Here is a 54,044-nt window from a genome sequence, read left to right on the forward strand (position 1 = left end):
GCCGAGACTTATCTCGGAAACTTGCAGACAGGCCTTGGCTGCCTGCGGCGGGCCATCGCACTCAATCCGAACGATGCAGAGTGCCATACCTGGCTGGGAATCGGGCTGACTTACGCAGGAGATCTCGAAGGTGCACAGGCGGCTTTCGCGCGGGCCAACGTTCTCAGTCCAGATTATCATCCGATCTTTCTGTTCAGGGGCGATGCCGAATACGCCGCGGGGAACTATGACGCCGCGACTGCCTCGTTTGATCGATTTCTGATGGTCCTGCCTGAATACCACTGGGCACGGATCCTGCGGGCTGCATCATACGTCGGGATAGGCGATCTCAAGTCTGCGCGGAAAGACGTGTCGCTCGTCTCGCACGAGTCGCCCACGCTGACCGGCAAGCATGTCGATCAATTGCAGCAGGCGCGCGGTCCGGAGTTCAGGAATAAACTGTTGTCACGCCTCAGCGCCGCAGGACTGCCGTGGCAGTGACTCATCGAGGACGACATTTGGCGCATAAGGTCCGGTTCCGGGTCAACTTGCCTCATGGCGGGCTCCAACCCGAAATCACCGCGACCGATGAAGGCTCGGCTCGTACGCTCGATGCCTTGTCGGGTCGCGAGCGCGCGGTCGCGGAAAAATTCGCGGCCGGCATGACCTATCGCGAAATCGGCAATGCACTTTTCATTGCCCCGACCACTGTTCGCACCCACCTTGCGGCCATCTACGAAAAACTTGGCGTGCGCACCAAGATCGGACTCGCGGCGTATTTTGGTGGCGGCGCTTCCAGGGCAGCGCCGGCTCCTTCCTTGTCCGGCGCCCCGCCGGTGCTCGCCATATTTCCGATCGAATGCCTCAATTCCGACGAGCGCTGGCGCCGCTTTGCGGACGGCCTGTCGTCAGACATCACCATCGACCTGGCACGTTATGCGGGCCTGCCTGTCATCGCCTTCCACACGATGAAATCGCTGGGCAGCAAGCCGGCCGATTTCGCGGCAGACGGCAAGGCGCTCGGCGTCACCTATTTCGTATCGGGCCAGTTGCGTGCGGACGACCAGAGGATTCGGTTGACGATCGAGCTTGCAGATGCCGGTAGCGGCGTCAGCCTGTGGAGGGAGCGCTACGATCGCCCGGCCGAGGACATTTTCGCGCTGCAGGACAGCCTGACCGAAAGCATCATCAACGTGTTTGCCGGCAGTTACGGAACGCTGGCCACGGTTGGCCGCAATGCGGTTCGCCGCAAGCCGCCGGCCAGCTTGCGGGCCTATGATTTTTACCTGCTTGGCGTCGAACAGCACACCACGTTCAGCCGCGCCGGCAATGTCGAGGCGATCCGCCTGTTTTCACGCGACGCTGGAGCTTGACCCCACTTTCGCCAACTGCTGGGCCGAGCTCGCCTATGCCTATTCGGTCGAGGCCTGCAACGGCTTTGGCGACGACGTGCTGACGTCGATCGAGAACTGGCGGATGGCGGCCGAAAACGCCTTGCGCCTCGACCCGACGGACAGCTGCGCCCACGCATGCCTTGGCAATGTCAGGGCATGCCTTGGCGATCTCGAAGGAGCGGAGCGCGCGCACCGGCGCGCTTTCGAATACGGCTCCAACCACGCCGGCATACTGACGCTGCTGGCCGGCAGCAAGGCGCTTGTCGTCGGAAATCCGGCCGAGGCAATCCCGCTCATCGAGCGTGCCATGCGCCTCAATCCATTGGCCCCGCCCTGGTATTTCGGCATGCAAGGCCGCATCCTGTTCGTCGCCGGCAGACACGAGCAAGCCATTGCGGCGCTCCGCAGGAGTTCGCCGGAGTCGCCGGACGTGCTGATGTTCCTGGCACTCTCGTATATGGCCACGGGCGCGGCCGGCGAAGCGGCGCGCGCTACGGCCCGCTTGAGAGCCGAATTTCCGGGGTTTTCGGTCGAACGCTTCATCACAGGCTATCCTGTGACGAACCGGGACGCATTGCTTGCCATACGGCACGGCGCCGAACTGGCGAAGCTGCCGTAGACGCCGCCTACCGGTCAATCATCCCCATGATGCGTTCGTTGTAGCGCTCACCCGAGACCTTGCCCGGCGCCAGCGCGTCGTCGAGCGCCTGCATTGCGACGGCATCGAGCTTGAGGGAAGCAGCGGCGACATTCTCCTCGAGGTATTTTCTGCGTTTGGTGCCGGGGATCGGCACGATGTCCAGCCCGAAATCGCGGCCCTTGTGCAGCAGCCAGGCCAGCGCGATCTGGCCGGGCTTGACGTCCTTGGCCGCCGCGATGTCGCGGACAATCCCTGCCGCCTGCACATTGGCGTCGTAGTTGGCGCCCTGGTAGCGCGGATCGCCGCGGCGGAAGTCGCCTTCCGGATACTCTTCGGCGCGCTTGACGTCGCCGGTGAGGAAGCCGCGGCCAAGCGGCGCGAATGGCACCAGGCCGATGCCGAGTTCGCTGAGCAACGGGATGATCTCCGGTTCCAGATTGCGTTCCCACAGCGAATATTCGCTCTGCACCGCCGACACCGGATGCACGGCATGCGCCCGGCCGATGTTGGCGGCACCCGCCTCCGACAGGCCGAAGAAGCGCACCTTGCCTTCAGTGATTAGTTTGCTAACAGCACCCGCTACATCCTCGATCGGCACCGCCGGGTCGACGCGGTGCTGGTAGAGCAGGTCGATATGATCGGTGGCGAGCCGGCCGAGCGAGCCGTCCACCGCCTCACGGATATGCTCGGGCCGGCTGTTGCGGTCGGTGCCGATCTGCCTGCCATTTTCGATACGGAAGCCGAATTTGGTGGCGATCGTCACCTCGTCGCGCCGGCCCTTCAGGGCGCGACCGAGCAGTTCCTCATTGGTGTGCGGGCCATAGACTTCCGCCGTATCGAGGAAGGTGCAGCCGAGCTCGATGGCGCGGTGCAGTGTGGCGATCGATTCCGCCTCGTCGGCCGGGCCGTAGGACTGGCTCATGCCCATGCAGCCGAGGCCGATCACCGATACCTGCAGCCCCTGGCTGCCGAGCTTGCGTGTGCTCAAGGTCATGGATGAGATCTCCGGATAATGTCAGGGTTCGTGGGCGTCAGGACTATTGCGTCAGGACCATATAGAGCGCTCGCCTGGTTTCCACAGTCGCTCGGTCGAGGCTGATCGCACGATCGCGTGAGCTTTCCGCTAAGCGCCTTGCCCACTCCCTGGCCACTGCCCAAATTGACAGAACACCCGGTCTCGGCCATCCTTATGCTGACCGTCTTTTCCTGCGGCGGCGTGTGTATGAGCGAGTCCATGGCCAGTTCCGTCACCAGCCAGAATTCCAAGCGCGCTGCAGTGCGCAAGGCGCTCGACCGCCACAAGGTTTATATCACCGCACAAAGCTTCTCCGCCGGCGCCTACAAAGCGCGTGTCCTCGTCGATGGCGAGGCCTACTGGGTCGACGAATTCCGGCTGAGCCAGCTCCAGCAGGGTCTGTCGCCGGCCGAGCTCGAATTGACGCCGGCCACCGACGATTGAGCTGTGTGAGGCACGACATCGGCCTGCCGCAGGCTGACAGAATGATTCAAGCGATGCGGGTCAAGTCCTTGTTTTTGCGCAGCCGACGCATCCCGCCTGGCATGCGGACATGACCCCCAAACTCAAGGCCTATCGCGCCAAGCGCGAATTCAGCAAGACGCCGGAACCCGTCGGCGGGCTGGTTGCCGGAGAAGGCAACCGCTTCGTCGTGCACAAGCATCACGCCACTGCCGACCACTACGACCTTCGCCTGCAAGTCGGCGACGTGCTGAAGAGCTGGGCTGTGCCTCGCGGCCCGTCGCTCAATCCCGCCGACAAGCGGCTGGCGGTCGAGACCGAGGACCATCCGCTCGAATATATCGACTTCGAAGGCGTCATTCCGGAGGGCGAATATGGTGGCGGGCCGATGATCGTCTGGGACACCGGCGTCTGGGCACCGATGGACGATGTCGAAAAGAGCCTGCGCACCGGTTCCTTCAAGTTCCGTCTCGCCGGCGAGAAGCTGAATGGCGGCTGGATGCTGACCAGGCTAAAGGCCAAGCCCGGCGACGGCGAGAAGAAAAACTGGCTGCTGTTCAAGGAGCGCGATCTCGCCGCCGATCCAGCGCTCGACATCCTTGCCGAGCGGCCGGAAAGCGTCAAAACGGGACGGCGCATCGAAGAACTGGTCGAAGCGCCGAAGCCAGCCCCCAAACCTGCGAAACCCGTCGTGCTGAAACCCGGTGCGCTGCCGGGTGCGATCAAGGCGCCGCCGCCCACCCGCATCGAGCCGCAACTGGCGACGACCGTGGCAAAGCCGCCGGGCGGCGATGCCCCCGCGAGCCGCACCGGCGAAATCTGGCTGCACGAAATCAAGTTCGACGGCTATCGCACCATGGCGCATCTGGCCGAGGGCGAGGTGCGGCTGATCACACGCGCTGGCCTCGACTGGACCAGGCGCTATGGCGACCTGCCGCATGCCTTCGCCAGGCTGCCATGCCGTGAGGCTGTCATCGACGGCGAGATCGTCGTGCTCGACGCCAAGGGCATCAGCCGCTTCGCTCTGTTGCAGGACGCGCTGGCCGAGGGCGCCGGCAACAAGCTCCACTTCTACGCCTTCGATCTCTTGCATCTCGACGGCTGGGACCTGAGAAAAGCGCCGCTCGGCCGGCGCAAGGCGCTGCTGTCGCAATTGCTGTCCGGCTTGGGTGCCAACTCCGCCATCCAGTTCTCAGATCACGTCGAAGGCGATGGCCAGGCGCTCTACGACCAGGCTTCCGAGATAGGACTGGAAGGCGTCGTCTCCAAGCGCGCCACGGCAATCTACCAGAGCGGCCGCACCAAGACCTGGACCAAGATCAAGGCGCTGAAGAACGGCGACTTCGTCATCGCCGGCTACACAGTCTCCGATGCAGCCGAGGGACTGGCCGCACTCGGCCTCGGCGAATTCGAGGATGGCGAACTGCACTATCGCGGCAAGGTCGGCACCGGCTTCGACGCCGCCACCGCCGCCGACCTGCTGGCTCGGCTGGAGCCCTTGCGCGCCGGCGCGTCTGCACCCGAAGGGGTTCCGCGCGAGATCATGCGCGAGATGAACTGGGTGCGGCCGCTGCTTGCGGCCCATATCCACTATGCCAACCGGACCACCGATAATGCGCTGCGCCATGCGGTGTTCCGCGGACTGCGCGACGTCGGCCTATCGACGTCGGTGTCGGCCAAGCGCAAGCGGCTGATCGCCGAAGCCGACCTCGCCACAATCTGGGTGACCAATCCGACGCGACGGTTGTTCGGCAAGACCGGACCGACCAAGCTCGACATCGCCGTCTACTATGCGCTGGTCGGCGACTTCATGCTGCCGCACATCCTCGGCCGCCCGGTGTCGCTGGTGCGCTGCCCGACCGGCAGGCCGCAGGACTGCTTCTTCCAGCGCCATGCTTTTACCGGCATGCCGTCATCGGTGGCGACCTTCGAGGCGACCAATTCCGAGGGCGAGACCAAATCCTATCTGTCGGTCGAGGACGCCAAGGGCTATCTGGCGCTGGCGCAGTTCGGCGTCGTCGAGTTCCACACCTGGGGCACCCATCGCACGCGGCTCGACAAGCCCGACCTGATCGTCTTCGACCTCGACCCGGGCGAGGGGATTAGCTGGCGTGAGGTTGTCGAGGCGGCGGTGCATATCCGCGCCGGGCTGGAGGCTTTGGGGCTGGTGCCGTTCGCGAAAACCTCGGGCGGCAAGGGTATCCACATATCAGTGCCGGTGACGCAAAAACAGAACTGGAAGAAACTGCACCAGGCGACCAGCGCCATTTCCTCGGCGTTGGCCGCCACGGCGCCCGACACCTTCACCACCACCATGGGCAAGGACAACCGCAAGCGGCGCATCTTCATCGATTATCACCGCAATGCGCGCGGCCACACCTCGGCGGCACCTTACTCGCTGCGCGCCCGCACAAACCTGCCGGCCTCGACCCCGGTGAGCTGGTCCGATCTGGAATCCATCGACGCTCCGGAAGATTTGAATTATTCTTCGCTGCCGGGCCTTCTGGCCACCTCCGGCGACCCTTGGGCCGACATGGAAGATTTCGCTAGGGATTTGCCGGTATTGTAAGGGCGATGTAGGTTTTGCGCAGCGCCGATCGTCCTTTGGACGAAGCGCTGCGAACAGTTTGACAGTGCACGGCCGCGTAGGAGAGTTTCATGGCGCCCAGGGCAAGTTGGAAAGGTTACCTCAAGCTCAGCCTCGTCAGCTGTCCGGTCCGGCTTTATCCGGCGACGAGCGCCAGTGAGCGGATCAGCTTCAATCAGCTGCACAAGGACACCCACAACCGCATCAACATGAAGCCGGTCGACCCCGAGCTGGGGCTGGTCGAGCGCTCGGATCTGGTCAAGGGCTACGAATACGAGGACAAGCAGTACATCATCATCGACGATGCCGACCTCGAGGCGGTGCGCATCGAATCCAACCACACGATGAACATCGAGGCCTTCGTCGACGAGCGTTCGGTCGACGTCATCTACCAGGACGCGCCCTATTATCTAGCGCCGGATGGCGCGATGGCGGAGGAAACCTTCGCCGTGCTGCGCGAAGCCATGCGCAAGTCCGGCAAGCTGGCGATCGCCCGGCTGGTGCTGTCCAGCCGTGAACGGGTAGTGACGATCGGCGCGCGTGAGAACGGCATGTTCGTCTGCACCTTGAGGAACCCGAACGAAGTGCGCGGCACGGCTGAATATTTCGGCAACATCCCGGCCGGCAAGCCCGACCCCGAAATGCTGCAGCTTGCCGAAGCGCTGATCAAGCAGAAGGAAACCACCTTCGACCCGAAGAACTATGAGGATCGCTACGAGATCGCGCTGATGGCGATGATCCGCGAAAAGCTGAAGGGCCACAAGCCTATCACCGCCGCCGCCCCCGAGCGCGGCAATGTGATCAATCTGATGGATGCGCTGAAGGCCAGCCTGTCGCAGTCGGCCAAGCCGCCGGCCAAGAGCAAGAGCAAGGCCGATGAAGCGGCCAAGCCTGCAGCGAAAACCGCCAGGGCCGGCGCCGGCGCGGCCAAGGAAAATCCGCTCAAGGCCAATTTGCTGAAGGCCGTCGGCAAGAGCAAAGGGTGACAGCTCTCGCCGGCACCGTCTTCGGCACCATCGGGGCGCTGGCGGCGTTCCCGCTCAGGCTGGCCGCGCGCGAGGTCGAACGCCAGCACGGCCAATTGCGGCGCGGCGTTAACAGGCGCACCAGCCATGTCGTGTTCGGTCGCACACTTCTGGCCAAGACCGGGGATGCCGAGATCGAGCGCCGCGTCGCGGCCGAGCGCGCGACTGGCCGAAAGCTGATCAGCGAAAACGGCTTTTTGCGCCTGCTCGGGCTGATGAAGGCGCCGGAGGCCTCGGCGCTGCCCAGGCAGTCGCTCATTGACCAGTCGCGGCTTGCCGCCGCCGATCTCGACCTGTTTTCGCTTTTCGATGCCTTCGAGCATGATTGCGAGCCCTATTCGTTTCGCGACCTGATCCTGGCCCGCAAATATGCCGGGCTGATTGCCGGCGGCGCCTCATGGGGGGCGATCGCGCGCTCGGTGCACCGCTGCGGCCCGATCGCCTCGCTGACCGCCAAGTCGCTCAATGTCGGCTCGCAGCATGGGCGTGCGGATGTGATCTATCTCGAGGGCGGCCAGAGCGAGCTTGACGGCCAATTGCTGTTCGACCTGGGGTCGCCGGATGACGACACGCTGGAAGAATTGTTCGCCGACGCCGAAGCCGCGGAAGAGGCTGAACACCACGAGCAGGCGGCCGCACTCTACCAGCGCTGTCTCGCCATCGACCCGAGCGACGCGATCGCCGCCTTCAACCGCGCCAACTGCCTGCGCGCCGCTGGACGCGCGGCCGAGGCGGTGCACGACTATGCCCGCGCCATCAAGCGTGACCCCGGCTTTGTCGAGGCCTGGTTCAATCTGGCCGGGCTGATGAGCGATGAGGGCCGCGACGCCTCGGCACGGCGGCACCTGCAAAAGGCGATCGCGCTCGATGCCAATTATGCCGACGCGGTGTTCAACCTGGCACGGCTGGAGTTCGACGCCGGCAACCTCGCCGAGGCGCGCCGGAACTGGTCGCGCTATCTCGAGCTCGACGCCAGCTCCGAATGGGCGCGGATGGCGGCCAAGGGTATCCAGTTCATCAATTTGCAGCTGGCGCGGATGTCGGCGTCCTGACCCAGATGCTAGATTCAAAGACCATTCGAAAAACAGTTTCAGGAGAACTTCATTCGCGCCTTGGGGCGAAATGGTTCAAGCCGGACGGCGGCAGGCTTGGGGTCGCATCCACTGACAAGTTGACCGACTTCAGCATCGAGTTCGATTGCTATGCGGATCGGCGGTACGGCGGATATAATTGCGCGCTGGCGGCTGTGTTCAAATGGAAGAAATTCCATAGGTCATTCAGGGATTTTACAAATTGGTACAATGTGAGGTATCAAAGTACCGCACGGCCGCCGCCATTTCTCAGAGTTGCTTTCGACAGGATTGACGGAAATTTTCTACTGGGAAGTCGAGACGAATTCTGGATAGCGAATGAACAGGACCTCGACGCGTTCATAGCCCAGTGCGTCGATGATTTGGATGGCAAGGTCGGCGAGTGGATCAAGCGGTGGTTCACTTGGTCTTCGGCGCTGGATGTCATGAACGGTAACGAGCAGTTGTGCGGATCGTGGCGAGATCATGCTTACTTTTGCCTGCTGGAACAGGTTCATGGGCGTGAGGTTGCTTGCAAATGGGTTGGTGACATTGATGCCACTGGCTGGCCCGAATTCCTGGCCGCTCAGGTCGAGTATCTTCAGTTACAGGTTTGCGGTGGGGGCTCCGTATAAAAGGATCGCAATGGTCGCGCTTGAACACCCCCCTCTGGCCTGCCCTCTTTGCCACCACTTGGCATCTCCCCCTCAAGGGGGGAGATTGGCTGTCACTCACGGTTTCGCCAACCACCACCGTTGGCAAGTGGGCGGGGAGACGAAGCTGCTAATCTCCCCCCTTGAAGGGGAGATGGCCGGCAGGCCAGAGGGGGGCGCGAAGGAACTCGGCCTTCATCTGCGAGGCACCCTGTGACGACCGCATTCCTCTTCGACGGCCCCGAAACCGCCGCCATCACCATCCTGCTCGCCCATGGCGCCGGGGCGCCGATGGACTCGGCCTCGATGACCGCCACCGCTAAAGCGCTGGCCGAGGCCGGGTTCCGCGTCGCGCGCTTCGAATTCCATTACATGGCGGCCCGCCGCTACGGCCACCGCAAGCCGCCGCCGCGGGCCGAGACGGTGAACCCCGAATACATCAAGGCGATCGCCGACCTCAGGGCGAAGGGCGTGAAGGGATCGCTCATCATCGGCGGCAAGTCGATGGGCGGCCGCGTCGCCTCGATGATCGCCGACGAGATGTTTTCGAAGGGCGAGATTTCAGGGCTGCTTTGCCTCGGCTATCCCTTCCATCCGCCCGAGAAACCGGCGCAGCTTCGGACAAAACATCTCGCCGATCTCAGGACGCCGACATTGATCTTCCAAGGCACACGCGACGAGTTCGGCACCAGGAACGAGGTCGCGACCTACGATCTTTCCGACACCATCGAAATGCGGTGGCTGGAAGACGGCGACCACGATTTGAAGCCGCGCAAGAGCATCTCCGGTTTTTCGGCCGCCGATCATCTGAAGACACTCGCTGATGCGGTGAAGGCGTGGACCGAGCGCATTGTGCGCTGAAGCAGGCTGATGAAGATCGCCACCTTCAACGTCAACAACATCAACGGCCGGCTGCAAAACCTGCTGGCCTGGCTGACTGTCGCCAAGCCCGACATCGTCTGCCTGCAGGAACTGAAGGCAAGGCAGACGCAGTTTCCGCGCACGGCACTCGCCGCCGCGGGCTACGGCGCGGTGTGGGTGGGACAGCCGACCTGGAACGGCGTCGCCATACTCGCGCGGGGTTCAGAACCCGTTCTGATCCGCGAGGCGCTGCCCGGCGACGAGAGCGATAATCAGGCCCGCTATATCGAGGCGGCGGTCAACGGCATCGTCGTCGCCTGCCTCTATGCGCCGAACGGCAACCCGCAGCCCGGCCCGAAATTCACCTATAAGCTGGCTTGGCACGAGCGACTGAACGTGCATGCGGCGGAACTGTTCGACACCGGCCTGCCGGTGGTGCTGGCCGGCGACTACAACATCGTGCCCGAGCCGCGCGACATCTATCCGACCCGCTCCTATGACGACAATGCGCTGGTGCAGCCGGAAAGCCGCGCCGCTTTCGCAGCACTGCTCGACCAGGGCTGGACCGATGCGCTGCGCAAGAAGCACCCGAAAGAAACGCTTTACACATTCTGGGATTATCGCCGCAACCGCTGGCCGCGCGACGCCGGCCTGCGGCTCGATCATATATTGCTCTCGAAGAAACTGGCGCGCCGATTGGCCGGGGCAGGCATCGACCGCGACGTGCGCGGCGAGCCCGGCGCCAGCGACCACGCGCCGGTGTGGGTGGAATTGCGGTGAGGGGCGAGAGAGCCAATCTCGCCCACGAAGGGGGAGATTGGCCATCAACAGAAGGACATCGACAAGCCCGGCGCTGACCGGCATCATTATGGGCGAAACTGATAGCGGCCCGAGGGGGGAGCCCGATGAACAGGTTTGTCGACAGGCTGCTCGCCGCGCTGCTGCTGGCGATCGGCATGCTCTGCCTCGCACGCGTGTATTTCGCGCTGGGCGGCGAGGGCGCCGGCGACGCTTTCGCGTCCGCGCGCCTGGCGTTTTTCGGCTCAGCGGGCGTTTTCTCAGCCCTTGCAGCCCTGCTGTTCTGGGCCGGCCTGTTGCCGGGCCGGTCGAAGCCCGGACCAGCCATACCCTTGTTCGGCAGAGGCGCCGAAACGCAACCCGCCGGACGACCACGGCTGCGACAGCTCTTCGCCGTCGTTCCGTTCCTCGCCGTGCTCGCTCTGGTGGCCGACCAGCTCGGCCCCTGGTCGCGACAGCCACAGGACGCCGGCAAAAGCCTGACCGCCGAGCAACCCGCGCCGAGCGCGCCGAAGGGCGAAGACGTCGCCAGCGCGGAACCGGCACAGCCGCCAGCTCCTGCCTCGCCATCCGAAGAGGCGCTGGCCCCGCCTGTCTCACCGCCGGAGGCTGCTCCAGCTCCGGCTCCACCGCAGCAGACCGTCGCGCCGCTGCCCCAGGCTCCGCCGCCGCTACCGACGCAGCCCGATGGCCACCGCGAGCCCGTCGTCTGGCTGGCGGTGGCGCCCGACGGGCACTCGATTATGAGCGCCAGCACCGACCGCACGGTCAAGCTCTGGGATATCGACGGCAAGCGCCTGATCCGCACCCTCGGCGTCCACAAGGACATGGCGCGGACCGCGCTTTTCCTGCCCGATGGGGCGCGGGCGCTGACGGCGGGCGACGATGGCGAAATCGTGCTGCGCCAGCTCTCCGACGGCGCTGCGCTGCATGTCTTCTCGTCAGGCCAGAACGGCGGCGTCAACAAGCTGGCGATCAGCCCCGACGGCAAACGTGCTGTCAGCGGGCACGACACCGGCAGGGTCATTGTCTGGGATATCGAGAAAGGCTCGGTGCTGCATGTGACGCCGGGGCACGACTGGTCGATCAGCGGGGTCGCCGTCTCGCCCGACGGCACACGCGCGATCAGCGGCAGCATCGACGGCACGCTGAAGCTATGGGACATCGGCACCGGCAAGCAGCTGCGCAGCTGGCACGGGCATGAGCGCGGCCCCTATGGCGTCCTGTTCATGGGCGACGGGCGCCATCTGTTCACCGGCAGCGGCGATTATACGATCAAGCTCTGGGATCTCGGCACCGGCCGCGAAGTCCGCCGCCTCGAGGGCCATTCGGGCACGGTCTATGCGCTGGCGCTGTCGGCCGACGGCAAGCAGCTGCTGTCCGGCTCGCTCGACGGTACGGCACGGCTGTGGGACATGGAAACCGGCAGTGAGACCGCCCTGTTCGACAGCCGGTCCGGGCCGGTCTACGCGGTGGCGTTCGCCGCCGACGGCACGGTGCTGACCGGCGGCTACGACCGCACAATTTGGGATTGGCCGGCGGGCGGCGGCGACGGCGTAGTGCTCTTCGCCGGCGCGCCGGAGTGATCAATTTCCTGACCGGAGCTCGAGCACCCCCCTCTGAAGGGTCGCGACCGATACAAAATCGACGTAAGGCCTCATCATCGCGCAGGTGCAGAACACCATGACCGATCTCCACATCGTCGAGGCGTCGATCGAACAGCTGCGGCGGGCGCTGGAGGCCGGCACGGTCACCAGCGTCGAGCTGGTCGGCGCTTGCCTGCGCAGGATTGCGCATTACGACCGGCATGGCATCGCCCTCAATGCCGTTCCCGTGCTCAATCCCAAAATGTTCGAGGAGGCCGCCGCGTCCGACCGGCGCCGCAGGGATGGTGCGACGCTCGGGCCGCTGGACGGCATCCCCTACACCGCCAAGGACAGCTACAAGGTGGCGGGCTTGTCGGTGGCCGCCGGCTCGCCGGCCTTCGAGCATCTCACCGCCAACGAGGACGCCTTCACCATCGAGCGGCTAAAGCGCGGCGGCGCGGTGCTGATCGGGCTGACCAACATGCCGCCGATGGCCAATGGCGGCATGCAGCGCGGCGTCTACGGAAGGGCGGAAAGCCCCTACAATGCAGATTACCTGACGGCGGCCTTCGCGTCGGGCTCGTCGAATGGTTCGGGGACCGCGACGGCCGCCAGCTTCGCCGCCTTCGGGCTCGGCGAGGAGACATGGTCGTCGGGCCGGGCGCCGGCGTCGAACAACGCGCTGGTCGCCTACACGCCGTCGCGCGGCGTCATTTCCGTGCGTGGCAACTGGCCGCTGGTGCCGACCATGGACGTGGTGGTGCCACATACGCGCAGCGTTGCCGATATGCTCGAACTGCTCGACGTGATCGTCGCCGACGACCCGAACACGAGAGGCGATTTCTGGCGCGCGCAGCCCTGGGTGGCGCTGCCGAAGAGCTCGGCCGTGCGGCCGCCACGCTATACCGGCCTCACGCCGGAGGGAGCGCTGCAAGGCATGCGGCTCGGCGTGCCCCGCATGTATATCGGCCACGACACGGAGGCTGACGTGCCGATCCAGACCCGCGCGTGGGTGCTCGACCTATGGGAGCAGGCGGCAGCGGATTTGCGACGGCTCGGCGCAACGGTGGTGGAGGTCGATTTTCCCGTCGTCTCCAACTACGAGCGCGACCGGCCGGGCACAAAAAACATGGTCGATCGTGGACTGGTTCCGGAAGAATTCGCCGAGCGCGAGATATGGGACCTATGCGTCTTCGCCTGGGACGATTTCCTGCGCGCCAATGCCGATCCGGCGATCCCCGATCTCGCTTCGGTCGACGGCCCAAAGATCTTTCCGCAGCCGCCTGACACGCTGACGGACCGCTATGGCGACAGTTTCGATCTGGCGGAGTATGTCGAGCGGGCCAAGCGCGGCGTCAAACCATTTGAGGCCATTCCCGAGCTGGAGGCCGGCCTGAAAGGCCTGGAGGCGACGCGGCGCATCGATTTCGAGGATTGGCTGGACGCGCAAGAGCTCGACGCGGTGGTGTTCCCCGCCGTCGCCGATGTCGGGCCGGCCGATGCGGATGTCAACGAGGCCTCCGCAGCACTGGCGTGGCGCAACGGCACCTGGGTCGCCAACGGCAATCTGGTGTGGCGGCATCTCGGGATTCCGACCGTCACCGTGCCGATGGGCACGATGGCCGATATCGGCATGCCGGTCGGCCTCACCTTCGCCGGCAAGGCCTATGCGGATACGAAGCTGCTTCGGCTGGCCGGCGATTTCGAGCGCGCTGGCCAGCGCCGCACCAGCGCGTCGCGCACGCCGGAACTTCCCGACGATGTCTTTGCCGCCCGACACAACGCTAGCGGGCCCGGCGAGGCGCCGCCGCTGACCGTCACGCTTGCCGCCAAGACGCGCCGTGCTGGTGATCAGGACGAGATAACAATCACGCTCGACGTGCATGGCGAGATCGGAACCGAGACCAGCGTGAAAGTCCATGTCAACGGCGAGCCCATTCGCACGCAGCGGACCGGCGCGCGCATGACCGGGCGTACGGTCGTACCGGCCAAAGAGCATGAGCGACTCCACAGCGTCTGGCGCGGCTCGTACGGCTCGATCGTTACCGCCATCGCGCGTCTTGAGGACGGGCGTGCAGCCGGCGCCTATGCGGTGACGGGAGGGATTGGATAGGTAGCCAGAACTCGTATTCGGCCATTCCGTCGTATTCGCATTCTGGGCTGCGGGATGGTGCTGACCCGCATGCCACCGATGATCAATGGCGGCATGCAGCGCGTCTGCGGCCGGCTTTCCAATCTGCGTCAGTCCGGCTTGCAGGGGTCGCTACCGGCGTCGGCTTTGGCCGCCGCTGTCTTGTCGCCCTCCTGCTGCGCCTCGGCATCCTGCTGCGAGGTGGCGAGGTTTTTATTCCCGCCGCTTTCCTGGTTGGCAAGCGGCATGGTGTTGCCGTCCTTATTGGCCGGGCCGCCCTCAACCCTGCTACCGGCATTCGCATCGGTTTCGAGGGGTGCACGCGTTCCGTCTTTGGCGATGCCTGATTGAGCTTCGATCGATGCAGTCGTGTCATGGCAGGTGGCGCTTGCCGCGCCGGCGGTCAGGCCGATCATTGAGGTGGCGAGCAAAATAGCGGTTAGGGTCCTCATCTCATACTCCTTCGCTGTTGAGGTCATCTTTCTAAACTGCCGGCACTATCTGAGGTTCCGCCAATTCAGTTCGAACTTCGAATATGGCGTCGTGTTCCCATTGATTTGCGGGCTTCCGCAGGCGAGGCCTATCGCGTATTGGCGCGGGGAAAATCCCTTTGGCACGCGTGGAAAGCATGATTCGACTGGAAAGCATCAGCAAGCAGAACGGCCGGCAGATCGTCTTTATCGAGGCCTCCGCCTCGCTGGGGAAGGGCGAGAAGGTCGGCCTGGTCGGCCCCAACGGCGCCGGCAAGACGACGCTGTTTCGCATGATCAACGGCGGGGAACAGCCCGACGAGGGCCAGGTCTCCGTCGATCGCGGCGTCACCATCGGCTATTTCAGTCAGGATGTCGGCGACATGGAAGGCCGCAGCGCTGTCGCCGAAGTGATGAACGGCGCCGGGCCGGTGAGCGAAGTGGCGGCCGAGATGCGCGAGCTCGAAGCCGCCATGGGCGACCCGGACAGGGCCGAGGAGATGGACGCCATCATCGCCCGCTATGGCGACCTGCAGGCGCGGTTCGAGGAGCTCGACGGCTATGCGCTGGATGGCCGCGCCCGCGAGGTGCTGGACGGCCTCGGCTTCAGCCAGGAGATGATGGACGGCGACGTCGGAAAACTTTCCGGCGGCTGGAAGATGCGCGTGGCGCTGGCCAGGATCCTGCTGATGCGCCCCGACGCCATGCTGCTCGACGAGCCGAGCAACCATCTCGATTTGGAAAGCCTGATTTGGCTGGAGCAGTTCCTGAAGAGCTATGATGGCGCGCTGCTGATGACCTCGCACGACCGCGAGTTCATGAACCGCATTGTCAACAAGGTGGTCGAGATCGATGGCGGCTCGCTGACCGCTTACTCCGGCAACTATGAATTCTACCAGCAGCAGCGGGCGATCGCCGACCGACAGCAGCAGGCGCAGTTCGAGCGCCAGCAGGCGATGCTGGCCAAGGAGATCGCCTTCATCGAGCGCTTCAAGGCACGGGCGTCACATGCCGCCCAGGTGCAGAGCCGGGTGAGGAAACTGGAGAAGATCGATCGCGTCGAGCCGCCTAAGCGCCGCCAGAAGGTGTCGTTCGACTTCCAGCCGGCGCCGCGCTGCGGCGAGGACGTGGTGACGCTGAAGAATATCCACAAGAGCTATGGCAGCCGGTCGATCTATGAGGGGCTGGATTTCCAGGTGCGCCGCCGCGAGCGCTGGTGCGTGATGGGTATCAACGGCGCCGGCAAGTCGACGCTGCTAAAACTGGTGGCCGGCGCTTCCGAGCCGGACAATGGCACGGTGGCGCGCGGCCCGAGCGTCAAGATGGGCTATTTCGCCCAGCACGCGATGGAAGTGCTGGAGGGCGAGCGCACAGTATTCCAGACGCTGGAGGACGCATTTCCGCAGGCAGGCCAGGCGCCGCTCAGGGCGCTGGCCGGCTGCTTCGGCTTTTCCGGCGACGAGATCGAGAAGAAATGCCGGGTGCTGTCGGGCGGCGAGAAGGCGCGGCTGGTGATGGCGCTGATGCTGTTCGACCCGCCCAACCTTCTGGTGCTGGACGAGCCGACCAACCACCTCGACATCGCCACCAAGGAGATGCTGATCACGGCGCTGTCGCAGTATGAGGGCACCATGCTATTCGTCTCGCACGACCGGCATTTTCTGGCGGCGCTGTCCAACCGGGTGCTGGAACTGACGCCCGAGGGCATTCATACCTATGGCGGAGGGTATACGGAGTATGTCGAGAGGACGGGACAAGAGGCGCCTGGGTTGCGGAGCTAAGCCTGCCGCGAGCTCGCAACAGGGGCCGAGCGGCCCGGCGTCGTTGGCCTGAGGGGGGGACTGGCGCCGAGCCTAACCGGTTGGGGGGTAGATCACCGGCCGTATAGATACATACGCTGAAGCTAATGTAAGCGCAAGCTAATGTTATGCGTTAGCCGTTTCCAGCGGTTGTTTCTGACCATGGATGTTTCTGCCGGCCGCTTCCTGGCCGCGCGCTTGAACCGGGTGCTGGAACTGACGTCCAGAGGGGGCATCCACACCTGTGGCGACGGCTATACCCGACATGTCGAGCGCACCGGCCAGAGGCGCCGGGGCTGCGGGGCTGAAGCGCAGAGCAGGGGCCGCTTGAAGGCGTCTCGATCGCCGGCTTGACCCTTCACGAGGCCGGCGACATTGTGGATATGCGGTTCGCCAGTCCATAACGGTCGTGTGGGAATGGATTTTCGCAACGCCATCGATGAATCGCTGGCCTGGGCCAGCCGATGGTTCGACTATGCCGTCACGCCGTGGTTCTTCTATCAGGCTGCCGTCATCGTCGTGCTCTTCCTCGTCGCGAAGCTCGCGGCGCAGCGCATCGAACCGCTTGTGGAGAACCGGGCACGCCAGATCAAGGGGCATCCCGGACTGTTGAGGGTCGTCGTTGCCCTGTTGCGGCGCACCGACTGGATCCTGTTCACGGTCTTCCTGCTTGCCGCGCTCATTCTCATGCGCGCCGTCACCTGGCCAAGCCGGACCCATTTCATTTATATCGCGCTCTCGCTATCCCTCGCATGGCTGTTCGCATCGGTGCTGTCGCGCATCATCCGCAACCGCTTCGTCGCGCGGGCTCTCGCCTGGCTGACCTGGATCTATGCGGCCCTCGTCATTCTGGGCATCGATGACGACGCCGCGGCTTTCCTGGACAGCCTCGCAATACCTTTGGGCGCGGTGCGCCTTTCGGCGCTCATGGTGCTGAAGGCGGCGCTGCTGCTGATAGCCACGGTTTGGCTTGCGGTGGTCGTCGGCAAGTATATCGATGAGCGCGTCCGGATCTCCGAAGAGCTGACACCCTCGATCCGCGTCCTCGTCGGCAAGGTCGCAAAAGTCGGCCTTGTGCTGGTGGCGGGTGTCATCGCCCTGTCTTCCGTCGGTCTCGACCTGACGGCTCTGACGATATTCTCCGGTGCCGTCGGCGTCGGTCTGGCTTTTGGGCTGCAAAAGGTCGTTTCAAATTTCGTCTCCGGCATGATCATCCTGCTCGACAAGTCGATCAAGCCGGGCGACACCATTTCGCTCGAAGGCACTTTCGGCTGGGTGCGCGAATTGCGGGCGCGGTTTGTCTCGGTGGTGACGCGCGACGGCCGCGAATACCTGATCCCGAACGAAGACTTCATCACCCAAAGGGTCATCAACTGGTCGTTCAGCGACAACCTCGTGCGGCTCGACGTGAATTTCGGGGTCTCTTACGACGCCGACCCGCATAGGGTCAGCGAACTGGCGATAGCGGCCGCCATGAGCGTCGGCCGGGTCGAAGCGGACCGGCGGCCGGTCTGCTGGCTCACGGACTTCGGCGACTCCTCGCTCAATTTCGTGCTGCGCTTCTGGATCCACGACCCGCAGCAAGGTCTGACCAACGTGCGCGGCAGGGTATTGCTGGCGTTGTGGGACACTTTTAGGGAAAACGGCATAGACATCCCTTATCCGCATCGCGAGATCATCATGAAGCCGGATGGGCGCGCTGGGAAATCAAGCGGGCGGTGATGCGTTTCGACCGAGGTGCCCGGCGCCGGGCGCGGCCTTTCGTCCGTGCCAGCCCAACACCGCTTATTGCCTTCAAGCCATGGCTCCAATGCTGTATCCAGCTCCGATTCAAGGAGCCCGCGATGACCTCACACCTCGACATGCCCGACGCCAGCATGGCTGCCGATGAAGGGCGCGCGCACGATGATGACGCAGCGTGGCAGGACGATGTTCGCGCGGGCGTGCGGCATGTTCGCGATCTGGATTCCCTGCCGCTGTCGCCGGCCGAGCGCGCGGCGGCTCAAGTCGCGGCGACGCGCCACAAGGTTCGCATCCCAAAAGCCTATCTCGATCTGATCGACTGGAGCGACCCCGCCGACCCCATCCGGGCGCAGGTCATCCCGTCGCCCGAAGAACTGGCCGAGCTGGAAGGCGAACTCGATGATCCGATCGCCGACCATGCCTTCAGTCCGGTGCCGCGATTGACGCACCGCCATGCCGACCGGGTTTTGCTGTTCCCGACCTATCAATGCGCGGTCTATTGCCGGTTCTGCTTTCGCAAGGAGTCGCTGACTTCGATCGGCCGCGGTTTTTCGCGCGAGGCGCTGGAGCCGGCCTTTGCCTATATCGAGGCCCATCCCGAAATCCGCGAGGTGATCCTGACCGGCGGCGATCCGCTGTCCCTGCCGGACAAGGCGCTGGCGGAAATCCGCGCCCGCATCGAGGCGGTTCCGCATGTGCGGCTCTTACGCATCCACACGCGCGTGCCCGTCGCGCTGCCCTCGCGTGTCACATCAGGGCTGGTTCGCTCCGTGCAGGGCCGGCTGATGGTCACGGTTGTCACCCATTTCAACCACGCGCGGGAGATCACGCCGGCGGCCGAAGCGGCCTGCCGAACTTTAAGACAAGGCGGCTTCCTGCTGCTGAACCAGAGCGTTCTCCTGAAAGGCGTCAACGACACGGTCGAGGTGCTGGAAGAGCTGTGCCGCGAGCTGATGTACCGCCTCGGCGTCAAACCCTATTACCTGCACCACGGCGACCTCGCGCGCGGCATGGCGCACCGGCGCACCACGATCGCCGAGGGACAGGCGCTGGCCAGCGCGCTCCGCGCGCGCCTGTCGGGCATCTGCAGCCCCGTCTATGTGCTGGACCTGCCGGACGGCGGCGGCAAAGTGCCGCTCGGCGCATCCTATGTCGAGGCGCAGGACGGAGAGACCTGGCGGATTCGCGGGCAGGATGGCGAACTGAGGACCTATACGGAGCTTGTCGGCGACCTTTGAACCCTGGGTTCCTCGCCCCCAAAGCGGAGAGGTGGCTCGGCGAAGCCGAGACGGAGAGGGGCTTCCTTTGAGCACGCAAGCTCCTGCTGCGGCGCCTGGTTGGAACCGGATCCAATGCCTCGCATTTCTAGAGATGACGGGCAAAGGAGCGTGGCGTGAAAGTCGTATCGGCGGTACTTGGCGGCTTTTTGCTGACGCTGGCGGTTTTCGCCAGCGGATTGGCCTTCGCCGTCTGGATTCTTTCCGCGGAGCCGGTCCGGCAGGCTGCTCCAACTTCCAGCGTTGCCGAACTGTGGCCGAGGGAGCCGCGGAAGGTGGACACTGCTTCGCAGCGTCTTGAGCGACTTCCCGCCCGCGAGGTCCCGGAGATCCCGGTTGATCGCACCTCGAAACCTGCCGATGCCGCAGCTTCGGCGCCCATCGTTACCGGCGCTATCCAGCCCGCAGCGGACGAGCAGCACGCGGTGCCCGCCGCCCATGTGGAATGGTGCGCAAGCCGCTACCGCTCCTACAGGCCAAGCGACGACCACTACACATCCTACAGCGGAGAGCAGCGTCGCTGCGTCTCGCCCTATCTCGATGCCGGCGCAGCCAAGCGCGTCGCACTGCGTCCCGACGAAAGCGCCAGCTATGTCGAGGCGACCGACACGTGGTCAATAGATGGGAACGTTTCGGCGGATGAAACCGGCGGTGCCTGGCTTCCGCCCGACCACGTCCAATATTGTTTCAACCGCTACCGCTCCTATCGGCCGGAAGACAACACCTACCAGCCCTATTCCGGCGGACCGCGCCGGCAGTGCGAGTAGGCAGGACGGGTGGCGGGCTGGCGGCCGCAGTGCATGGCGCCTCGTGCGACCCCGATCACGCAAATTTCTTGGATCGTTCGGGTTGGCCGGCGTTCATCCGATACCCAAAGGAGGAATCAACATGGGCGACGACCGGGAAGACAAGATTCGTGAGCGCGCATACCAGATCTGGGAACGTGAAGGCCGCATCCATGGCGATCCCGAGCGGCACTGGCACCAGGCCGAGGCCGAGATCGACAGGGAGGCAGCCCTGCCGCTGACGGCAGGCGATGCCCTGCCGGAAACCCGCGAGCTCGCGAGCTCCGACGTCTTGACGGTGGAGGCCCTGGCGGTGCGCACCGGCATATCGGGCGACCAGGCGCAGGAACTGCTCGACAGGCTGGGCAACGACCGCGCGGCGATCGAGCAAGCCGCGCGCAACCTCAAGGGGAAGCAGCGGCTCGGGGAGTGACAGACGATCAGAAAACTCCAAGACGGAAAATACCGCCTCTATTCGCGCAAGAAGCACGAAAAGACCGGAAAGCGCCGCAATCTCGGGACATTTGACAGCCGCGAGGCTGCGGAGAAGCACGAACGCGAGGTGCAGTATTTCAGAGGATTGAGGGGGCCGCTTTCCTGACGCTGCCCGGTGGCATCAGCGCGGGTGGCGCCGAACTCGCGCTGGTCGATGCCCGGATCGCGGCCGCCGCTACCGCTCCTATCGACCGGAAGACAACAGCTGCCAGGCCTATTCCGGCGGCCCGCGCCGGCGCCGTCCCTCAACCGCATCCAGCCGCTCCTGCAAATGCCCATTAAGCACGATCATCTCCTTGAGGGCCTTCACCGCATCGCCCTTGTGCCGGGCGATGAACCTGTCGGCGATGGTCTGAAGGGCGGCCTCCTGGCGGCTGTCAAGCGTCACGATGTGGTCCATGGCGATGCCTCCGACCGTTTCTGTTCAAATTGAACAAAAGGGGAACAAAAACGTCAAGTGTGAATTGACTCTGCGAGGAATGCCTTCCTATTTGTCAGCAGGTGGGGCGGTTGCTCACAAGCTGGGGAGTGCCGCGATGGGCAGACGAAAAAGCCGGTTTGACAGGCTGTCGACGAGGCATGCGGAGGCGATCATCAGCGACGCTCTGAGCCTGCGCAGGACGGTGCTTTCGTCGCAACTGCATCTGAAGGCGCATGGCGAGCTGTATTGGCAGCTTAGTGGACTTGTCGACAAATTGCATGAGGTGATGGGCAGCCTAGCGGAGAAGGAGCCCGATTTCCGGACGCCGAATCTTGGCCTGCTCCCGCTTCCCGAGGATTACCTGACTCGGAAATGACTTATGGCTGGGCCGATGGACAGCGTTGGACGTGCCGCGAAGGCCAACATGCTGCTGATCGTCGAGTGCGGCCACTGCTACCATGTCGGACGCTTCAAGGCGAACGATGTCGCGCAGGTGGTCGGCTGGAACAAGCCGCTGGAAGCCATCAGGTTCAGGTGCAAACGATGCAGCCGGAAGGACACCACCGTGCGCACCCAGTTCATCGACCAGGACCACCCGCCGAAGGGCTACATCTGGGTGCTGCAGAAGTTCAAGCTTTAGAACAGCGAGCCCTGTACGGGCGCCTGTGGCGCCTGCGGCGGAAACTTGATCTGCGTCGCCGGTTTTTCAACGATCACCAGCGCGTCATCCGCTGCCGTGCGCTGCAGGTGCCTTGCCTCCGACCATGGCGCGGTCAGCCAGGTCTCGGTTTCCTCCTGCGTGGTCAGGATGACTGGCATCGCCTTCTCGTGGATCGGCGCGATCAGGGCGTTGGGTCTGGTGGTCAGGAAGCCGTAGAGCTCGAAGTCGCCGGGGCCGTCCTTGACCTTGCGCACGCCTTGCCAGCGCGTCCATAGGCCGGCGAAGAAGAACAGCGGCCGCTCCTCGTTCAGCGCGAACCAATAGTTTTTCTGGATACCGGTATCCGGGTCCTTGTCCCCGGGCGTCGGGCTTGGCTCGGCAAAGCTGGTGAGCGGCACCACGCAGCGGTTCTCGACTCCGAGATATTGCTGCCAGTGGCCGTATTGCGGGTTGCGGATGTTGGTGGTGCCGTAGTCGGCCTTGCCCTTCACCCGCTCAATCGGCGTCGGCATGCCCCACAGCAGGTTGGCCAGTTCCCGCGTCCCGTCCGGCGCGTTGCGCACCACCGGGCCGGGCTGGTTGGGGTAGATGTCGATGGAAGGCTCGAGATTGCCGAGGATATCGCGCAAGGCCCGGGTCCACTGGCGGATCGCTTCCTGGCTGGTGGTGATGTTGTAGAGGTTGCACATGTCGAGCCCTCAGGGACGTTCAGGCATCTTGTGGGAAAGGGCAGGCAATTTCCAGCGCTGTCCGCTCGGCTGCTGACACGCTAGCCAAGCTGCCACCACAGCGCCGCGATCAACCGCCGCCACCCCGGCGATCGACCGCGCTAGATGGACACTGCCGTGCGCAGCGGCGAACCACGGGCCCCACTTACGCAACGGACGCCGATTGTGCGCGTTCTACCCATTAAGAGGAGCATAGCGACGGCTGGTCTCATGCGCTCATAATCGGAGGCAAACTATTATGTCCAAGTTCAAAGAAGCCCTTGATCGCGGGAAGGAAGCTCGCCGTGAGCAGGAGGGGAAGGTCGGCAATGAGAAGACCGAGGGGGTGGACTTCGGCGCGCAAGCCAGGGCCTGGCTAAACGACGTCGTGGTTGCGTCGTTGGAAGCGGCCAAGGCTGACGTGGCGGGCGAGGTGACTGTCGAGATGGACACCGCGCCACGCCGCCAAGCCAAAGCGTCAACACCATCTCTCCGGTTCAAAGTCTACAGGAAGCGAGGCAGCGAGAAGGAGGAAGTCGGAAGGACGTTCACGGTCAACGTTCAGCTGAGTGGGCAAGTGTCGGTCTCTTCGCCCGGGATGGTGGCAAGAGAAGTGGGAAACATAGGGGATAGGACTGACGAGCGGTTCTCTACCTTGCTAGCGGAACTGATCGAGGACGCAGCGAAGGGCATTTAGCCAGCAAGGTGTCGAGAAGGGCAGGCAATTTCCAGCGCTGCCTGCTCGGTTGCTGACACCGCCGGGCCTGTCAGTAAATGGCTTTCCTGGTGTCGCGAATACCCGTCCGTTAACCTTTCGTTAACCATGGCTGGCTAGCGTTTACCTATCAGTAAGGAATCGCTGTCCGTGACCTTCGCCGCCCCCGTTGAGACCAAATCCATTCGTTTTCGCGCCCGCTCCTTCGTCGCCTTCACGCTGACGCCGGAGGCCCCGCTTTCCGAGTGGCTGGAGAGCCTCGATCGCTGGATCGGCAACTCGCCCGGCTATTTCGCCGGCCGGCCGGTGGTGCTTAACCTCAACACGTTAAAGCCTGAGGTCGGCCGGATCGAAGCGCTGGTCGCCGAGCTTGGTCTGCGCGGCATCCGCATCTACGCCATCGAGCTCGACGGCAGCACGGCGCTCGAGGCCAATCTGCCGCCCGTGCTGATCGGCGCGAAGGAGGCCACCGCCGGGCTGCTGATGCAGGCCGACAGCAAGGGCAGGCCGCAAGAGACGGGCAGGGCGGAAGAAGGCAAGGCGGAACAGGGCAAGCCAGAAGACAGGCAGCCGGAAGCGCCGGCCACGCTGATGGTCAAGACGCCGATCCGCTCGGGACAGTCGGTCTTCCACGCGCATGGCGATGTCATCGTGCTGGGCTCCGTCGCCTCCGGTTCCGAGATCGTCGCCGCCGGCTCCATCCATGTCTACGGCACGCTGCGCGGGCGGGCGTCGGCCGGTGTGCTCGGCCATTCGGCGGCGCGCATCTTCTGCCGCAAGAACGAGGCCGAGCTGCTGTCGGTCGACGGCTGGTATTGCACCGCCGAGGAGATGGAGCCGTCCTTGCGTGGAAAAGCGGTGCAGGCGTTTCTCGAAAAAGACACGCTGCGTATCGCGCCGTTCAGCTAAGCATGCCGGCCAAAGGTGCGAAATGTTTTTATAATGGCATTGAGTCAAGCACTTAAGCGGATCCCCTAAATCAGACGCTTAACAATACCAACAACAATAATGGAGGCATATATGGGCAAGGTAGTGGTGGTCACCTCGGGCAAGGGGGGCGTCGGCAAGACGACCTCGACGGCCGCCCTTGGCGCCGCCGTCGCGCGAACCGGCAAAAAGGTGGCCCTGGTCGACTTCGACGTCGGCTTAAGAAATCTCGATCTGATCATGGGCGCCGAGCGGCGGGTGGTGTTCGACCTGGTCAACGTCATCCAGGGAACGGCCAAGCTCTCGCAGGCGCTGATCCGCGACAAGCGGGTCGACACGCTGTTCCTGCTGCCGGCCTCGCAGACGCGCGACAAGGATGCGCTGACCGAGGAGGGCGTCGGCGAGGTGATCGAAAAGCTAAGCTCGGTGTTCGACTACGTCTTCTGCGACAGTCCGGCCGGCATTGAGCGCGGCGCGCAGCTTGCCATGCGCTTTGCCGACGAGGCGGTCATCGTCACCAACCCGGAAGTCAGCTCGGTGCGCGATTCCGATCGCATCATCGGCCTGCTCGACGCCAGGACCGTCAAGGCCGAGCGGGGCGAGCAGATCGCCAAGCACGTGCTGGTGACGCGGTATGATGCGGCCCGCGCGGCTCGCGGCGAAATGCTCTCGATCGACGACGTTCTGGAAATCCTGTCGACGCCGCTGCTGGGCATCATTCCCGAAAGCCAGGACGTGCTCAAGGCCTCCAACCTCGGTTCGCCGGTGACGCTCAGCGATCCGACGAATTCCGCCGCCCGCGCCTATATCGAGGCGGCCAAACGGCTCGAGGGCGAGGAGTTGCCGGTTGTCGTGCCGTTCGAGCGCAAGGGCTTTCTCGATCGGCTTTTTGGAAGGAGGGCAGCATGAACCTGTTAGACCTCTTCAAGCGGCGCGGCAGCGCGCCGGTGGCGCGCGAGCGGCTGCAGGTGCTGCTCGCCTATGAGCGCCGCAACCGCAGCCAGCCCGATCTCGTCTCGGTGCTGCGCGAGGAGATCATGGCCGTCATCGCCAAGCATGTGCAGATCGACCAGGATTACCTGCAGGTCTCGATGGATCGCGGCGAGACGATGTCGACGCTGGAGATCGACATCCAGATCCCCAACAAGAGCGCAAGGCCATTGGCCATGTCGGCCTGAGCGGCAGTGTTGCGGCCAGAGAAGCGCCGGAAAACTCCGGCGCCGCGCGGCGCTCCTGCAACTGGTTCCATGAGTTGAGCGCGGCTGTCCAGCGCTGGTGGGTTTTACCTCAGGGCATCGCTTCAGCTTTGTGCTGCCCCTCATCTGCCTGCCGCCATCTTCTCCGCACATAATGACGAGGAGAAGGGCTGGCCGCAACCTCGGCACGTTTTCTGCAACGCTGGAGACTGGCGAAATCCTTGGCCAAGGTGCCTTTCTCCCCGTCACTACACGGGGAGAAATGCCCGGCAGGGCAATGAGGGGCGGCGCCGTTATCGACAGTGGTCATCCCAACACCCGGTTGGAGCCATTTTTGTCTGAAGCGATTGCCCGGCGTTATCTCCTGGCCGCTATCCCAGCCACCAAAAGCCCGCCCAGCACCGCCACCACCCCGGCGAACGACAGCCCGATGGCCAGCAATTCCCGCCATACGCAGCAGCCGGGATTGTCGACCGTCGCCGTGTAGTTGGCGAACACCCGGTCCCAGTCTTGCGGTGTGCCGGGCTTGCTGTTCGCCACCTTGCGCCAGAAGTCGAGATGGCTGTGATAGCAGGGGAAGCCGAGCCTGTTCAGCGCGGCAAAGGTCGACCATGTGCCCGTGCGTCCAAAATCCCGCGCCGATTACCTTGAGCGCCATGTCATCCTCCCCCTTGGCCCCATTCTCCCCTGGACTGATATTCTTGTTTTGTGGCAGTCCGCAGGGCCCACGTTGCGCCCAGTGCACCCGGCGCGCAACAAATTTCCATCGTGCCTTTCCGCAATAGGTCAGCTCTTTTTGAATGGAACAGCACGAGCCAGGAAGCACCTCAACCAGAGGATGCATTAAGCATGTGCACACTTCTGATCCAATTGCCCCTTGCGCAACCATTGAAAGGGTGAAAACGTTGGTCCGGGGTAAATGGGCAAGGGTGGCCGTCGCGGCTGTTAGAAGCTCCGGGACGGCCTTGGAAAGCGATGAATTTTCCACAGTTCCTGGTGGGAATGACCACCGCGTCATTCGTCGTGGCGCTCTCGACTTTTTTGGCAACGGGTTCAATCTGGAAGGCGCTGGGCTGGACGGTCCTTACCTTGATCGTTTCGCAGGTTGGATATTTTTTGTTCGTCGTCCAGCTGATCTACAGAGCCGGGCGAAAGACACACAGGTAATGCGCGACCCGCGAGTACTGGACCGTCGAGACGGTATCGGTTTTACGACGTGTCGAGATTCAGGTCACGCGCCGCAGAATATCGATGTGCCTAGATCATGATGTGACCGAAATAGATAAGATGGTCTAAGCCTTTTGAAAGCGGACTTGTTCGGTTCTGGGAATGTGCATTGGACGTTCCGTTACTTTAGCCAGCCAGTATATGTTTGCGGATACATATGTCTGGTGTTGGGCAGCACGGAAGCCTGCCTGCGGCTTGTGCAATACGACAGGCTTGAGGGCGATCGCTGCCCTTCTCGGTCATCGTAACGGTATGGATCCCTAGGTCTGCGCTCCCGCTTCGCGTTCGCTTCGCCCTAGGATGACTGCTGTTACAGTGGTCGAGGAGCGCGGCGCCGGACGTCTCCGGCCCCACGCGTCTGGCCAAAGCCGCTCATTCGGCCGCCAGCTTGTCCTGCGTCTTGGTGTCGAAATCGCTGGCGTCGTGGCGCTCGTGCAGCTGCATCGCCGGCTCGCCGAAGGCCCGGTTGACCATGCGGCCGCGCTGCACCGCCGGCCGTGCGTCGATTGCTTCGGCCCAGCGCTGCACGTTCTTGTACTCGTCCACTGCCAGGAAATCGCCGGCGTCGTTGTACATGCGGCCCTTGGCCAGCCCGCCATACCAGGGCCACACGGCCATGTCGGCAATCGTGTAGGCATCGCCGCCGAGATACTCGCTTACCGCCAGCCGCCGGTCGAGCACGTCCATCTGGCGCTTGGTCTCCATGGCGAAGCGGTCGATGGCATATTCGATCTTTTCCGGCGCATAAGCATAGAAATGGCCGAAGCCGCCGCCGAGATAGGGGGCCGAGCCCATCTGCCAGAACAGCCAAGACAGGGTTTCTGCGCGCGCCGGCTGCTCGATCGGCAGGAATTCGCCGAATTTTTCGGCCAGATGCACCAGGATCGAGCCGGATTCGAAGACGCGGATCGGCTTTGGCCCGCTGCGGTCCATCAGCGCCGGGATCTTGGAGTTGGGGTTGACCTCGACGAAGCCGCTGCCGAACTGGTCGCCGTCGTTGATCCTGATCAGCCAGGCGTCATATTCGGCACCTTTGTGGCCGAGCGCCAAGAGCTCCTCCAGCATGATCGTCACCTTGACGCCGTTCGGTGTCGCTTGCGAATAAAGCTGCAGCGGATGCTTGCCGACCGGCAGCTCCTTGTCATGCGTCGGGCCTGCGATCGGCCGGTTGATGCTGGCGAAGACGCCGCCATTTTCCTTGTTCCAGGTCCAGACTTTTGGCGGTGTATATTGGTTCATCTTGGGAGGCCTTGTGTTGTGAGCGGGGAGCGTCTTGGGGAGGATCAGCTTGCGTGATGAGAGCGGGAGGGTGGATAGGGCAGGTTCGTCTACACATAGATACAGGTAGTGCGGTCGCCAGGAAGTTCAACTTATGTTGAACTATTGCCGATGCCGCGCGCCCCTTCTCCCCAATAGGCCCCGAGGGGGAAGGGCTAATCGATGCCCTTGCGCCTCGTCACGTGCGCCATACCTATAGGGATATCGGGCCTTGCCGGCCCACGCATCGCTTGCCGGGATTGAGAGCATGACCATCGATACGATTTTGCGGTCCATCGTGGCGGTGCGGGCCTCGATCCCCGACGACGCCTTCACCGCCAATGCGCTGGGCACGAGCCGGGAAGGCAGCGGCGTCGTCATTCGCGATAACGGGCTGGTGCTCACCATCGGCTATCTCATCACCGAGGCGGAAGAAGTCTGGCTGACCGACCATAAAGGGCGCGTGGTTCCCGCCCACGCGCTCGCCTATGACCAGGAATCGGGCTTCGGCCTGGTGCAGGCGCTGGCCCCGCTCGGCCTGCCCGCGGTGGCTTTCGGCGATGCGGCCAGGGCGATGGCCGGCGACCCCGTGGTGCTCGCCGACGGTATCGGCCAGGCGGTCAGGGCGCACATCGTCACCAAACAGGAATTCGCCGGCTATTGGGAGTATCTCCTGGACGAGGCGATCTTCACCGCGCCGGCCCATCCGTCATGGGGAGGTGCGGCACTCATCGGGCAGGACGGCAGGCTGCTTGGCATCGGTTCGCTGCGCCTGCAGATGAGCCGCGCCGGCGAGATCGCCGACATCAACATGGTGGTGCCGATCGACCTTCTGCCGCCCATTCTCGACGATCTCCTGACACGCGGCCAGGTTGCCAAGCCACCGCGCCCATGGCTCGGCGCCTTCTCCGCCGAAAGCAATGGCGAGGTCGTGGTGATGAGCGTCGCCGAAGGCAGCCCCGCCGCCGAAGCCGGCTTGCGCCAGGGCGACATCATCTCAGACGTCCGCGACGGCGAAGTCGACGGGCTCGCCGATTTCTACCGCAAGCTGTGGCAGAACCCGGCGGGCGCCGAGATCCCGTTACGGGTGGTGCGCGACGGCCGCGAAACCTGGCTGCGCGTCAAGTCGGCCGACCGCAACAGTTTTCTCAAGAAACCGCAGCTGCAGTGAAGCAGTCCGTACCGGTCAGATCTTTCTGATGCGGGGGCGCTGCCCTCACTCGCCGCAGGCGCTGAAGCCTGTTCCAGGGTTCCACTCAGAAAAGGCAATGACCTTGCCTCCCACCGCCACGGTCTTCTGCTTTGTGGTGCCATCGGGCTGCATCTTGCTGCTTTTGCCCTTGCCGGTCAAAACACTGTAATCGCAGTCGCTTGCGACATTGTCTTCAAGATAGTCATGATAATCATAGGCAAAGCCGGCGACGATAAAGGCGCCGTCGCGGTAAGCGAGCGTCAGCGTCTGGTTGGTCCGTTTGCTGCCCACCGGCATCGCCGGCAGATACAGTTTGATCGAGCCGTTGGGCAGTGCGGTCAGCTCCGGCTCGGTGTCGGAGGCCTCGTAGCCGGAGCGGTCGTAACCGTTCCACTCGCCGAAAATCTGGTCACGCACGATGCCGGCAGGACGCAAAAAGTTGTGTTCGCGATCCCTGAGAAAGAAATGCATGTCCATCGGTTCGCTTGGCTGGGTCTCGACGATCATCGCCAGGTCGACGGCGCCGTCGCCATTGAAGTCGCCGGTCAGCGCGGTGATGATCTTCTGGGTTTCTATCGGTTCCGCCAGGGCCACGGTGGGCGCCAGCAACATCAGGCCGAACAGCATCGCTCGCATGGCAACATCCCCAAGTTGAAGCCCGCCGTGCCTATCATGGGCCGGTTCTGCAAGAAGACTGTTACATCACGATAGGAAGAACCGCCATGGCGCCGCGGGACAGAGGGGGCGGACTGGCAGCTACATCCACCTGTTGACGCTTCTCCGCTGTTGCTTCATCCAGACGGATGCGGCGGCGCAGAGGGAGGAACTATGGCTGAGACATCCGATGAGCGAGCGCGGGGTGTCACCGGCACACAAAGGCAGGCCGGTTAATGCCGCCGGTCAAGGTCGACCCTGAAAAAGTGCGCGAATTCAGCGATGCCGAAAGCTTCTACACCTGGTTCGGCAAGCACCACGACACCGAGACAGAAGTCTGGATCAAGATACACAAGGTCGATTCGGGGCTGCCTTCGATCACGCCCAAGGAGGCCATCAACGTCGTGCTGTGCTGGGGTTGGATAGACGCCGTGCGCAAGGGGCTCGACGACAAGAGCTATTTGCAGCGCTACACGCCGCGCGGCAGGAAGAGCACCTGGAGCCAGATCAACGTCGACAACGTCGCCCGGCTGATCGAGGAAGGTCGGATGACCGAGCACGGGCTGAAACAGGTCGAGGCAGCGAAGGCCGACGGCCGCTGGGCGCGCGCTTACGGAAGCGGCAAGGACATGAAAATCCCCGGGGATTTGCAGGCGGCCATCGATGCCGAACCCAAGGCGAAGGCGATGCTGGCGACGCTCAGCGCGCAGAACCGGTTCGCGCTCGCCTTCCGCATCCACAACATGAAGACCGAGGCTGGGCGCAAGAAGAAGATCGCGGTGTTCGTCGAGATGCTGAAGCGCGGCGAAACGATCTACCCGCAAGGGAAGAAGTGAGGTTTTGTGCTGGCGCCCTCGCGGCTGTGGCTGCGATGGCCGACCGTCGTCGTCCATACGCTCAAGGTCCGGCGTTGCCTGCCGCTGGCCTTGAAGCTACGTCCGGCTCCTCCATTTAATTCGCAATAGCGCGCAGCTTTCCGAGGAAGCGCCCGGAGTTGCTGGCCTCCGACAAACCAGAGTGGCCGCCCGTTCGGTTTTGGCGGGCAGCCTTAACAATCGAGCGTCTTCCTCGTTATCAGACGAAGGGAGATCAAAATGGCAAAGGTCGTTTGCGTCCTCTATGACGATCCGGTTGACGGTTATCCGTCAAATTATGCACGGGATGGGCTGCCGAAGCTCGACCGCTATCCCGGCGGCCAGACGCTTCCCACGCCGAAGGCCATCGACTTCGAACCGGGGGTTCTGCTCGGCAGCGTGTCGGGCGAGCTCGGCCTGCGGCCATTTCTCGAAAGCGCCGGGCACAGTCTGGTCGTGACCTCGGACAAGGACGGTCCCGACAGCGTTTTCGAACGCGAACTCGGTGACGCCGAAATCGTCATCTCGCAGCCGTTCTGGCCGGCCTATCTGACCAACGAACGGATCGCAAAGGCAGACCAACTTAAGCTTGCGATCACCGCCGGCATCGGGTCCGACCATGTCGATCTGCAGGCCGCGATGGACCGCGGCATCACCGTCGCCGAGGTGACCTACTGTAACTCGATCAGCGTGTCCGAGCATGTGGTGATGATGATCCTGGCGCTGGTGCGAAACTACATCCCCTCCTACCAGTGGGTCATCGACGGCGGCTGGAATATCGCCGACTGTGTCGCGCGCTCCTACGATGTCGAGGGGATGCAGATCGGAACCGTCGGCGCCGGCCGGATCGGTAGCGCGGTGCTGCACCGGCTGCAGCCGTTCGACGTCAAATTGCATTACACCGACCGCCACCGCCTGCCCGAGGCAGTCGAGAAACACCTTGGCGTCAACTTCCACCCAGACGCCGCGTCCATGGTCGGCATCTGCGATGTGGTGACGATCAATGCACCTCTGCATCCGGAGACGGAGAACCTGTTCGACGAGGCGATGATCGCCAGGATGAAACGGGGCGCCTATCTGGTGAACACGGCGCGCGGCAAGATCTGCAATCGCGACGCCGTCGCCCGTGCGCTGGAGAGCGGCCAGCTCGCCGGCTATGCCGGCGATGTGTGGTTCCCGCAGCCGGCCCCCAAGGACCATCCCTGGCGTTCGATGCCGCATCACGGCATGACGCCGCATATTTCAGGATCTTCGCTCTCGGCCCAGGCGCGCTACGCCGCCGGCACCCGCGAAATCCTGGAGTGCTGGTTCGAAGGCCGGCCGATCCGGGAGGAATACCTGATCGTCGATGGCGGCAAGCTGGCCGGCGCCGGCGCGCATTCCTATAGCGCAGGCGACGCCACAAGCGGTTCGGAGGAGGCGGCGCGCTTCAAGGCCAAGGCGTGAGCCAACAGGCCTGAGCCAGGCTGGATCTGGTCTGCGCAGGTCGAAAGCGACAGCTCGCGGGGAGATCGCATAGGCGCTAGGTCGGATGACTTCAGACCGGCCGGGGTCAACGTGCCTGTCATCGGAGAAGCAACCGCCCGCCGTGCCTCCTGTGGGCCCCTTCGCCGGCTCCTTGCGCAGTAACGGTTTCTTCTTTGCTTTTGCCGCACAATGGCCGCGACGGGGGCAGGCGAAGTCCAGGCATGGCCGACAAGAAGAATCGCAACGGAGAGTTCTGGGAGCTGGCGCTCGAACGCGCGCATCTTGGCGTCTGGGATTGGGATCTCAGGACCGGCGACTGTTTCTACTCGGCAATGTGGTCGCACATGCTGGGCTATGGCGAGGGTGAGCTTGTCGAGGCGAGCGATCTTTGGCTGCAGCTGACGCATCCCGACGATCGCAAACGCGCGGTGGCCAGCGGCGAACGCCACATTGCCGGCCTGACCGATTCCATCGAGACCGAGCTCAGGCTGAAGCACAAATCCGGTCACTGGGTATGGGTTCTCGATCGCGGCGGGGTGGTCGAGCGCGACGCGGAAGGCCGGCCGGTCAGACTGATGGGCGTCCAGACCGACATCACCAAGCAGAAGCAAGCGGAAGCAGAGCTTGAACAGGTCAATGTGCGCTTTCGCCTAGCATTGGCGGCCAGCGGCACCGGCATCTGGCATCACGATCTTGCCGCACGCAAAAGCTACTGGGACGAGCGCACGCGGGAAATCTTCGGGGTTGTCGCCGAAACCGACGAGGTGTCTCAAGACCTCTGGCACAGCTATCTGCATCCGGATGACAGGGCCGACGCCGAGCGGGCCCACTTGGCGCCGCTGCAAACCCAAAAGGTCGTCGCCGTGCAATACCGCATCATCAAGCGGGACGGCGAAATCAGACATGTCGAATCGCTGATACGGTTCATCGCCGACGCCCAGTCGTCAGGCCAGATCCTGGGCACAGTGCGCGACATCACCGAGGCGAAGCAACGCGAGCAGGAACTTGCCCATGCGGCCCACCATGACGCGCTGACCGGCCTTCTGAACCGCGCTGCATTCGACCGGCTGCTGGCCGAGCATATCGCAACGGCGCGCCCGCTCGCGATATTCTACGTCGATCTCGACTACTTCAAGGCTCTGAACGACTTCGCCGGCCACGCCGCCGGCGACCTTGCACTGAAGAGCGTCGCCAAGCGCATTCAGGGCTGTCTGCCGCCGTCGGTGCACGCCGCGCGCCTCGGCGGCGACGAGTTCGCGCTGCTGGTGCCTGATTGCGACGCAGCGCAAGCCGAGCGTCTCGCCGGCGCCGTTCTCGCGGCGGTTCGCGATGCCGACCTCGGCTCGACGGCGGCGTCGCGCAAACTGGCGGCCAGCATCGGCATCGCCTTTGTCGCCGATGAGAATACCGCGGTGGCCGACGCGCTCGCCTGCGCCGACGACGCCTGCTATGCGGCCAAGGCCGCCGGGCGCAATCGCTTCGCGGTGTTCTCCCCTGAGACAACATCCGGTTCCAGCGGTCTCAATGCGGCGCGGCTGGCGGCCGACACCGTCGATGCCATGGAAGACGGAAGGCTGAAACTGTTCGGCCAGGAAATCCATCGGCTCGGAACACCTTTGCAAGAGAGCCGCCATGTCGAGGTCCTGGCGCGGCTCGCCGGGCGCAACGGGCGGCTGATCCCGCCGGGCGAGTTCATCCCGGCGGCGGAGCGGTTCGGCATAGCCTCGCGGCTCGATCGCTGGATCATCAGGACGGCGCTCTCGCTCCATGGTCCGGCGCTCAAGTCAGGGGCGCTCACGCTCGGCTTCAACCTGTCAGCGCAGACCCTGAGCGATCCGCAGCTTTGGGATTTCGTCGACGCCGTCATCGATGAGACCGGGGCGCCGCATTCCGGCATCGGCTTCGAGATCACCGAAACCGCTGCAGTCACCAATTTCACTGCTGCCGAACAGTTCGTCCGCAAGGCGCGCGAGCGACGCTGCCGCGTCAGCCTCGACGATTTCGGGGCGGGCATGAGTTCGTTCGAATATCTCCGGCGCTTTCCCGTCGACGCCATCAAGATCGACGGCTCCTTCATCGAGCATATTGCGGAGAGCCGCTTCGACCGCGAAATCGTCTCGGCCATATCCGGCATCGCCAGAAGCCTCGGCTGCTCCGTGGTGGCGGAGAAGATCGAAGAGCAGGATTCGCTCGACATCCTCAGGGATATGGGCGTTGCCTTCGGCCAGGGATTTCTGCTGCACCGGCCGGAGCCGCTGCAAGCGATCGTGGCAAGGGCGAGCGCGCAAGCGGCTTTGCCAGCTGGACGGCGAGCATAGCATCCGCTCGCCGGGTGCGAGGCTGCAGGACGGCCAGCGATCCGTCACGCGCGAGATCGGATTCGCGTCGGTCGAAGGTGAGAAAGCCTAAAAGCCGCGAGAACGTCCGGAACAGTTCCAGCGTCGACACTGCGAGTTGGTCAGGGCTTTCCCGGCGCACGATAGCGGATTGACTTTGCCTTCCCAAGCGCTTGCATCGTCTCCTCGACGCTTAGGAGAACGGTGGTCTCGTACGAGCTGAGCGCTCCTCCCGCACCAATGGCAAGCATGACAGATGCCATCGAAACGTTGTCTGGCGCCTCCCACAGATTCCAGCCATCGTGCTCTCCGAAGGCGTACCAGAACCCGTGCAGCTTTCCGCCCACCGACTCGATGTAGGTGCGGGCTGCCTCGCGTCTATCCTCGGGGTTTTCGATCAGGCGCGCCCAGGTCTCGGGCGTATAGCTGAATTTCGTGAGATACATGGGCATGGTTCGCCTCCAGCGCTGCCGATCCCCGCGGCTCGGCGTCAAGGGATCGAGGGGAATGGCGCCGAGCCTAACCGGCTTGGGCAGTTCGCCGGCTGACGAAATATGCTCTTAAGCTAATATAAGAGCAACAGCTATAAGTCCGCGCCCCATAGGTCGCCTCATAGGCTTCCGCCGAAGAGACCGCAGAATGCTGGATGGTTCCAGTTCGACTTTTTTGGCCATGCCGGTTCGCCAATGTGAACCGATTAGTCAGCTGATTTAGTACCTTTGTTTATCAAGCCAAGATCCGGTTTTAGCGCAAATGGCGAGCGGGCAGGCGCGCGACATTTCCCGCCGTGCCAATAACCCTATCCGCAGCCAAAGCAGCATTACAAGCGGGTGGGAAATCATCCGGCAGTCGGCGCAATCATCAGGAGGCCCGGCTCTGCCGGGCCTCGTTCGAGCCTGTCTCGGAGCCTGTCTCGTTCAAGAGGCTGCAGAGCGAAACGGCCTCATCGTGACACAGGCCGATCAGCGCAAGCGCCGAAAACTGGGCCGGCAGATCGAGCCTGACGTCCCACACCATCCATCTGCCGTTTGGCTCCATGACACATTCAAAACGCAATGCACCGTCCGACATTCGACCCCCCAACGATTGCCCGCTAGGTGGTATCGCGTCAAAGTAAAAGAGTTATTGCGTTCCTGGAACCTGGCGTTGAATCCGGCCGATAGCGCCGACAGGCCGGAAACACGCGGTATGGTCAAGTCGTAGTGATGGATCCGGCCGCGATGATGATCCGGCCGCGATGATGATCCGGCCGCGGTGATGGTCCGGGTCGACGCCGCCGGATGCGGATCAGGCGTTGCGGCTCGCCATATGCGCATCGAGTTTCTTTCTCGAAGGCCCGTACCGCTTGATGATGGTCGCGGCCTCGCTCGGCGGTATGCCGTATTTACTTGCAAAAGCCGCAACGTCGTAAGGCTCCTCGCCGGAGGCCGGTTTGCGGTCCTGCTTGCTCTTGGATTTGTCGTCGGCCATGTCGTCCTCCGTCACATCCGGTCGATATAGGGTGCCCTGGTCCGGCCGACCATCCTTACCATTCGGAAAGGCGGGCACACCTGTCCCCCGGGGCATTGCTGCGCGATGCAGCAGTGATCGGGTCAAGACCGATCGGTTGCCCGGCTGGGGAGCTGCTGGTTCCCGCTCATGGGCTCGAACCACGATTCACGCCTTCAAAGGGCGCTGTCCTACCATTAGACGAAGCGGGAGTAGAGGAAGTGAACGCTGTCTAACACTTTCTCATCCGCGTATGAAGCCGCTTCATGCCGTCATCTGCTTGAGCACGAGACACGCCCTTTTCAGCAGGGCCTTGTAGAAGATAGGAGCAATCGCCGTGATTAAAACCGACCTCTGCGACGTCTACCGACACTACATTGCCTGCCTGAATAAGCAGGACTGGCCGAAGCTGGGACAATTCGTTCATGATGAGGTGATCCACAATGGCCGGCGGCTGGGGTTATCAGGTTATCTCGAAATGCTGGAGGGAGACTTTGCTGAAATTCCGGACCTTCATTTCAACGTTCAGATGCTGATTTCCGATCCGCCCTATATAGCGAGCCGGCTAGCGTTCAACTGTACGCCGAAAGAAATGTTCCTTGGCCTTCCTGTAAACGGGAGGAGAGTTTCCTTTGCCGAGAATGTTATCTACGAATTTCGTGACAAAAAAATTGTACAAGCATGGTCGGTTATAGACAAGGTGGCTATCGAAGCTCAGCTTTAGGACGGTAGATTGTCGCGTATCTTGTCTCAAAGCAGTCTTTACCATGCTGGACAATGTGCCCTGAGCCTAGAGTCGTGTTATCGCCAACAGCCACGCCAGAAGTTCCAGCAACAATAGAAACAAGGCAAGCTGTAGCGACATGCGCAAGCGCTGAATGATCCGCCAATTGCTGGCCATGTCGGTTTTTATGCGCAGCGCAAGCGCGCGGTGCATCACATCCATGGTGCCGGAAGGGTCTTTATCGACAAAGTCCTGGAGCAGCTGCTCTGGATCGAAGCGGAGGCGTAGTAGGGCCATAACATGATCACGACCAGCAGCCCGATCAGGAAAAGCAACGCCAGCGCCAGCCAGTCCCACAGCCCCAGTCCGTCCAGGAGAGCCCTGCCGCCGAGGAGAGAACTCACGAACGCGGTTGCAAAGATCAGATTGCCCGCTCGCGTATTGAGGCTCTCCACCACGTTCTGCTGATGCAGGAGACCCCGCACCGCTTCCGCATAAACAAAGGCCAGGCGGGGGTCGGATGCCGCAGCGGACTGGGAGTGGTTTTCTCCCGCCGATGAAGAATGCTCGGCCATGAGGTGTCGTTCCACGTTCCGATATGAACCACGATATGAACAATGGCGGCTGCCTGTCTACCGCCTGTCAAGGTCCCCGGCCTTGACGCCTGAACACATTGCCCCAGATTACGCGGCGGAGTTTCAGCTATGCGATACGACTGGCAGGGGCGCAAATTCCTGGAACGGCATTTCGGCATTGTTATCGCAATTGGCCTGGTTGCAGGGCTGTCTGCCTTGGCCGCGCTGGGCTACACGCCTTAAGCCTCGGATTCAGCGCCAAATCCCTAATGTAAGCGAAAAGCAACGGTGCGACGCAACCAGACCGGCGCCACGTGCATTTCAATGCATGAGGATGTTTCGTCCCGATATCCCTGCAAAATGCTGCGCTTATTGCGGCGGGCGCGACCACGGCTACGAAGACTGCCCGAAGCGGAAAGCTGACGCCGAACAGCAGAAGGAGCCGGATGTCGATCCAGCCCCAAGCCCGGCATCGGGGATAGAAAAGCCCGAGCCTGGCATCGGGGATAGAAAAGCCCGAGCCTGGCATCGGGGATAGAAAAGGCCGACAAAACCGCAGCCTGAACCATCCCGTTGACTGGATTCAATCGGACGAACCCGGCCGCTGCCGAGCGCCTATCGTTTCTGCTGCGTATGCCCAACGGCATTGGCGAAAGAAATGTCGCCCTTGATCTCGCGCATGGCCATCGAGGTGATCGTCCGGCGCACGCCGGGCAGGCGGCTGAGCTCGACGCGCAGCATCCTGTCCAGCGCCATCATGTCGACCGTCACGATCTGCAGGAGATAGTCGGCCTCGCCTGTCGTGGCGTGGCAGCGCCGGATCAGCGGATGCGCCCGGACGGCGGCCTCGAAGGCTTCGGAAAGCTCGAAATCGATCGACACCTGGATGAAGGCTTCGATGCCGAAGCCGAGTTTTGCCGGGTCGATCCGTGTCGAGTAGCCGCGGATGATGCCGGCGTCCTCCAGCGCCTTGACCCGCTTCCAGCACGGCGTCTTGCTTAAACCGACCTCGTCGGCGAGCACAGCGAAGGAGGTACGCGCGTCGCGTTCCAGCGCTGCGACGATCTTCCGGTCAAGGGCATCCAGCATCAAACGTTCTCCAAGACGGCTCCATGAATGGGATTTCGTCCTTCAATTCTCGCTATTTGAATAACAGAATGGAACAATGTTCAAGCCAAAAGCGCTTATTCTTCAGGCTCGGATGCCCCCGACGGGCCGGGCAAAGGAGCAGCTGCCATGCACAAGCCGGACTATTATGCCCGCATCGAAGCGCCCGAGATGCGCGACTACGGCGTCTACCTCAGGTGCGACAAGCTTCTCGCCTGCCAGAAGCCGCTGGCCGAGATGGTGAATGCCGACGAGCTGCAGTTTCAGATCGTCCATCAGGTCGAGGAGCTGTGGATGAAGCTCATCACCTACACGCTGGTCGATGTCGTCGACTTCCTCGAACAGCAGAACACGCATCGCGTCGTTACGCTGATGGGGCGCGTGCATCGGCTGATGCGCATGATGACGGCGCAGCTCGACCTGCTCGAAACCATGTCGCCCAAGGAATACCAGGAGATTCGCCTGCAGCTCGGCAATGGCAGCGGCCAGGAATCGCCGGGCTTCAAGCTGCTCTTGCGCATGCCGCCGGACCTGTGGCGGGCCTTCAAGGCGTCCTATCTCGATGGTCGCGGGCTCTCGGTCGAGGATGTCTACGATATCAGGTATGATCACGGCGACAGCTATGTCGTCGCCGAGGCGCTGATCGAATTCGACGAGCTGTTCCAGAAATTCCGCGCCAATCATCTCTACCTCATCCACCGTTCGATCGGGCTAGGCTCGAAATCGCTCAAGGGCCGGCCGGTCGAACTGCTGCAGGCCGGCGCCCTTCATCGCTTCTTCCCGGAGCTGTGGGACATACGCTGCGACATGACCGACCGCTGGGGCAGCCAGTACGGGACGGTGCGGGCACCGATCAGCCATCCGGAGGCGGCAGCCGAGTAGGCCGCTTCGCGCCCCGCCGGAGTCTCACGGCTGATAGCCGAGGCAGATGGCGCCGAGTGCGACGATGGCGCAGGCGGCGATGCGCCGGGGCGTCAGCACCTCGCCGAGAAACAGCCAACCGATCAACGCCGCGAAGATGACGCTGGTCTCCCGCATCGCCGTGATCGGGCCGGCCGGCCCGAGCGCGAAAGCGGCGACCACGAGGCCGTAGGCCAGCAGCGCGAACACGCCGCCGCCGAGCGCCTTAAGCGTTTCGGCAGAGCGAACATCGACGACGAGCCGGCCACGGAAGGCAATGAAGGCTGCCGGCAGCAGGGCACCGTAGATCAGCAGAACCCATGCGGTATAGGCAGTGGCGCTTCCCGCCTGACGAACGCCGATCGCATCGACTGTCGCATAGGCGGCGATGATCGCACCCGCCGCCAGCGAATGGAGGATCGATGTGATGTCTGTCCGTCCCTTTCCCAAGGCAAGGCTCATGATGCCGCCGGCGACGAGCCCGACGCCGAGGATTTGCGGTATGGCGAGATGCTGGTTGGCCAGGAGAAATCCGCCAAGCGTGACCAGCAGCGGCACGCTGCCGCGGACGATCGGATAGACCTGGCCCAGTTCGCCATTCCTGTAGGCAGCCACCAGAAACATGGTGTAGCCGACCTGCAGGCAGGCTGAGAGCACGACATAGGGCCAGGCATGGGGTGCCGGAAACGCGCTAGAGATCGCCAACGGAATGGCGACCACCGTGCTCGAAAAGCTCATCACGGTGACGGTCCACAGCCTGTCGGCTCCTGTTCGCAGAAAGGCGTTCCAGCTTGCATGCAGGATTGCAGCAAGCAGTGCCAGCCCGATGACCGTCGCGCTCATGGCGCGGTCATGGCGCTGGGAGCAGCGATGATGCTGAATGCAGCCTTGCGGGCATCGCAAATGGCTGTGTCGGCCTGTCCCATCTCAGCCATGAGAGTTGCCCCCTCGATGAGCATCAGCAGAGCCGCCGCCGTGCTTGCGGCCCGGTCGGGCGGCATGATGTCCTCGAGTATGGACTGCATCCTGCGCCTGAGGCCGTTCTTCTGCCCGGCGACGGCCTTGAACACCGGGTGCTCTGGGTTGCCAAACTCTGCCAGCGCATGCGCGAACAGGCAGCCGTGGAAATCGGCGCTGCGAAACCAACGCTCGTACCAGTCGAAGATGGTCGTGATCTTCTGCTCGGGCGTGACGGCTTCTTCCGCAAGGCGATCGAGCTGACGGTCGAAACGCCGGGCGCGATAGTCGAGCACCTGGACGATCAGATCGTCCTTGCTGGGGAAGTGACGATACATCGTCATCTTGGCGACCTCCGCCTCGGCGATGATCCGGTCGATGCCGGTGGCATGGAAGCCGTCGCGCTTGAACAGTGCATAAGCGGTTTCGACGACGTGCCTGCGCTTGTCGGAGCCGAGCGGCGATGATGAGATCATGGTTTGCGCCCCAAGCAGTGAGACAGGTCTGTCTATTCACTAGGCGAGGAACTCCCGTCGGTCAAGGCCGTCGCTGGGATCCTGGTGGTGAACGCAAAAACAGCAGCGGCGCTGCGACGATCGCAGCCGGACGGTTTATTCATGAGGAGACAGGGCATGGAAAGCTTCGGCCGATGTCGGACTTGCGGCCGACCGATCGTCCTTGGGTCGAAACCGTCGCAACAGCTGGGAGAGAGACATGCTGTCCGAAGTCCTTCAAACGCCATGGCAGACCGCCGCAATCCTCATTGGCCGCCTGATCTTCGCGGCTGTCTTCCTGATGGCGGTGGCCTTCAAGTTCATGGATATGGGCGCCACCGCGGGCTACATCGCCGCCGCCGGATTTCCGTTCCCGTTGTTTCTCGCCTGGTGCGCGGCCGTGCTCGAAGTGGTGCTGGTGCTGTGCTTCCTGACCGGCGCTTTCTTCACACCGGCCGCGCTCGTCGCCGCCGCCTATGTGCTGTTCCTCGCCTTTGCCTTCCACGGCCCGTCGCACTGGGCCGGCAACCAGGCCGAGTTCGGCTTCTTCGTCGATCATTTTACTTTCCTGGCCGGGCTGCTGTTTGCCGCCGTGCATGGGCCGGGCCGCGTGCTGACCTGGAAACCAGTATCGGGCAGCTGATCGCACTTCGGCTGGCAAGCGGCGTTCCGATACCGGGCGGGGAGGCGATCGCGATGTCACATCTGGTCGTTGTAGGGTTCCTTCATCCGGCCGACCATGCGCGCCAGTTTCGAGAACGACGGCATGTCCGCCTCCGGCTGGCACTGATTGGCCAGTTCCAGCAGCCGGATCGGGAAGTTGACGGCATCGCGGCTCGACGCCGACATGCCTTCGGAGCGCTCCTCGCTGGTCTCGCTGGCTTCGGCCTTGCGCAAGGCGATGTCTATCTCCTCGACCGAGAGCACGCCCTTGCGGACAAGGACCTGATTGATCGATGCGACGGCCATCAGCAGGCCTTCGAGTTGCAGATTGGCGACATTCATGGCTTTGCTCCCATTGGCAAAATTGCAAACGCGCGAACGCCGGTTCCGATCCAGGTGGCGTGGATCATATCGGTGGGGCAAGAGTGGCCACCCGACGTCGGCTGCTCGTGATGCTCTGATATAGTCACCTACAAGACCGCTTGGTTGATGGCCCACCGCATTCGCTAGGGCATGAAGGAAGACATTGCCTCATCTGGCCCGCTTGGCGGCGAAGGCAAAACCATCGAAGCCGACGAAACCTATTGGGGTCGACGTGAAGACGGCTACGTTTCCCCTGCTCGTAGGGGCCAGCCCTACTTGAAGCGCAAGAAGCCGATGAAGAACGCCATCTTCGGCCTTGTCGAGCGTGGCGGCAGAACCCGCACCGTTCACGTCCAGCACGCCACCCGCGATAGCGTTCGCGAAGTACTGGTCACGACTGCCGATCGCGCCTCGACGCTCGACACCGATGAAAGCAACCTCTATCCGATCACTGGTCAAAGAGTTTGGCAAGCACGACACGGTGAGGCACTCTGCCAAAGAATATGCTCGCGGCGAGGTCCACACCAACACGATTGAGAATGTGTTCTCAGTGTTCAAGCGCGGCATGGTTGGCGTGTATCAGCATTGCGGCGAAGCTCATCTGCGCCGCTACCTTGCCGAGTTCGATTTCCGCTACAATCGACGCACCGCCCTGAAAATCTCAGATGCAGAACGCGCCGAAGATTTGCTTCGTATGGCCCGCGACAAGCGCCTTACTTATCGGCGGATGGTGAAGCCGATCACGCTTAAGCAGAAGGCGAGAAGGCTTCTGTGGGAGATTAAAAAGCAAAAAGATTTAGGCTAATCCAAGAGCCTGCAGGCGATAGCCCATTGCCTCCGGGGAGACTTGGAATTTTTTTGCCAAATCCTTTCGGTCACCTCCCATGGCAGCATGATAACGCTGCACAAGGGGCTTCGGCATCAACAGGCGAGAAGCAAGCCGGTTGGCCTCTACCTCATGCTGCGAGGTGACGCTTTGATTATAGAAATTGCCGATGTTTAGACTGCGGTAGGCCTTGGTATCGTCCAACCCGCGTCCAATCAAATTTCGATGCAGAAGAAAGTGCGCCAGCTCGTGCGCCGTAGTGAATCTGCGGCGGAAATAATGGTCATTTTTGTTGATGGAAATCTTGAATCTTCCATCGTCCAGGAGTTCGATCTGTCCCGCTATCTCAGGATGCAATTCGGCCTTGCGCTCAAGCTCTACCCCAAGCGCTTCAACCATACCTTCGATGTTCACCGGAGCTTCGCCGGTGAAATTCAGAACTATCTCTCCTGGCGTAGTCATTGACCTTCCTCTGGTTCTCCTTCCATTGCTTTGGCGATATCATCGGCAAAGTCAGCACCTTGAGGATCAGTTGCGAGCCCGCCACGTAAGATTTCAGCGTTAACTCGCACCGCCTCGGTGAATAGATGGGGATTACGCTTCACATATTCATCAAGGACCATCGGTAAGCGCTCCCGCACCTCATCCGTGGCTCTCTGGTCTACTACGCCTCGATAGAACCAAAACCCAAGAATCGTCGCAACCGCGATTAAGATGCTCAGAACCGTAATCGATAGAGTTAGAACATCGAGCCTGCCAATTTGGCTGGCGAGGTTCAGAGAATCAGAATGAGAACCAGCCACAACGTCATTCATAAGCGAGGGATCAACGAAATGGTAGTTCCCCATTAGCACGACGATAGCAATCGCCGTCGCAATATGAAGCGCTAAAAAAAAGGAACCCACCCACTCATCCGTCGCCGCCGCCTGACATCCATTGGGCGGCAGTGTGGACTTGCATTCTTTAAGATCGCTTTACTGGCCGCGCATCTGGTATATCGTCACGCCTGCGTCTTTGGTTGGGTGGCGAGACGGGCTTTCTTTTCCTTTATGCGGCTTCGGCGGCGTCTTCATCAGGCGGCGCAAAACCTCGTCGCCCTTTTCCTAGTCTTTGTCTTTGGGGCTTCAGCCATGTCAGAACCTGCACCTAGCATTGATACCTTGATCGCCCACTATGAACTCCGGGTGCCTGTTTCGGTAGGGAGGGCAACGATATCGTGGAACACCCTCTCGCAATCGGTATTTGCGCTATACCAAAGCCTTTCTGGGATGGATTTTGCCGCTGCGAAAGCAACGTTCTTTGTCGTCACCTCTGACCGTTCACAGCGCGACATGACCAGCGAATTGGTCAAAGCTAAACTGCATCCTTCGCACCCCAAATTAGCTAAGCGCGCTCAGTCACTTCTGGCTGACATAAACAAAATCGCAGGGAAGCGGAACGATATTGCTCACGTTATTTTTGTTGATGAGCACAGCCCATCCAAAGTCGCTCAATACCATGAACGGGGCCACCTTAAAGGGAAGTCCGGAGCCGAACTTCTCGATTCCATTGACAAATTCACAATCGACTGTCTCGACATCGCCCTCCACCTGTTTAGGGTCGTTGACGAGGCGCGTCGGCACATGGATGCAACGCAGAAAATTGTCCGAGCACTTCTCGCATATAGGCCTCAACTAGAGGCGGAAGAATTGGCCAATCAGGGGGGATACGGTCTCCTAGATGTTCCTGCCGCCACTCCACACTCTTCTGAAGATGAGCGAGATCAATAGCTACTTCTGGCCCCGGCCCGTCGGGCAATTCCCATATCCTTCGAAGTCTGGTACGTAAAGTTATAATAGGAATTTTTTCTTGGAATCGGCAATGTCACCATTGACTTTGTGACGGCAGTTATGCTATTGATTTGGGCATGGTGCTGATTTGCGCCAACGACCCGCCCGCCGAGGCGGGTTTTTGTTTCAAGCCCCTTTCGAAGGTTCGCTGCTGTGTTGCCGATATCAAATGTCGGCGCCCCCTCTGTCCTGCCGGACATCTCCCTCACAAGGCGCGACGGAACGCGGCCTGGCGATCGTCAGGTTAAGTCAACATCTTTCACCAAAAAGTCTCACCATCATTTCGTAGCGCGCGGCAATGTCGTTTGCCTGCAGGTTTACCCCATGTCACGTTATGCCACCATCATCATTGACGATGACGGCCGTGAGGTCGTCAGCGCCATCGGCCAGTTCGAGGGCCTTCCGCAATTGCGCGCCGGCCGGATTGAAGAGGTGCCGGCCGGCGTGCTGATCGGCATGGTGCGAGGCGGTGCGGTCGATGCGGCCGGCGGCTTCGGCTTTGCCGTGGGAGCACCTGGCATCGACGCCGGTGCGCTCGGCATCGCCCGCGCTAGGCTGAAACAAGTGTCACGACCGGCCGCCGAGGCAACCAACGGGGAGACCGGCGCGGCCAGAGCGCCGCGCGCCAAACCCAGCAAGAAGCCGCGTAAGGCCCGAAGGGCTGCACGGCCGGCGGCGAGCAAAGCGGCGAAGTCCGACACAGCCGGGAGCGCTGCGGCCGGGATCGCGCCAGCCGAGCCCTTCGGGGCCGCAGCCAATGACTGACAAAGCTTCCGCGGCCAAGTCGCCCGGCCGCGCCAGGCGCGAGCCGCCCGGCACACCGGCGCAGCTGCCAGCGCCGCGCCCGAAGCGGGCGAAGAAGACGTTGGGCGATGGTTTCCTCGAAGCCATCCGCGCCGATTTCCGGGCGCATGGCGCCGGCGTCATCGCCGAGGTTCGCACCGAAAAGCCCGACCAGTATCTGAAGATCGTGCTGTCGGTGCTGCCCAAGGATTTGCCAAGGGACCTGCTTGTCAACATCAACAGTCTGGATGCATTGAGCGATGACGAAATCAGGCAGCGCATCCGCGGCCTCGAAGCCGTCCTCAGGCCGTTCCTCGAAAAGCCGGGCCTCGCAACAAGCCTCGCACAGCCGGGCGGCAAGGAAGGAATATCTCAGCCTGCTGGCGGAGCTGGACCGGAGGCGCCGCACTAACCAGCTTGCCGCCTATCGGCCCTATCCCCGACAGGCCGAGTTCCACGCCGCCGGCGCGACCAATCGCGAGCGGCTGTTCATGGCCGGCAATCAGCTCGGCAAGACCAGGGCCGGCGGCGCCGAATGGGCGATGCACCTCACCGGCCGCTATCCCGACTGGTGGCAAGGCAAGGTCTTCGACACGGCCGTGCGGCTGTGGGCGGCCGGCGTCACCGGCGAGGGCACGCGCGACAACCCGCAGCGCATCCTGATCGGCCCGCCGCAGCAGCCGGCGGCGTGGGGCACGGGCATGATCCCGGCCGACGCTATTCTCAGCACCATCATGGGGCGCGGCGCGCCGCACGGGCTGGACAGCGTCGTGATCCGCCACGGCGGCGGCGGCGATGTGCAAGCCGATGAATCGGTGCTGTCGTTCAAGAGTTTTGAGAAGGGCCGCGAGAAATGGCAGGGCGAAACGCTGCACGGCGTCTGGTTCGACGAGGAACCACCGCTCGACATCTATTCCGAAGGCCTGACCCGCACCAACGCCACCGGCGGCATCGCAATAGTCACCTTCACGCCACTGCTCGGCATGTCGGACGTGGTGCTGCTGTTTTTGTCGGCGCAGGAGATGGAGGGGATGGGGAAAGCCAGCGGATGAAGTCGAATCAAGGGTATTTGGTTCCTGCAAGCTGTCTGGCGCGGGCCTTGGGATCGGTTGCTTTCCGAGTGAGCGGTTGGCACCATATCCTTTTGTCGCCCCTCTGATTGCTCCAGACATTGCATATTTTGTTCGGTGTGTCCGGGGCGCAAACTTTGTGTTGGTCCCCGTCGAGCTCATATATATTGCAGGTCTGCTTGCTCGTGTCATAAGGCACGTTCGACTGGCATGCTGACGCACTGGCTGCCATGGCCACAACGATTGCTATGCGGATCATGTATTTCCCCCAATTCATCAGCAACTTCGCATTGATAAACAGTATTATCAATGGCGATAGCTCGTCCGGGCAACTAATTACGGCCAGCTAATATGTCCCGTCACGTCACCTTCATGACCATCGACGATGCCGAGCATTATACGCCGCAGCAGCGAGCCGAGATCGTCGCCGCTTATCCCGCGCATGAGCGCGAGGCGCGCGCGAAAGGTATTCCGGTGCTGGGCTCCGGCCGCATCTTTCCGGTGGCCGAGGAGCTGATCGCCTGCGAGCCGTTCCGGCTGCCGCGCTATTGGCCGCGGCTCGGCGCGCTGGATTTCGGCTGGGATCATCCGTCGGCCGCGGTCGAGCTCGCCTGGGACACGGAGGCCGATGTCGTCTATATCTCGAAAGCCTGCCGCGCGTCGCAGCAGACGCCGGCCATGCAGGCGTTGACCTTGAAACCGTGGGGCGAATGGCTGCCCTGGGCATGGCCGCGAGACGGCCGCCGCGAGACGCTGGAGGGTGCCGGCGTGGCGCTGGCCAAACAATATGGCGCGCACGGGCTGAACATGCTGACCCGCCATGCGCAATTCGCCGACGGCTCGGTCTCGGTCGAGGCCGGGCTGATGGAGATGCTGGACCGCATGCAGAGCGGCCGCTTCAAGGTGTTTTCGACGCTTTCGACCTGGTTCGAGGAGTTCCGGCTCTACCACCGCAAGGACGGCCAGGTGGTGAAACTGCGCGACGATCTGATGGCGGCGACGCGTTACGGCGTGATGATGCTGAGGGAAGCGGTGGTCGACCCGGCGGAGTTCAAGGCGGCGCGGCGAAAGGCCGGGCAGAGCGATCCGCTGGGGGCGTTTCGGTAACTCGACGGCAACCACAGACATGACCGCCTCATGACCCTCCGCATCATCCCCGCTACCTTGCGCGATCTGTCCTATATCGCCGCCAATCTGCGGCCCGAGGACCGGGCCGAGATCGACTGCCAGTTCGACGAATGGTCGCCGGCGCTGCTGGCGCTGACTGCGCTGGAGGGGTTTGCCTATGTCGCCGAGCTCGACGGCAATCCTGAGGCCGGCTTTGGCGCCGCCGAACAGCGCGGCGGCTTATGGATCGCCTGGAGCTGGGGCACGCGCCGCATGAAGCGCTGCGTGCCTTGCATAACCGAGTTCTTCCACGCCGTGCTCGGGCCGAAGGTTGCCGCGCGCGGCGCCTGGCGGGTCGAGGCACGGGCGCTCGCCGCCAATGAATTGGCGCTGCGCTGGCTCGGTCGGCTTGGCGCGACGGAACGCTGCCGCTTGCCGGGTTACGGCCGGAATGGCGAAGATTTTTTACTCTATGACTGGACAAGAGAAAGCTGGAACCATGTGCCTCTTCCAAAAGCCGCCGGCGCTGAAGCCGCTGCCACAGACACCGACCATCGCCGACAAAGACGTGCAGGCGCGCGAGGCGGCACTCAGGGCTGAGCTCGAACAGCGCCAGGGAACGCTGAGCACCGTCAAGACCGATCTGTCGCCCGGTGATCTGACCGGCCAGCGCCGCGTGCTGCTGGGGGTGTGATATGGGCGCGATGAAGCGGGTGTTCAGGAATCGCGGCGGTTTGCCCTGGTGGACCTGGCGGCGGCTGGCGCGGATGGTGAAGAGGCGGGGATAATCTCCCCCCTTGAGGGGGAGATGGCCGGCAGGCCAGGGGGATCTCGCGAAAAGCGCGACTCCATCTTCGCCTCAAAAAGCGTCTCGCCTGTTGAGGCGATCCCCTCTGTCGCCTTCGGCGACATCTCCCCCTCGAGGGGGGAGAGTCGGCAGCTTCCGCGTTTTCCGTAACAACCCGGAGCAATTCGTGTTCGTTCAGCACGGTTGACAATCCTCCTTCAGCCGCCATGCTGCAGTGCAACATGGCAATCGAGGAGTTCGGCATGACGGAAGAAGCCCGGTCATCGCGCATCGAGTGCCTGGACGGGCTTCGGGCGCTCGCCGCGATCTGGGTGCTGATCGGGCACTGCCTGCTGTTGACCGGCTGGCGCATTCCCGTCCTTGGCGAACCGGATCTCGGCGTCGATCTCTTCATCATGTTGTCCGGTTTCCTGATGGTGTTCCATTACCAGCTGCGCCAGGACAAGGAGCCGTGGCAAAGACCGGAAACCTGGCTGAAATTCTGGACCCGCCGCTATTTCAGGATAGCGCCGCTGTTCTATGTCATGCTTTTCGTCGCCCTGGCGCTCGGCCCCTATCTCTACCAGTCCAGGATGGTCATCGACGAGTTCCTGCTGAGATCGCCGCAGGCGCCCGAGCGCTATCTCGACAGCGGGCTGAAGAATATCGGCGCCCATCTGCTGTTCCTGTTCGGCCTGGTGCCGAATTTCGCCTATCGCACGCCGCTGCCCGATTGGAGCCTGGGCCTGGAGATGCAGTTCTACGCACTGTTCCCGGCCATCATGCTGCTGGTCCGCAGGCTTGACTGGATATGGGCGGCCGTCCTGGTCGCGGCGACCGGCAGCGCGGTCGTGTTCCTGATGGGACAATTGTCAATCCGGTTTCCGATGCCGTCGTTCCTGCCGCTGAAAATGCAGATTTTCTTGTGCGGGATGCTGCTGGCGGGCGTCGTCCATCAACGACAGAAGCGGCCTTTCGTGTATCTGGCATTGGCCATGCTGCTGGCCGCGCTGCCCTTCGGCGGCCGCTATGGACTTGGCAAGCTCTTGATGCGGGAAGCGCTGGTATTGGGTTTCTTTGCCCTGGTTCTCTACCGGATGCTGCCGGGAATGGCGGGTATAGTGGCCAGAAAGACAGCCATGACGCTCGCCAATGGGTTCTTTCATCTGATGGGTGAGCTTTCCTTCAGCATCTATCTGATCCATCTGCTGGTTCTCCAGCCGGTCGCGGCTTTCGTGATCACCCAGTACGGCCACGCGCTGTCGGCGCCGCTGCGCTTCGCGATCGTCGTTGCCGTCGTCCTGCCGGTGGTGTGCCTGCTGTCCTGGATCACCTATACGCTGATCGAAGTTCCCGGCCAGAAGATGGGCCGTTTCGTGGTGCAGCGTTTTGGGCGCAGCCCGGCGCTGGACACGACGCCGGCGGAATAAGGCGCTTCCAATCTCCCCCTTGAGGGGAGATGTCGCCGCGACAGAGGGGGTCGCCGATCCACGCGAGACGACCCCCTCTGGCCTGCCGGCCATCTCTCCCTCAAGGGGGAGATCCCCAGCGCATTTGCGTCAAAACTAGCGAGGCTGACCATGAGCGATTCCCGCGCTCGCGATATTCTGTCGCGACAGGCAGAACTGGAGAGCGAGCGCAGCCAGTACGAACATGTCTGGGAGGCGGTGGCCGAATTCTGCGATCCCGACGCGCCCGACATGTGGAGCGGACGCCGCCGGCAGGCCGGCGCGGACTCGCAGGCCGAGCGGCAGGAGCGGCGCGGTGCCCGCGTCTACGCCAACACCATCAACTCGGCAGCCAACCGGCTGGCCGCCGGGCTGGAAAGCCTGATCATCCCGCAGTCGGAAAAGTGGCACGGGCTGTCGACCGCCGCCATGAACGACGAAGAGAGCGACGAGGAAAAGGAATGGGCGGAAGCGCTTCGCGATTTCCTGTTCTCGCTGCGCTATTCCGCCAATTCGAACTTCGTGCCGGCAACGCAGGCCTGCCTGCGCAACGTCGTGCGCTACGGCCCGGCCTATCTCTACGCCGAGGAGGGCTTTGCGCCCCACACGCTGATCCGCTATGCCTCGATCCCCGTGGTCGAGGGCTATCTCTGCCGCAACCGCTGGGGTCAAGTCGACATTTTCCACCGCCGCTACGAGCGCACGGCGCGCCAGGCCGCACAGCTGCTCGGCTATGAGAAGCTGCCGGCGCGGATCAAAATGCTGGTCGACGATCCCGCCAAATGCGAGACCAAGATTTCGCTGATCCAGTGCATCCAGCCGCGCGACGAGCGCAAGATGTATCGGCTGGGCGGATCCTACCAGTATCTCGACACGGCCTTCGCCTCCTATCACGTCCTCGAGGACGAGGAGGTCATCGTCAGGGAAAGCGGTTTCCGCTCCTTCCCGGTGTCGTGCTTCAACTGGCGCCGCTACGAGGGCGATCCCTACGGCATTTCGCCGACCATCGAGGCGTTGACCACGGTGCGCGAGGAAAACGCCGTGCGCCGCTCCGGCCTCAGGGCGCTGCAGCAGGTCACCGATCCGGCGACCGCTTCCAAGGCGCGGCTCGACTATGTGCCGGTGCTCAATCCCGGCGAGAACTATCCCGGCCTGATCGACGATCAGGGACGGCCGCTGATTGCGCCGATCGCCACGGGGCAGAACCCGACCTATGCGTTCAGCTACGCGGAAAGCCGGGCCGAGGAGATCCGCGACATGATGTTCGTCGATCTGTTCCAGACGCTGGTGCAGAACCCGCAGATGACGGCGACCGAAGCGCTGATCCGGCAGGAGGAAAAGGGCGCGCTGCTCGGGCCCTCCGGCTCGATCATCCAGGCCGGTTTTGCCTCGAATCTCGACCGCGAGCTCGGCATCCTCGAGGACAAAGGATTATACGAGGAAGACAGCCGCTTCCTGCCGCCGGCGAGCCTTGCCGGCAAGGCGGTGCGGCCGACCTTCACCGGCCCGCTCGACGTGCTGCGCCGCTCGGCCGAGGCGCGCGATACAATCCAGGTGGTGACCGCGGCCATGCAGATGGCGCAGTTCGACCCCGGCGTGATGGACAATATCGACGGCGACGAGGCGCTGAAGATCGTGCAGAGCGCCGGCCGCAGTCCGCAGCGCATCTTTCGCCGCCAGGACGAGGTTGCCGGTATCCGCGATGCCAGAGCCAAGGCGCAAGCTGCGCAGGCCGGCATGGCCGCGATCGCCAACGCTGGCAAGGTGGCCAAGGATGCCGTGCCCGCCGCCGTGCAGGCGCGCGACAGCGGTCTGCTCGACAGTCTCGGCGGGCTGATGCCGCAGGGCGGCGAGGGCGGCGCATGATCGGCAAACGCTTCGCCCATTCGAGCCAGGCCGGCGGCCCGGCCAAGGCGCAGGATTCGCTGACAAAGGCCTATCTCAGGGTGTTCTCAGGCCAGGACGGCGAGATGGTGCTTGCCGACCTGGCGGCGGCGACCGGCTATTACCGCCGCCCGTCCTATGGCGAGTGGCTGGCCAAGACGAAGACGCCGAACGGCTTCGAACTGCACAGCGCACTGAGCAATGCACGCGCCGAAGTGGTGCAGCACATCATGGGGTTCCTGACGCTGGACGAGGCGCAGCTGGCGGCGCTGGAGAAGGCGGCGAGGCTGGAGGGGAGGTAGGAAGCTGCCTTACGGCTAAGTCTTGCTCAAATCTACGGTGATCCGCATTGGGCTGGTTTTGACGCCTGGCGGCCAACACTTCTGGACCGATTTCGAAAGTTGCCGGGCTGCTTCCGCCGCCGCCTCTGAATGTGGATCATAGGACACAACGGTGATCGACTTGACCTTGCCGGCCTTGTCCAATGTCACCTCGAAAGTGGCTTTGACGTGATTGTCGACAGCGGCCACCGGCAAGACCAGGCAATCGCCGATCACAGCCTGTCTGGCGTGTGCGGAAACCGAACAAACAACCAGCAGCGACGTCATCAAAAGTCGCATCGTCGCCCCCCTTGGATAGCAGACGATAGCGTCTAACCGCGCTGAGGGTAAGGATCAAAACCATGGGGTTGACGCGCCGACGCTGAAACTGCGTCCCTCGCCCCGTTCACGGGGAGAGGATGCCGGCAGGCAGGTGAGGGGCGGCGCCAGCATCTCAGAATTCTGCACTGCCCCTCATCCCCCTGCCGGGACCTTCTCCCCGTAGACGGGGAGAAGGGGGCTATCGCTCAATAGTTGCCGCTGTAATAGCGGTCGTCGCAAGGCGCCGTGTAGATGCGGCCGTAGCGATCCTGATAGCGGCAAAGCTGTTCGCCGCGCCGCTGCGGCGTTGTCGCGCTGCCCACGACCGCCCCCAGCAAGGCGCCGCTGGCTGCACCGATAACCGTGCTCTTGGTGTCGCGGCCAAGGGCCTGGCCGACGAGAGCTCCGCCCGCGCCGCCGACCAGAGCGCCCGTGGTCGCCCTCTGCTGGCCTTCGGTCTGCGCACATCCTGCCAGCGCGGCAGTCACAAGCAGGGCGGCAATGGTTTTGTGCATGGTCATCGTCTGATACTCCGTTGAAGTCTATGAACTAATACACCGGCTGGTTTTGCCAAGTGTTTGCCAAGTGCGGTCGCATTGCGGCGGAACAGCGGCACCATGCCTCACGAAATAAGACATGGTTTCTTTCGTCTTGACGGCCAAGGTCTCCGGCTCGGAAAGCTCATGGTCAAACAAAAAGATCATAAAGATCAGGGTCAAACAAGACGATAGGGTCAGGCTCTATCGAAATGATCAGGCTTCAGCCGCAACGATTCCGCTCGCGGCGGGTCCGCCCGATCCCTCAAATCCCCCAAGAATGGAGAATGCAATGACCCGAGGTCTCCCCCGGACGCTATCCCGTGCCGCCGCCCGAGAGGCCGGCCTTGCCCCGCCCAAAGCCGGGCTTGCCGCCAGCACGAGCGGGCAGGGCGGTTCCTTCCGCACCGTCTTTTCGCTCAACGCCATGCAGGTGCCGGTCACCGATGCGCTTGCCTATGCCAGCCACAAGCTTTTCGATTTCCTCGGCGGCAAGGTGCGCATCAAGGGCGGCACCGCAAGGCTGCAATTCGCCGTGCTGACCACCCGCGCCTCGACCATCAACGACAATGCGGCACTGACCTGGTCGCTCGGGTCGGCGGCGGCGTCAAGCGCTGCGCTCGCCGGTACCATGGTCGATGTGCTGGCTTCGACCGGACGTACGCTGGACGGTGCCGGTGCTGCACTGTCGACCGCTTCGACCGCCGATGTAGCGGCGGCTTTGACGCTCGATGGCACAGTGACGCCGGCCGACCTCTATCTCAACCTTGCCCTCGCCGCCGGCACCGATATCGACGCCGACGGCATGCTGGCCGTTACCGGAACGATCACGCTGCTGTGGGAGAATTGGGGCGATAACGCGTAGCGTTAATCTCCCCCCTGAGGGGGAGATGTCGCCAAAGGCGACAGAGGTGCGACCGGCCCGACATCAGCGACAGATGGAGGTTTGCGCTCCACGCGTTGGTACCCCCCCTCTGGCCTGCCGGCCAACTCCCCCACAAGGGGGAGATACTGGGCCCCACCACCGGCTCCTATCATTAGCCTTTAACCTCAACAAAGGAACATCTCATGACAGATCTGGCAGACGCCGGGTCCGTGGTGGCTTCGCCACCGGCGGGCGACCTTGCACGGCCACCGGCCAACGGGGACAACGGGTCCGCCCCGCCTACGGCCAAGAGTTGGTTTGACGGTCTTTCCGAAGGCAACCGCAAGCTCGCTGAAACCAAGGGCTGGACCAAGCCTGAAAGCCTCGATCGGATTTTCACATCCTATGCGGAGCTGGAACGGCAGCAGGGCGAGAGCCTGCACATTCCCGCAGCGGATGCACCTGGGGAAGACTGGGACAGGTTCCATGCCCGGCTGCCTGAGGCGATGCGCCCGCTGACATCGCCAGACAAGGTCGAGTACAGGCGCCCCGACGGGCTTCCCGAAGACTTCGCCTATTCGGACGAGCTCGCCAACGCGTCCAAGGCCTGGGC

The 54,044-nt window shown here is 62.9% G+C and carries 61 protein-coding genes, 1 tRNA gene and 2 pseudogenes (2 of these 64 only partly in view); 43 read left to right on the plus strand and 21 right to left on the minus strand.

Annotated features, from left to right (window positions below; all coding sequences use genetic code 11):
• The 3 genes in view from EN807_RS14970 to EN807_RS36550 are tightly spaced (at most 17 nt apart) and all read left to right on the plus strand, a layout consistent with a single transcriptional unit that may run on beyond the window.
• Positions 1–480: the final stretch of a LuxR C-terminal-related transcriptional regulator gene (locus tag EN807_RS14970; RefSeq protein WP_281405206.1), read on the plus strand. The gene continues 936 nt to the left of window position 1, outside the view; the window shows 480 of its 1,416 coding nt (coding positions 937–1,416); its start codon lies beyond the left edge, outside the window; the stop codon is at positions 478–480.
• 17 nt (positions 481–497) lie between these two features.
• Positions 498–1,352 carry a LuxR C-terminal-related transcriptional regulator gene (locus EN807_RS36545; RefSeq protein ID WP_246684104.1) on the plus strand — a complete coding sequence of 285 codons (855 nt, stop codon included), beginning with the start codon at positions 498–500 and terminating at the stop codon, positions 1,350–1,352.
• Positions 1,309–1,992, plus strand: a complete 684-nt coding sequence (locus EN807_RS36550; RefSeq protein WP_246684105.1) for a tetratricopeptide repeat protein — start codon at positions 1,309–1,311, stop codon at positions 1,990–1,992. The genes EN807_RS36545 and EN807_RS36550 overlap by 44 nt, the downstream gene beginning before the upstream one ends.
• A gap of 7 nt (positions 1,993–1,999) precedes the next feature.
• Here the strand turns inward: EN807_RS36550 and EN807_RS14980 are convergent, their stop codons facing one another.
• Positions 2,000–3,007: an aldo/keto reductase gene (locus EN807_RS14980; RefSeq protein WP_135935469.1), complete on the minus strand. Its 1,008-nt coding sequence runs from the start codon at positions 3,005–3,007 to the stop codon at positions 2,000–2,002.
• Positions 3,008–3,247: 240 nt separating this feature from the next.
• Between EN807_RS14980 and EN807_RS14985 the strand changes: the two genes are divergently transcribed.
• The 9 genes from EN807_RS14985 to EN807_RS15030 all read left to right on the plus strand — a co-directional run bounded on the left by EN807_RS14985 (position 3,248) and on the right by EN807_RS15030 (position 14,183).
• Positions 3,248–3,472, plus strand: coding sequence for a hypothetical protein (locus EN807_RS14985; protein ID WP_029351283.1), 225 nt, complete (start codon positions 3,248–3,250; stop codon positions 3,470–3,472).
• Between the two features lie 109 nt (positions 3,473–3,581).
• On the plus strand, positions 3,582–6,059 hold the full coding sequence (gene ligD, locus EN807_RS14990; protein ID WP_135935470.1) for a DNA ligase D: 2,478 nt from the start codon (positions 3,582–3,584) through the stop codon (positions 6,057–6,059).
• Positions 6,060–6,148: 89 nt separating this feature from the next.
• Positions 6,149–7,063, plus strand: coding sequence for a Ku protein (locus EN807_RS14995; protein WP_135935471.1), 915 nt, complete (start codon positions 6,149–6,151; stop codon positions 7,061–7,063).
• The gene (locus EN807_RS15000) at positions 7,060–8,154 is read left to right on the plus strand and encodes a tetratricopeptide repeat protein (RefSeq protein WP_135935472.1); all 1,095 of its coding nucleotides are present in this window, start codon (positions 7,060–7,062) and stop codon (positions 8,152–8,154) included. The genes EN807_RS14995 and EN807_RS15000 overlap by 4 nt, the downstream gene beginning before the upstream one ends.
• Complete coding sequence (locus tag EN807_RS15005; RefSeq protein ID WP_135935473.1) at positions 8,085–8,807, plus strand: hypothetical protein; 723 nt, start codon at positions 8,085–8,087, stop codon at positions 8,805–8,807. Before EN807_RS15000 ends, EN807_RS15005 begins: the two co-directional genes overlap by 70 nt.
• 231 nt (positions 8,808–9,038) lie before the next feature.
• Positions 9,039–9,686 (plus strand): alpha/beta family hydrolase, encoded by a 648-nt coding sequence (locus EN807_RS15015; RefSeq protein WP_135935475.1) that lies wholly within the window; start codon positions 9,039–9,041, stop codon positions 9,684–9,686.
• Positions 9,687–9,695: 9 nt separating this feature from the next.
• Entirely contained in the window at positions 9,696–10,466 is a 771-nt protein-coding gene (locus EN807_RS15020) for an exodeoxyribonuclease III (protein ID WP_135935476.1), read from the plus strand.
• A 125-nt stretch (positions 10,467–10,591) separates the two neighbouring features.
• A complete protein-coding gene (locus tag EN807_RS15025; RefSeq protein ID WP_135935477.1) occupies positions 10,592–12,070 on the plus strand; it encodes a WD40 repeat domain-containing protein in 1,479 nt (492 codons plus the stop codon).
• Positions 12,071–12,167: 97 nt separating this feature from the next.
• Positions 12,168–14,183 carry an amidase gene (locus EN807_RS15030; RefSeq protein WP_135935478.1) on the plus strand — a complete coding sequence of 672 codons (2,016 nt, stop codon included), beginning with the start codon at positions 12,168–12,170 and terminating at the stop codon, positions 14,181–14,183.
• Between the two features lie 128 nt (positions 14,184–14,311).
• On the opposite strand, the gene EN807_RS15035 is transcribed toward EN807_RS15030, so the two are convergent.
• Complete coding sequence (locus EN807_RS15035; RefSeq protein WP_246684106.1) at positions 14,312–14,617, minus strand: hypothetical protein; 306 nt, start codon at positions 14,615–14,617, stop codon at positions 14,312–14,314.
• A 212-nt stretch (positions 14,618–14,829) separates the two neighbouring features.
• On the opposite strand from EN807_RS15035, the gene EN807_RS15040 reads away from it, so the two are divergent.
• From EN807_RS15040 to EN807_RS15065, 5 genes are all read left to right on the plus strand, one after another.
• Positions 14,830–16,452 (plus strand): ABC-F family ATP-binding cassette domain-containing protein, encoded by a 1,623-nt coding sequence (locus EN807_RS15040; protein WP_135935480.1) that lies wholly within the window; start codon positions 14,830–14,832, stop codon positions 16,450–16,452.
• A gap of 435 nt (positions 16,453–16,887) precedes the next feature.
• On the plus strand, positions 16,888–18,192 hold the full coding sequence (locus EN807_RS15050; protein ID WP_135935482.1) for a mechanosensitive ion channel domain-containing protein: 1,305 nt from the start codon (positions 16,888–16,890) through the stop codon (positions 18,190–18,192).
• Between the two features lie 122 nt (positions 18,193–18,314).
• Positions 18,315–19,451: a KamA family radical SAM protein gene (locus EN807_RS15055; protein WP_135935483.1), complete on the plus strand. Its 1,137-nt coding sequence runs from the start codon at positions 18,315–18,317 to the stop codon at positions 19,449–19,451.
• Positions 19,452–19,606: 155 nt separating this feature from the next.
• Positions 19,607–20,257, plus strand: a complete 651-nt coding sequence (locus EN807_RS15060; protein WP_135935484.1) for a BA14K family protein — start codon at positions 19,607–19,609, stop codon at positions 20,255–20,257.
• Positions 20,258–20,378: 121 nt separating this feature from the next.
• Positions 20,379–20,708, plus strand: a complete 330-nt coding sequence (locus tag EN807_RS15065; protein WP_135935485.1) for a DUF2934 domain-containing protein — start codon at positions 20,379–20,381, stop codon at positions 20,706–20,708.
• A 276-nt stretch (positions 20,709–20,984) separates the two neighbouring features.
• Here the strand turns inward: EN807_RS15065 and EN807_RS36555 are convergent, their stop codons facing one another.
• Complete coding sequence (locus EN807_RS36555; protein WP_246684107.1) at positions 20,985–21,170, minus strand: hypothetical protein; 186 nt, start codon at positions 21,168–21,170, stop codon at positions 20,985–20,987.
• On the opposite strand from EN807_RS36555, the gene EN807_RS15085 reads away from it, so the two are divergent.
• Together EN807_RS15085 and EN807_RS15090 are read left to right on the plus strand one after the other, a co-directional pair.
• The gene (locus tag EN807_RS15085; RefSeq protein ID WP_135935486.1) at positions 21,169–21,567 is read left to right on the plus strand and encodes a hypothetical protein; all 399 of its coding nucleotides are present in this window, start codon (positions 21,169–21,171) and stop codon (positions 21,565–21,567) included. The genes EN807_RS36555 and EN807_RS15085 overlap by 2 nt on opposite strands.
• Before the next feature lie 3 nt (positions 21,568–21,570).
• Complete coding sequence (locus EN807_RS15090; protein WP_135935487.1) at positions 21,571–21,831, plus strand: hypothetical protein; 261 nt, start codon at positions 21,571–21,573, stop codon at positions 21,829–21,831.
• On the opposite strand, the gene EN807_RS15095 is transcribed toward EN807_RS15090, so the two are convergent.
• On the minus strand, positions 21,828–22,541 hold the full coding sequence (locus tag EN807_RS15095) for an SOS response-associated peptidase (RefSeq protein ID WP_135935488.1): 714 nt from the start codon (positions 22,539–22,541) through the stop codon (positions 21,828–21,830). The two genes, EN807_RS15090 and EN807_RS15095, sit on opposite strands and share 4 nt — an antisense overlap.
• Positions 22,542–22,818: 277 nt before the next feature.
• Here EN807_RS15095 and EN807_RS15100 point away from each other — a divergent pair, with 277 nt between their 5' ends.
• The 4 genes from EN807_RS15100 (at position 22,819) to minE (ending at position 25,379) form a co-directional block, all read left to right on the plus strand.
• Complete coding sequence (locus tag EN807_RS15100) at positions 22,819–23,256, plus strand: hypothetical protein (RefSeq protein ID WP_135935489.1); 438 nt, start codon at positions 22,819–22,821, stop codon at positions 23,254–23,256.
• 168 nt (positions 23,257–23,424) lie between these two features.
• Positions 23,425–24,183, plus strand: coding sequence for a septum site-determining protein MinC (minC, locus tag EN807_RS15105; protein ID WP_127316128.1), 759 nt, complete (start codon positions 23,425–23,427; stop codon positions 24,181–24,183).
• Between the two features lie 111 nt (positions 24,184–24,294).
• Complete coding sequence (gene minD / locus EN807_RS15110) at positions 24,295–25,110, plus strand: septum site-determining protein MinD (protein ID WP_135935490.1); 816 nt, start codon at positions 24,295–24,297, stop codon at positions 25,108–25,110.
• Positions 25,107–25,379, plus strand: a complete 273-nt coding sequence (gene minE, locus EN807_RS15115) for a cell division topological specificity factor MinE (protein WP_135935491.1) — start codon at positions 25,107–25,109, stop codon at positions 25,377–25,379. Before minD ends, minE begins: the two co-directional genes overlap by 4 nt.
• Before the next feature lie 375 nt (positions 25,380–25,754).
• Here minE and EN807_RS15125 read toward each other — a convergent pair whose 3' ends face one another.
• Entirely contained in the window at positions 25,755–25,991 is a 237-nt protein-coding gene (locus tag EN807_RS15125; RefSeq protein ID WP_246684158.1) for a sulfotransferase, read from the minus strand.
• Between the two features lie 1,005 nt (positions 25,992–26,996).
• Positions 26,997–27,863 carry a glutathione-dependent disulfide-bond oxidoreductase gene (yghU, locus tag EN807_RS15135; protein WP_135935492.1) on the minus strand — a complete coding sequence of 289 codons (867 nt, stop codon included), beginning with the start codon at positions 27,861–27,863 and terminating at the stop codon, positions 26,997–26,999.
• Between the two features lie 286 nt (positions 27,864–28,149).
• Between yghU and EN807_RS15140 the strand changes: the two genes are divergently transcribed.
• The gene (locus tag EN807_RS15140) at positions 28,150–29,052 is read left to right on the plus strand and encodes a S1C family serine protease (RefSeq protein WP_135935493.1); all 903 of its coding nucleotides are present in this window, start codon (positions 28,150–28,152) and stop codon (positions 29,050–29,052) included.
• A 45-nt stretch (positions 29,053–29,097) separates the two neighbouring features.
• Here the strand turns inward: EN807_RS15140 and EN807_RS15145 are convergent, their stop codons facing one another.
• Positions 29,098–29,700, minus strand: coding sequence for a hypothetical protein (locus EN807_RS15145; RefSeq protein WP_246684108.1), 603 nt, complete (start codon positions 29,698–29,700; stop codon positions 29,098–29,100).
• 263 nt (positions 29,701–29,963) lie between these two features.
• Here EN807_RS15145 and EN807_RS15150 point away from each other — a divergent pair, with 263 nt between their 5' ends.
• From EN807_RS15150 to EN807_RS15160, 3 genes are all read left to right on the plus strand, one after another.
• Entirely contained in the window at positions 29,964–30,563 is a 600-nt protein-coding gene (locus EN807_RS15150) for a YdeI/OmpD-associated family protein (protein ID WP_135935495.1), read from the plus strand.
• A 258-nt stretch (positions 30,564–30,821) separates the two neighbouring features.
• Positions 30,822–32,027, plus strand: coding sequence for an NAD-dependent formate dehydrogenase (locus tag EN807_RS15155; protein WP_189522420.1), 1,206 nt, complete (start codon positions 30,822–30,824; stop codon positions 32,025–32,027).
• A 242-nt stretch (positions 32,028–32,269) separates the two neighbouring features.
• Positions 32,270–34,366, plus strand: a complete 2,097-nt coding sequence (locus EN807_RS15160; protein ID WP_135935497.1) for an EAL domain-containing protein — start codon at positions 32,270–32,272, stop codon at positions 34,364–34,366.
• Between the two features lie 140 nt (positions 34,367–34,506).
• Here EN807_RS15160 and EN807_RS15165 read toward each other — a convergent pair whose 3' ends face one another.
• The 4 genes from EN807_RS15165 to EN807_RS15180 form a co-directional block, all read right to left on the minus strand.
• Entirely contained in the window at positions 34,507–34,836 is a 330-nt protein-coding gene (locus EN807_RS15165; RefSeq protein WP_135935498.1) for a GYD domain-containing protein, read from the minus strand.
• A gap of 409 nt (positions 34,837–35,245) precedes the next feature.
• Positions 35,246–35,455: a hypothetical protein gene (locus tag EN807_RS15170; protein ID WP_135935499.1), complete on the minus strand. Its 210-nt coding sequence runs from the start codon at positions 35,453–35,455 to the stop codon at positions 35,246–35,248.
• A gap of 216 nt (positions 35,456–35,671) precedes the next feature.
• Positions 35,672–35,854, minus strand: coding sequence for a DUF3606 domain-containing protein (locus tag EN807_RS15175; RefSeq protein WP_135935500.1), 183 nt, complete (start codon positions 35,852–35,854; stop codon positions 35,672–35,674).
• A 156-nt stretch (positions 35,855–36,010) separates the two neighbouring features.
• Positions 36,011–36,084, minus strand: a tRNA-Gln gene (locus EN807_RS15180).
• Positions 36,085–36,209: 125 nt separating this feature from the next.
• Here EN807_RS15180 and EN807_RS15185 point away from each other — a divergent pair.
• Positions 36,210–36,596, plus strand: coding sequence for an ester cyclase (locus tag EN807_RS15185; RefSeq protein WP_135935501.1), 387 nt, complete (start codon positions 36,210–36,212; stop codon positions 36,594–36,596).
• A gap of 66 nt (positions 36,597–36,662) precedes the next feature.
• Here the strand turns inward: EN807_RS15185 and EN807_RS36560 are convergent, their stop codons facing one another.
• The 3 genes from EN807_RS36560 to EN807_RS15195 all read right to left on the minus strand — a co-directional run bounded on the left by EN807_RS36560 (position 36,663) and on the right by EN807_RS15195 (position 38,260).
• Positions 36,663–36,818 carry a hypothetical protein gene (locus EN807_RS36560; protein WP_246684109.1) on the minus strand — a complete coding sequence of 52 codons (156 nt, stop codon included), beginning with the start codon at positions 36,816–36,818 and terminating at the stop codon, positions 36,663–36,665.
• Positions 36,809–37,171 carry a hypothetical protein gene (locus EN807_RS15190; RefSeq protein WP_246684110.1) on the minus strand — a complete coding sequence of 121 codons (363 nt, stop codon included), beginning with the start codon at positions 37,169–37,171 and terminating at the stop codon, positions 36,809–36,811. Before EN807_RS15190 ends, EN807_RS36560 begins: the two co-directional genes overlap by 10 nt.
• A 615-nt stretch (positions 37,172–37,786) precedes the next feature.
• Positions 37,787–38,260 carry an Lrp/AsnC family transcriptional regulator gene (locus EN807_RS15195; protein ID WP_135935502.1) on the minus strand — a complete coding sequence of 158 codons (474 nt, stop codon included), beginning with the start codon at positions 38,258–38,260 and terminating at the stop codon, positions 37,787–37,789.
• A 147-nt stretch (positions 38,261–38,407) separates the two neighbouring features.
• Between EN807_RS15195 and EN807_RS15200 the strand changes: the two genes are divergently transcribed.
• Complete coding sequence (locus tag EN807_RS15200) at positions 38,408–39,160, plus strand: tryptophan 2,3-dioxygenase family protein (protein WP_135935503.1); 753 nt, start codon at positions 38,408–38,410, stop codon at positions 39,158–39,160.
• Between the two features lie 24 nt (positions 39,161–39,184).
• On the opposite strand, the gene EN807_RS15205 is transcribed toward EN807_RS15200, so the two are convergent.
• Both EN807_RS15205 and EN807_RS15210 read right to left on the minus strand, forming a co-directional pair.
• The gene (locus EN807_RS15205) at positions 39,185–40,021 is read right to left on the minus strand and encodes a DMT family transporter (protein ID WP_135935504.1); all 837 of its coding nucleotides are present in this window, start codon (positions 40,019–40,021) and stop codon (positions 39,185–39,187) included.
• Positions 40,018–40,608, minus strand: coding sequence for a TetR/AcrR family transcriptional regulator (locus tag EN807_RS15210; protein ID WP_135935893.1), 591 nt, complete (start codon positions 40,606–40,608; stop codon positions 40,018–40,020). The genes EN807_RS15205 and EN807_RS15210 overlap by 4 nt, the downstream gene beginning before the upstream one ends.
• A 241-nt stretch (positions 40,609–40,849) precedes the next feature.
• Between EN807_RS15210 and EN807_RS15215 the strand changes: the two genes are divergently transcribed.
• A complete protein-coding gene (locus EN807_RS15215; RefSeq protein ID WP_135935505.1) occupies positions 40,850–41,272 on the plus strand; it encodes a DoxX family protein in 423 nt (140 codons plus the stop codon).
• A 56-nt stretch (positions 41,273–41,328) separates the two neighbouring features.
• Here the strand turns inward: EN807_RS15215 and EN807_RS15220 are convergent, their stop codons facing one another.
• Positions 41,329–41,634: a hypothetical protein gene (locus tag EN807_RS15220; RefSeq protein ID WP_135935506.1), complete on the minus strand. Its 306-nt coding sequence runs from the start codon at positions 41,632–41,634 to the stop codon at positions 41,329–41,331.
• 123 nt (positions 41,635–41,757) lie between these two features.
• Between EN807_RS15220 and EN807_RS15225 the strand changes: the two are divergent.
• Positions 41,758–42,405 (plus strand): annotated as a pseudogene (locus tag EN807_RS15225) (IS1595 family transposase); the annotation flags it as partial.
• Positions 42,406–42,451: 46 nt separating this feature from the next.
• On the opposite strand, the gene EN807_RS15230 reads toward EN807_RS15225, so the two are convergent.
• Entirely contained in the window at positions 42,452–42,943 is a 492-nt protein-coding gene (locus tag EN807_RS15230) for an ImmA/IrrE family metallo-endopeptidase (protein ID WP_135935507.1), read from the minus strand.
• Positions 42,940–43,386, minus strand: coding sequence for a hypothetical protein (locus EN807_RS15235; protein ID WP_135935508.1), 447 nt, complete (start codon positions 43,384–43,386; stop codon positions 42,940–42,942). The genes EN807_RS15230 and EN807_RS15235 overlap by 4 nt, the downstream gene beginning before the upstream one ends.
• 225 nt (positions 43,387–43,611) lie before the next feature.
• On the opposite strand from EN807_RS15235, the gene EN807_RS15240 reads away from it, so the two are divergent.
• From EN807_RS15240 to EN807_RS15280, 10 genes and pseudogenes are all read left to right on the plus strand, one after another.
• Complete coding sequence (locus EN807_RS15240; RefSeq protein WP_135935509.1) at positions 43,612–44,250, plus strand: hypothetical protein; 639 nt, start codon at positions 43,612–43,614, stop codon at positions 44,248–44,250.
• A gap of 384 nt (positions 44,251–44,634) precedes the next feature.
• Entirely contained in the window at positions 44,635–45,075 is a 441-nt protein-coding gene (locus EN807_RS15245; RefSeq protein ID WP_135935510.1) for a hypothetical protein, read from the plus strand.
• On the plus strand, positions 45,068–45,505 hold the full coding sequence (locus tag EN807_RS15250) for a hypothetical protein (protein ID WP_246684111.1): 438 nt from the start codon (positions 45,068–45,070) through the stop codon (positions 45,503–45,505). Before EN807_RS15245 ends, EN807_RS15250 begins: the two co-directional genes overlap by 8 nt.
• Positions 45,471–46,103 (plus strand): annotated as a pseudogene (locus EN807_RS15255) (terminase family protein); the annotation flags it as partial. The gene EN807_RS15250 and the pseudogene EN807_RS15255, both read left to right, overlap by 35 nt.
• A gap of 411 nt (positions 46,104–46,514) precedes the next feature.
• Positions 46,515–47,270 (plus strand): terminase family protein, encoded by a 756-nt coding sequence (locus tag EN807_RS15260; RefSeq protein WP_135935512.1) that lies wholly within the window; start codon positions 46,515–46,517, stop codon positions 47,268–47,270.
• Between the two features lie 30 nt (positions 47,271–47,300).
• Entirely contained in the window at positions 47,301–47,870 is a 570-nt protein-coding gene (locus tag EN807_RS15265; protein ID WP_135935513.1) for a hypothetical protein, read from the plus strand.
• Positions 47,839–47,964, plus strand: coding sequence for a hypothetical protein (locus EN807_RS37415; RefSeq protein ID WP_281405198.1), 126 nt, complete (start codon positions 47,839–47,841; stop codon positions 47,962–47,964). Before EN807_RS15265 ends, EN807_RS37415 begins: the two co-directional genes overlap by 32 nt.
• 356 nt (positions 47,965–48,320) lie before the next feature.
• The gene (locus EN807_RS15270) at positions 48,321–49,487 is read left to right on the plus strand and encodes an acyltransferase (RefSeq protein WP_135935514.1); all 1,167 of its coding nucleotides are present in this window, start codon (positions 48,321–48,323) and stop codon (positions 49,485–49,487) included.
• A 150-nt stretch (positions 49,488–49,637) separates the two neighbouring features.
• A complete protein-coding gene (locus tag EN807_RS15275; protein WP_135935515.1) occupies positions 49,638–51,371 on the plus strand; it encodes a portal protein in 1,734 nt (577 codons plus the stop codon).
• Positions 51,368–51,691, plus strand: coding sequence for a hypothetical protein (locus EN807_RS15280; RefSeq protein ID WP_135935516.1), 324 nt, complete (start codon positions 51,368–51,370; stop codon positions 51,689–51,691). The genes EN807_RS15275 and EN807_RS15280 overlap by 4 nt, the downstream gene beginning before the upstream one ends.
• Before the next feature lie 15 nt (positions 51,692–51,706).
• On the opposite strand, the gene EN807_RS15285 is transcribed toward EN807_RS15280, so the two are convergent.
• A complete protein-coding gene (locus EN807_RS15285; protein WP_135935517.1) occupies positions 51,707–51,997 on the minus strand; it encodes a hypothetical protein in 291 nt (96 codons plus the stop codon).
• 239 nt (positions 51,998–52,236) lie between these two features.
• Positions 52,237–52,551, minus strand: coding sequence for a YMGG-like glycine zipper-containing protein (locus EN807_RS15290; protein ID WP_127316108.1), 315 nt, complete (start codon positions 52,549–52,551; stop codon positions 52,237–52,239).
• A gap of 307 nt (positions 52,552–52,858) precedes the next feature.
• Here EN807_RS15290 and EN807_RS15295 point away from each other — a divergent pair, with 307 nt between their 5' ends.
• Both EN807_RS15295 and EN807_RS15300 read left to right on the plus strand, forming a co-directional pair.
• On the plus strand, positions 52,859–53,431 hold the full coding sequence (locus EN807_RS15295) for a hypothetical protein (protein ID WP_135935518.1): 573 nt from the start codon (positions 52,859–52,861) through the stop codon (positions 53,429–53,431).
• A 203-nt stretch (positions 53,432–53,634) separates the two neighbouring features.
• On the plus strand, positions 53,635–54,044 hold the beginning of the coding sequence (locus tag EN807_RS15300; RefSeq protein ID WP_135935519.1) for a hypothetical protein. 499 nt of this gene lie beyond the right edge of the window; only the first 410 of its 909 coding nucleotides appear in the window; it begins with the start codon at positions 53,635–53,637; its stop codon lies beyond the right edge, outside the window.

Origin of the sequence: Mesorhizobium sp. M5C.F.Ca.ET.164.01.1.1 (genome assembly GCF_004792125.1) — a bacterium.
In the GTDB taxonomy this organism is placed as follows: Bacteria; Pseudomonadota; Alphaproteobacteria; order Rhizobiales; family Rhizobiaceae; genus Mesorhizobium; species Mesorhizobium wenxiniae.

Bases quoted from the DNA above. Each gene is read 5' to 3' on its own strand.
- EN807_RS15160 (WP_135935497.1), top strand. From the start codon at position 32,270: ATGGCCGACAAGAAGAATCGCAACGGAGAGTTCTGGGAGCTGGCGCTC.
- EN807_RS15155 (WP_189522420.1), top strand. From the start codon at position 30,822: ATGGCAAAGGTCGTTTGCGTCCTCTATGACGATCCGGTTGACGGTTAT.
- EN807_RS14980 (WP_135935469.1), bottom strand. From the start codon at position 3,007: ATGACCTTGAGCACACGCAAGCTCGGCAGCCAGGGGCTGCAGGTATCG.
- EN807_RS15050 (WP_135935482.1), top strand. From the start codon at position 16,888: ATGGATTTTCGCAACGCCATCGATGAATCGCTGGCCTGGGCCAGCCGA.
- EN807_RS15090 (WP_135935487.1), top strand. From the start codon at position 21,571: ATGGCTGGGCCGATGGACAGCGTTGGACGTGCCGCGAAGGCCAACATG.
- EN807_RS15100 (WP_135935489.1), top strand. From the start codon at position 22,819: ATGTCCAAGTTCAAAGAAGCCCTTGATCGCGGGAAGGAAGCTCGCCGT.
- EN807_RS15250 (WP_246684111.1), top strand. From the start codon at position 45,068: ATGACTGACAAAGCTTCCGCGGCCAAGTCGCCCGGCCGCGCCAGGCGC.
- EN807_RS15085 (WP_135935486.1), top strand. From the start codon at position 21,169: ATGGCGATGCCTCCGACCGTTTCTGTTCAAATTGAACAAAAGGGGAAC.
- EN807_RS15095 (WP_135935488.1), bottom strand. From the start codon at position 22,541: ATGTGCAACCTCTACAACATCACCACCAGCCAGGAAGCGATCCGCCAG.
- EN807_RS15205 (WP_135935504.1), bottom strand. From the start codon at position 40,021: ATGAGCGCGACGGTCATCGGGCTGGCACTGCTTGCTGCAATCCTGCAT.
- EN807_RS15280 (WP_135935516.1), top strand. From the start codon at position 51,368: ATGATCGGCAAACGCTTCGCCCATTCGAGCCAGGCCGGCGGCCCGGCC.
- EN807_RS15065 (WP_135935485.1), top strand. From the start codon at position 20,379: ATGGGCGACGACCGGGAAGACAAGATTCGTGAGCGCGCATACCAGATC.
- yghU (WP_135935492.1), bottom strand. From the start codon at position 27,863: ATGAACCAATATACACCGCCAAAAGTCTGGACCTGGAACAAGGAAAAT.
- EN807_RS15030 (WP_135935478.1), top strand. From the start codon at position 12,168: ATGACCGATCTCCACATCGTCGAGGCGTCGATCGAACAGCTGCGGCGG.
- EN807_RS15245 (WP_135935510.1), top strand. From the start codon at position 44,635: ATGTCACGTTATGCCACCATCATCATTGACGATGACGGCCGTGAGGTC.
- EN807_RS14985 (WP_029351283.1), top strand. From the start codon at position 3,248: ATGGCCAGTTCCGTCACCAGCCAGAATTCCAAGCGCGCTGCAGTGCGC.
- EN807_RS15175 (WP_135935500.1), bottom strand. From the start codon at position 35,854: ATGGCCGACGACAAATCCAAGAGCAAGCAGGACCGCAAACCGGCCTCC.
- EN807_RS15150 (WP_135935495.1), top strand. From the start codon at position 29,964: ATGCCGCCGGTCAAGGTCGACCCTGAAAAAGTGCGCGAATTCAGCGAT.
- EN807_RS15275 (WP_135935515.1), top strand. From the start codon at position 49,638: ATGAGCGATTCCCGCGCTCGCGATATTCTGTCGCGACAGGCAGAACTG.
- EN807_RS15020 (WP_135935476.1), top strand. From the start codon at position 9,696: ATGAAGATCGCCACCTTCAACGTCAACAACATCAACGGCCGGCTGCAA.
- EN807_RS15040 (WP_135935480.1), top strand. From the start codon at position 14,830: ATGATTCGACTGGAAAGCATCAGCAAGCAGAACGGCCGGCAGATCGTC.
- EN807_RS15230 (WP_135935507.1), bottom strand. From the start codon at position 42,943: ATGACTACGCCAGGAGAGATAGTTCTGAATTTCACCGGCGAAGCTCCG.
- EN807_RS36550 (WP_246684105.1), top strand. From the start codon at position 1,309: ATGTCGAGGCGATCCGCCTGTTTTCACGCGACGCTGGAGCTTGACCCC.
- minD (WP_135935490.1), top strand. From the start codon at position 24,295: ATGGGCAAGGTAGTGGTGGTCACCTCGGGCAAGGGGGGCGTCGGCAAG.
- EN807_RS14995 (WP_135935471.1), top strand. From the start codon at position 6,149: ATGGCGCCCAGGGCAAGTTGGAAAGGTTACCTCAAGCTCAGCCTCGTC.
- EN807_RS36560 (WP_246684109.1), bottom strand. From the start codon at position 36,818: ATGGATGTGATGCACCGCGCGCTTGCGCTGCGCATAAAAACCGACATG.
- EN807_RS15190 (WP_246684110.1), bottom strand. From the start codon at position 37,171: ATGGCCGAGCATTCTTCATCGGCGGGAGAAAACCACTCCCAGTCCGCT.
- EN807_RS15145 (WP_246684108.1), bottom strand. From the start codon at position 29,700: ATGCTGTTCGGCCTGATGTTGCTGGCGCCCACCGTGGCCCTGGCGGAA.
- EN807_RS15295 (WP_135935518.1), top strand. From the start codon at position 52,859: ATGACCCGAGGTCTCCCCCGGACGCTATCCCGTGCCGCCGCCCGAGAG.
- EN807_RS15195 (WP_135935502.1), bottom strand. From the start codon at position 38,260: ATGCTGGATGCCCTTGACCGGAAGATCGTCGCAGCGCTGGAACGCGAC.
- EN807_RS15265 (WP_135935513.1), top strand. From the start codon at position 47,301: ATGACCCTCCGCATCATCCCCGCTACCTTGCGCGATCTGTCCTATATC.
- EN807_RS15240 (WP_135935509.1), top strand. From the start codon at position 43,612: ATGTCAGAACCTGCACCTAGCATTGATACCTTGATCGCCCACTATGAA.
- ligD (WP_135935470.1), top strand. From the start codon at position 3,582: ATGACCCCCAAACTCAAGGCCTATCGCGCCAAGCGCGAATTCAGCAAG.
- EN807_RS15005 (WP_135935473.1), top strand. From the start codon at position 8,085: ATGGGCGCGGATGGCGGCCAAGGGTATCCAGTTCATCAATTTGCAGCT.
- EN807_RS15035 (WP_246684106.1), bottom strand. From the start codon at position 14,617: ATGATCGGCCTGACCGCCGGCGCGGCAAGCGCCACCTGCCATGACACG.
- EN807_RS15290 (WP_127316108.1), bottom strand. From the start codon at position 52,551: ATGACCATGCACAAAACCATTGCCGCCCTGCTTGTGACTGCCGCGCTG.
- EN807_RS15215 (WP_135935505.1), top strand. From the start codon at position 40,850: ATGCTGTCCGAAGTCCTTCAAACGCCATGGCAGACCGCCGCAATCCTC.
- EN807_RS15220 (WP_135935506.1), bottom strand. From the start codon at position 41,634: ATGAATGTCGCCAATCTGCAACTCGAAGGCCTGCTGATGGCCGTCGCA.
- EN807_RS15270 (WP_135935514.1), top strand. From the start codon at position 48,321: ATGACGGAAGAAGCCCGGTCATCGCGCATCGAGTGCCTGGACGGGCTT.
- EN807_RS15140 (WP_135935493.1), top strand. From the start codon at position 28,150: ATGACCATCGATACGATTTTGCGGTCCATCGTGGCGGTGCGGGCCTCG.
- EN807_RS15285 (WP_135935517.1), bottom strand. From the start codon at position 51,997: ATGACGTCGCTGCTGGTTGTTTGTTCGGTTTCCGCACACGCCAGACAG.
- EN807_RS36555 (WP_246684107.1), bottom strand. From the start codon at position 21,170: ATGGACCACATCGTGACGCTTGACAGCCGCCAGGAGGCCGCCCTTCAG.
- EN807_RS15260 (WP_135935512.1), top strand. From the start codon at position 46,515: ATGTCCCGTCACGTCACCTTCATGACCATCGACGATGCCGAGCATTAT.
- EN807_RS15055 (WP_135935483.1), top strand. From the start codon at position 18,315: ATGACCTCACACCTCGACATGCCCGACGCCAGCATGGCTGCCGATGAA.
- EN807_RS15170 (WP_135935499.1), bottom strand. From the start codon at position 35,455: ATGTCGGACGGTGCATTGCGTTTTGAATGTGTCATGGAGCCAAACGGC.
- minE (WP_135935491.1), top strand. From the start codon at position 25,107: ATGAACCTGTTAGACCTCTTCAAGCGGCGCGGCAGCGCGCCGGTGGCG.
- EN807_RS15165 (WP_135935498.1), bottom strand. From the start codon at position 34,836: ATGCCCATGTATCTCACGAAATTCAGCTATACGCCCGAGACCTGGGCG.
- EN807_RS15025 (WP_135935477.1), top strand. From the start codon at position 10,592: ATGAACAGGTTTGTCGACAGGCTGCTCGCCGCGCTGCTGCTGGCGATC.
- EN807_RS15200 (WP_135935503.1), top strand. From the start codon at position 38,408: ATGCACAAGCCGGACTATTATGCCCGCATCGAAGCGCCCGAGATGCGC.